This window comes from Thermus sp. NMX2.A1 (genome assembly GCF_000511705.1).
In the GTDB taxonomy this organism is placed as follows: domain Bacteria; phylum Deinococcota; class Deinococci; order Deinococcales; family Thermaceae; genus Thermus; species Thermus scotoductus.
Map to the genome: position 1 here is coordinate 54,712 of NZ_ATNI01000054.1, position 43,032 is coordinate 97,743.

General features: G+C 64.6%; 48 protein-coding genes, 3 tRNA genes and 1 pseudogene (1 of these 52 only partly in view). 34 read left to right on the top strand and 18 right to left on the bottom strand.

All coding sequences use genetic code 11. From position 1 onward, the window contains the following. Window positions 1-172: the 5' portion of a roadblock/LC7 domain-containing protein gene (locus tag TNMX_RS05250; RefSeq protein ID WP_038030157.1), read on the bottom strand. It extends 320 nt beyond the left edge of the window; the window shows 172 of its 492 coding nt (coding positions 1-172); it begins with the start codon at window positions 170-172; its stop codon lies beyond the left edge, outside the window. A gap of 17 nt (window positions 173-189) precedes the next feature. On the opposite strand from TNMX_RS05250, the gene TNMX_RS05255 reads away from it, so the two are divergent. The 12 genes and pseudogenes from TNMX_RS05255 to TNMX_RS05305 all read left to right on the top strand — a co-directional run bounded on the left by TNMX_RS05255 (window position 190) and on the right by TNMX_RS05305 (window position 9,042). Next, window positions 190-1,515, top strand: coding sequence for a M20/M25/M40 family metallo-hydrolase (locus TNMX_RS05255; RefSeq protein ID WP_038030159.1), 1,326 nt, complete (start codon window positions 190-192; stop codon window positions 1,513-1,515). Between the two features lie 25 nt (window positions 1,516-1,540). Beyond that, window positions 1,541-2,416: an agmatinase gene (speB, locus tag TNMX_RS05260; RefSeq protein WP_038030161.1), complete on the top strand. Its 876-nt coding sequence runs from the start codon at window positions 1,541-1,543 to the stop codon at window positions 2,414-2,416. Between the two features lie 42 nt (window positions 2,417-2,458). Further along, window positions 2,459-3,343, top strand: coding sequence for a S9 family peptidase (locus TNMX_RS05265; protein ID WP_038030163.1), 885 nt, complete (start codon window positions 2,459-2,461; stop codon window positions 3,341-3,343). A gap of 9 nt (window positions 3,344-3,352) precedes the next feature. Next, the gene (locus TNMX_RS12995) at window positions 3,353-3,517 is read left to right on the top strand and encodes a hypothetical protein (RefSeq protein WP_172640108.1); all 165 of its coding nucleotides are present in this window, start codon (window positions 3,353-3,355) and stop codon (window positions 3,515-3,517) included. Between the two features lie 6 nt (window positions 3,518-3,523). Continuing rightward, on the top strand, window positions 3,524-4,426 hold the full coding sequence (locus tag TNMX_RS05270; protein WP_038030166.1) for a hypothetical protein: 903 nt from the start codon (window positions 3,524-3,526) through the stop codon (window positions 4,424-4,426). Then, window positions 4,423-4,977, top strand: a complete 555-nt coding sequence (gene efp, locus TNMX_RS05275) for an elongation factor P (protein ID WP_015716879.1) — start codon at window positions 4,423-4,425, stop codon at window positions 4,975-4,977. The genes TNMX_RS05270 and efp overlap by 4 nt, the downstream gene beginning before the upstream one ends. Before the next feature lie 117 nt (window positions 4,978-5,094). Beyond that, entirely contained in the window at window positions 5,095-5,625 is a 531-nt protein-coding gene (accB, locus tag TNMX_RS05280) for an acetyl-CoA carboxylase biotin carboxyl carrier protein (RefSeq protein ID WP_038030168.1), read from the top strand. Then, window positions 5,622-6,959, top strand: a complete 1,338-nt coding sequence (gene accC, locus TNMX_RS05285) for an acetyl-CoA carboxylase biotin carboxylase subunit (RefSeq protein ID WP_038030170.1) — start codon at window positions 5,622-5,624, stop codon at window positions 6,957-6,959. Before accB ends, accC begins: the two co-directional genes overlap by 4 nt. A 12-nt stretch (window positions 6,960-6,971) precedes the next feature. Next, window positions 6,972-7,301, top strand: coding sequence for an Asp23/Gls24 family envelope stress response protein (locus TNMX_RS05290; RefSeq protein WP_038030179.1), 330 nt, complete (start codon window positions 6,972-6,974; stop codon window positions 7,299-7,301). Next, a pseudogene (gene nusB / locus TNMX_RS05295) lies at window positions 7,294-7,750 on the top strand (transcription antitermination factor NusB). The gene TNMX_RS05290 and the pseudogene nusB overlap by 8 nt, the downstream one beginning before the upstream one ends. 1 nt (window position 7,751) lies before the next feature. Beyond that, window positions 7,752-8,603 (top strand): bifunctional 5,10-methylenetetrahydrofolate dehydrogenase/5,10-methenyltetrahydrofolate cyclohydrolase, encoded by an 852-nt coding sequence (locus TNMX_RS05300; RefSeq protein WP_038030181.1) that lies wholly within the window; start codon window positions 7,752-7,754, stop codon window positions 8,601-8,603. After that, window positions 8,587-9,042 carry a divergent PAP2 family protein gene (locus TNMX_RS05305; protein ID WP_038030183.1) on the top strand — a complete coding sequence of 152 codons (456 nt, stop codon included), beginning with the start codon at window positions 8,587-8,589 and terminating at the stop codon, window positions 9,040-9,042. The genes TNMX_RS05300 and TNMX_RS05305 overlap by 17 nt, the downstream gene beginning before the upstream one ends. On the opposite strand, the gene TNMX_RS05310 is transcribed toward TNMX_RS05305, so the two are convergent. Then, window positions 9,021-9,221, bottom strand: a complete 201-nt coding sequence (locus TNMX_RS05310) for a hypothetical protein (RefSeq protein ID WP_019550515.1) — start codon at window positions 9,219-9,221, stop codon at window positions 9,021-9,023. The two genes, TNMX_RS05305 and TNMX_RS05310, sit on opposite strands and share 22 nt — an antisense overlap. Window positions 9,222-9,295: 74 nt before the next feature. On the opposite strand from TNMX_RS05310, the gene TNMX_RS05315 reads away from it, so the two are divergent. Further along, entirely contained in the window at window positions 9,296-11,281 is a 1,986-nt protein-coding gene (locus TNMX_RS05315) for a (Fe-S)-binding protein (protein WP_038030184.1), read from the top strand. On the opposite strand, the gene TNMX_RS05320 is transcribed toward TNMX_RS05315, so the two are convergent. Genes TNMX_RS05320 through TNMX_RS05335 form a run of 4 tightly spaced genes read right to left on the bottom strand, consistent with a single transcriptional unit; the run spans window position 11,271 to window position 14,282 of the window. Continuing rightward, window positions 11,271-11,813 carry a class I SAM-dependent methyltransferase gene (locus TNMX_RS05320; RefSeq protein ID WP_015716888.1) on the bottom strand — a complete coding sequence of 181 codons (543 nt, stop codon included), beginning with the start codon at window positions 11,811-11,813 and terminating at the stop codon, window positions 11,271-11,273. The genes TNMX_RS05315 and TNMX_RS05320 overlap by 11 nt on opposite strands. Next, window positions 11,806-12,480, bottom strand: a complete 675-nt coding sequence (locus tag TNMX_RS05325) for a TerC family protein (protein WP_015716889.1) — start codon at window positions 12,478-12,480, stop codon at window positions 11,806-11,808. Before TNMX_RS05325 ends, TNMX_RS05320 begins: the two co-directional genes overlap by 8 nt. Further along, window positions 12,477-13,415: an esterase family protein gene (locus tag TNMX_RS05330; RefSeq protein ID WP_015716890.1), complete on the bottom strand. Its 939-nt coding sequence runs from the start codon at window positions 13,413-13,415 to the stop codon at window positions 12,477-12,479. Before TNMX_RS05330 ends, TNMX_RS05325 begins: the two co-directional genes overlap by 4 nt. A gap of 30 nt (window positions 13,416-13,445) precedes the next feature. Further along, entirely contained in the window at window positions 13,446-14,282 is an 837-nt protein-coding gene (locus TNMX_RS05335) for a DUF1517 domain-containing protein (protein WP_038030221.1), read from the bottom strand. Between the two features lie 111 nt (window positions 14,283-14,393). On the opposite strand from TNMX_RS05335, the gene lon reads away from it, so the two are divergent. Continuing rightward, the gene (gene lon / locus TNMX_RS05340) at window positions 14,394-16,820 is read left to right on the top strand and encodes an endopeptidase La (RefSeq protein WP_038030224.1); all 2,427 of its coding nucleotides are present in this window, start codon (window positions 14,394-14,396) and stop codon (window positions 16,818-16,820) included. A gap of 74 nt (window positions 16,821-16,894) precedes the next feature. On the opposite strand, the gene bshA is transcribed toward lon, so the two are convergent. The 7 genes from bshA to TNMX_RS05375 all read right to left on the bottom strand — a co-directional run bounded on the left by bshA (window position 16,895) and on the right by TNMX_RS05375 (window position 22,253). Then, window positions 16,895-18,034, bottom strand: a complete 1,140-nt coding sequence (bshA, locus tag TNMX_RS05345) for an N-acetyl-alpha-D-glucosaminyl L-malate synthase BshA (protein WP_015716893.1) — start codon at window positions 18,032-18,034, stop codon at window positions 16,895-16,897. 103 nt (window positions 18,035-18,137) lie between these two features. Further along, the gene (locus TNMX_RS05350) at window positions 18,138-18,635 is read right to left on the bottom strand and encodes a hypothetical protein (RefSeq protein ID WP_015716894.1); all 498 of its coding nucleotides are present in this window, start codon (window positions 18,633-18,635) and stop codon (window positions 18,138-18,140) included. A gap of 74 nt (window positions 18,636-18,709) precedes the next feature. Further along, entirely contained in the window at window positions 18,710-18,976 is a 267-nt protein-coding gene (locus TNMX_RS05355) for a hypothetical protein (RefSeq protein ID WP_015716895.1), read from the bottom strand. Window positions 18,977-18,979: 3 nt separating this feature from the next. Next, the gene (locus TNMX_RS05360; RefSeq protein ID WP_015716896.1) at window positions 18,980-20,203 is read right to left on the bottom strand and encodes a VWA domain-containing protein; all 1,224 of its coding nucleotides are present in this window, start codon (window positions 20,201-20,203) and stop codon (window positions 18,980-18,982) included. Beyond that, on the bottom strand, window positions 20,184-20,582 hold the full coding sequence (locus tag TNMX_RS05365; RefSeq protein ID WP_015716897.1) for an HI0074 family nucleotidyltransferase substrate-binding subunit: 399 nt from the start codon (window positions 20,580-20,582) through the stop codon (window positions 20,184-20,186). Before TNMX_RS05365 ends, TNMX_RS05360 begins: the two co-directional genes overlap by 20 nt. Next, window positions 20,567-20,869 (bottom strand): nucleotidyltransferase family protein, encoded by a 303-nt coding sequence (locus TNMX_RS05370; protein WP_015716898.1) that lies wholly within the window; start codon window positions 20,867-20,869, stop codon window positions 20,567-20,569. Before TNMX_RS05370 ends, TNMX_RS05365 begins: the two co-directional genes overlap by 16 nt. Continuing rightward, window positions 20,859-22,253 carry a sigma 54-interacting transcriptional regulator gene (locus tag TNMX_RS05375; protein ID WP_015716899.1) on the bottom strand — a complete coding sequence of 465 codons (1,395 nt, stop codon included), beginning with the start codon at window positions 22,251-22,253 and terminating at the stop codon, window positions 20,859-20,861. Before TNMX_RS05375 ends, TNMX_RS05370 begins: the two co-directional genes overlap by 11 nt. 69 nt (window positions 22,254-22,322) lie before the next feature. On the opposite strand from TNMX_RS05375, the gene TNMX_RS05380 reads away from it, so the two are divergent. The 10 genes from TNMX_RS05380 (at window position 22,323) to TNMX_RS05425 (ending at window position 32,060) form a co-directional block, all read left to right on the top strand. After that, the gene (locus tag TNMX_RS05380) at window positions 22,323-22,706 is read left to right on the top strand and encodes a HEPN domain-containing protein (RefSeq protein WP_015716900.1); all 384 of its coding nucleotides are present in this window, start codon (window positions 22,323-22,325) and stop codon (window positions 22,704-22,706) included. After that, the gene (locus TNMX_RS05385; RefSeq protein ID WP_038030187.1) at window positions 22,703-23,083 is read left to right on the top strand and encodes a nucleotidyltransferase domain-containing protein; all 381 of its coding nucleotides are present in this window, start codon (window positions 22,703-22,705) and stop codon (window positions 23,081-23,083) included. The genes TNMX_RS05380 and TNMX_RS05385 overlap by 4 nt, the downstream gene beginning before the upstream one ends. A gap of 46 nt (window positions 23,084-23,129) precedes the next feature. Beyond that, the gene (gene hslV / locus TNMX_RS05390) at window positions 23,130-23,672 is read left to right on the top strand and encodes an ATP-dependent protease subunit HslV (protein ID WP_015716902.1); all 543 of its coding nucleotides are present in this window, start codon (window positions 23,130-23,132) and stop codon (window positions 23,670-23,672) included. Continuing rightward, window positions 23,669-24,919 carry an ATP-dependent protease ATPase subunit HslU gene (gene hslU / locus TNMX_RS05395; protein WP_015716903.1) on the top strand — a complete coding sequence of 417 codons (1,251 nt, stop codon included), beginning with the start codon at window positions 23,669-23,671 and terminating at the stop codon, window positions 24,917-24,919. The genes hslV and hslU overlap by 4 nt, the downstream gene beginning before the upstream one ends. 9 nt (window positions 24,920-24,928) lie before the next feature. Beyond that, entirely contained in the window at window positions 24,929-25,996 is a 1,068-nt protein-coding gene (locus tag TNMX_RS05400; RefSeq protein WP_015716904.1) for a tetratricopeptide repeat protein, read from the top strand. A 129-nt stretch (window positions 25,997-26,125) separates the two neighbouring features. Then, window positions 26,126-29,104: a formate dehydrogenase-N subunit alpha gene (fdnG, locus tag TNMX_RS05405; RefSeq protein ID WP_015716905.1), complete on the top strand. Its 2,979-nt coding sequence runs from the start codon at window positions 26,126-26,128 to the stop codon at window positions 29,102-29,104. 10 nt (window positions 29,105-29,114) lie between these two features. After that, window positions 29,115-29,891 (top strand): 4Fe-4S dicluster domain-containing protein, encoded by a 777-nt coding sequence (locus TNMX_RS05410; protein ID WP_015716906.1) that lies wholly within the window; start codon window positions 29,115-29,117, stop codon window positions 29,889-29,891. Beyond that, window positions 29,888-30,664, top strand: coding sequence for an NrfD/PsrC family molybdoenzyme membrane anchor subunit (nrfD, locus tag TNMX_RS05415; protein WP_038030189.1), 777 nt, complete (start codon window positions 29,888-29,890; stop codon window positions 30,662-30,664). The genes TNMX_RS05410 and nrfD overlap by 4 nt, the downstream gene beginning before the upstream one ends. A 60-nt stretch (window positions 30,665-30,724) precedes the next feature. Beyond that, window positions 30,725-31,336, top strand: a complete 612-nt coding sequence (gene fdhE / locus TNMX_RS05420; protein WP_015716908.1) for a formate dehydrogenase accessory protein FdhE — start codon at window positions 30,725-30,727, stop codon at window positions 31,334-31,336. Beyond that, the gene (locus tag TNMX_RS05425; RefSeq protein WP_015716909.1) at window positions 31,323-32,060 is read left to right on the top strand and encodes a formate dehydrogenase accessory sulfurtransferase FdhD; all 738 of its coding nucleotides are present in this window, start codon (window positions 31,323-31,325) and stop codon (window positions 32,058-32,060) included. The genes fdhE and TNMX_RS05425 overlap by 14 nt, the downstream gene beginning before the upstream one ends. Here TNMX_RS05425 and tatA read toward each other — a convergent pair. Next, entirely contained in the window at window positions 32,050-32,214 is a 165-nt protein-coding gene (gene tatA, locus TNMX_RS05430; protein WP_038030191.1) for a twin-arginine translocase TatA/TatE family subunit, read from the bottom strand. The genes TNMX_RS05425 and tatA overlap by 11 nt on opposite strands. A 72-nt stretch (window positions 32,215-32,286) precedes the next feature. Between tatA and TNMX_RS05435 the strand changes: the two genes are divergently transcribed. From TNMX_RS05435 to TNMX_RS05465, 7 genes are all read left to right on the top strand, one after another. Further along, window positions 32,287-32,363: transfer RNA gene (locus TNMX_RS05435), tRNA-Pro, on the top strand. 1 nt (window position 32,364) lies between these two features. Continuing rightward, window positions 32,365-32,440, top strand: a tRNA-Gly gene (locus TNMX_RS05440). A 37-nt stretch (window positions 32,441-32,477) separates the two neighbouring features. Next, a tRNA-Arg gene (locus tag TNMX_RS05445) sits at window positions 32,478-32,553 on the top strand. 154 nt (window positions 32,554-32,707) lie between these two features. After that, window positions 32,708-34,177 (top strand): ABC transporter ATP-binding protein, encoded by a 1,470-nt coding sequence (locus tag TNMX_RS05450; protein ID WP_038030193.1) that lies wholly within the window; start codon window positions 32,708-32,710, stop codon window positions 34,175-34,177. Further along, window positions 34,174-35,223, top strand: coding sequence for an ABC transporter permease (locus TNMX_RS05455; RefSeq protein WP_038030195.1), 1,050 nt, complete (start codon window positions 34,174-34,176; stop codon window positions 35,221-35,223). The genes TNMX_RS05450 and TNMX_RS05455 overlap by 4 nt, the downstream gene beginning before the upstream one ends. Continuing rightward, window positions 35,223-36,056, top strand: a complete 834-nt coding sequence (locus tag TNMX_RS05460; protein WP_015716920.1) for an ABC transporter permease — start codon at window positions 35,223-35,225, stop codon at window positions 36,054-36,056. Before TNMX_RS05455 ends, TNMX_RS05460 begins: the two co-directional genes overlap by 1 nt. 3 nt (window positions 36,057-36,059) lie before the next feature. After that, a complete protein-coding gene (locus TNMX_RS05465) occupies window positions 36,060-37,199 on the top strand; it encodes a BMP family ABC transporter substrate-binding protein (protein WP_038030197.1) in 1,140 nt (379 codons plus the stop codon). 158 nt (window positions 37,200-37,357) lie between these two features. Here the strand turns inward: TNMX_RS05465 and TNMX_RS05470 are convergent, their stop codons facing one another. The 3 genes from TNMX_RS05470 to TNMX_RS05480 form a co-directional block, all read right to left on the bottom strand. Then, window positions 37,358-38,656, bottom strand: coding sequence for an acetyl ornithine aminotransferase family protein (locus tag TNMX_RS05470; RefSeq protein ID WP_038030199.1), 1,299 nt, complete (start codon window positions 38,654-38,656; stop codon window positions 37,358-37,360). Between the two features lie 142 nt (window positions 38,657-38,798). After that, complete coding sequence (locus TNMX_RS05475; protein ID WP_038030201.1) at window positions 38,799-39,347, bottom strand: NUDIX hydrolase; 549 nt, start codon at window positions 39,345-39,347, stop codon at window positions 38,799-38,801. Then, window positions 39,344-39,730 (bottom strand): GatB/YqeY domain-containing protein, encoded by a 387-nt coding sequence (locus TNMX_RS05480; RefSeq protein WP_038030203.1) that lies wholly within the window; start codon window positions 39,728-39,730, stop codon window positions 39,344-39,346. The genes TNMX_RS05475 and TNMX_RS05480 overlap by 4 nt, the downstream gene beginning before the upstream one ends. A 31-nt stretch (window positions 39,731-39,761) precedes the next feature. Here TNMX_RS05480 and purH point away from each other — a divergent pair, with 31 nt between their 5' ends. From purH to TNMX_RS05495, 3 genes are read left to right on the top strand one after another with little or no spacing between them, the layout of a single operon-like run. Beyond that, window positions 39,762-41,252: a bifunctional phosphoribosylaminoimidazolecarboxamide formyltransferase/IMP cyclohydrolase gene (gene purH, locus TNMX_RS05485; RefSeq protein WP_038030205.1), complete on the top strand. Its 1,491-nt coding sequence runs from the start codon at window positions 39,762-39,764 to the stop codon at window positions 41,250-41,252. Window positions 41,253-41,268: 16 nt separating this feature from the next. Further along, entirely contained in the window at window positions 41,269-41,517 is a 249-nt protein-coding gene (locus tag TNMX_RS05490; RefSeq protein ID WP_253269369.1) for a hypothetical protein, read from the top strand. Then, a complete protein-coding gene (locus TNMX_RS05495) occupies window positions 41,508-41,849 on the top strand; it encodes a type II toxin-antitoxin system PemK/MazF family toxin (RefSeq protein ID WP_038030209.1) in 342 nt (113 codons plus the stop codon). The genes TNMX_RS05490 and TNMX_RS05495 overlap by 10 nt, the downstream gene beginning before the upstream one ends. Window positions 41,850-41,894: 45 nt before the next feature. Here the strand turns inward: TNMX_RS05495 and TNMX_RS05500 are convergent, their stop codons facing one another. Beyond that, entirely contained in the window at window positions 41,895-42,929 is a 1,035-nt protein-coding gene (locus tag TNMX_RS05500) for a fatty acid desaturase (RefSeq protein ID WP_038030211.1), read from the bottom strand. Window positions 42,930-43,032 lie beyond the last annotated feature (103 nt).

Genomic DNA, 43,032 nt, shown 5'->3' on the forward strand with positions numbered 1-43,032 from the left:
AGTCCAGGGGCGGGGGCTTGGGGGCCCAGAGGGCCTCCTTGTGGGCCAGGACGAATCCCTTGCGGTCAATGAAGAGGGCATAGCGGGCCCCGGTTTCCTGCAGGGTTTCCTGCAGCACGTCCATGGCCCGCTGGTACAGGGTCCCGTAGAGGACCAGGGAAGGTTCCACCATAGTATGCTCAGTCTACCATGAGGTCGTTTCTGGAAGAGGCCAGGGTGCTTTTGGAGGAGCTGGTGGCCTTGCCCACGGTGAGCGCGGAGGGAAGGGCCCTCGAGGAGGGTGCGGCCAAGGTGGCCGAGGTGCTTCAGGACCTGGGCCTTAAGGCAGAGCTCCATCGGGGTTATGGGCCCCCGGTGGTCTACGCCGAGGGGGGTGAGGGGGAAAGGGTCCTTTTGTTTTACAACCACTACGATGTTCAGCCCCCCGATCCCTTGGAGTTATGGGAAACCGAGCCCTTTCGCCTGGTGGAACGGGACGGCCTCTGGTATGGCCGGGGTACCCACGACGACAAGGGGGAGCTGGTGGCCAGGGTTATGGCCCTGCGCTTATTCCAGGAAAAGCACGGCTTTCTTCCCCGGGTGAAGTTCGTGGTGGAGGGGGAGGAGGAGGTGGGAAGCCCCCATCTTGCGGACTACGTCCGGGATAAAAAGGACCTCCTGAAGTCCGGGGCCATCGTCTGGGAGGCAGGGGGGGTGGACGCCAAGGGGCGCCCCTACCTGTATGCCGGCCTTAAGGGCATCGTGGCCCTCGAGCTTCGGGTGCGCACCGCTGCCTTTGACCTGCATTCCTCCTACGGGGCGGTGGTGGAAAACCCCATTTACCGCTTGAGCCGGGCCATCGCCAGCCTGCGGGATGAGGAGGGAAGGGTCCTCATCCCGGGTTTTTACGACCGGGTCCGCCCCCTTTCGCCCAAGGAGATGGAGGTGCTAGCGGAGATTCCCGATGAGTCGGAGGCGCTGAAGGAAGCCTTGGGCGTGCGGGACTTCCTGGGCGGGGCCAGGAACCTGGAATTCCACCAGCGCCTTTATGCGGAGCCCTGCGTCAACGTAAACGGCTTCCACTCGGGCTATGGGGGCCCAGGTTCCAAGACCGTGCTGCCGGCGGAGGCCTTTGCCAAGCTGGACTTCCGCCTGGTACCCGACCAGGATCCGGAGGAGATCCCAGAGCTTTTGAGGCGGCACCTCGAGGCCCAGGGCTTCCACGACGTGGAGGTGGTGGTCCTGGAGAAGGGAGAGCACCCGGCACGCTCGGATCTTTCGCATCCCTTTGTGGGCCTTGCCCAGAGGGCGTTAGAGGAAGCCTTTGGGGCGAAGGCGGTGCTTTACCCCAACATGGCGGGGTCCGGTCCCATGCATCCTTTTCTGCACCACCTGGGAGCCCCGGCGGTGGGATTGGGGGTGGGGTATCCGGGAAGCCGGGTGCATAGCCCCAACGAGCACATCCGCATCCGGGATTTTGAGCGGGGCACCCTGGCCCTTCTCCGGCTTCTTGAGCTTTACTTTCTCGGAAGCTAGCGCCATCTGCTAGGCTCTTAGGGGTATGCGTCTTTTCTTTGGCGAGCGCGATACCCCTTACCAGGAGGCCCGGGTGGTGGTCCTGCCCGTGCCCTACGACCTTTCCCTCTCCTTCTTGCCGGGGGCGAGGCGGGGCCCTGAGGCCATCTTGCTGGCCAGCCGGGAGCTGGAGCCTTTTCTCTTGGAGATCGAGGTGGCCCCGGAGGAGGTGGGCATCCATGCGGCGGAGCCGGTGCCCTGGGTGGCGGGAAACGCCGAGGAAAGCCACGCTCTGATCCGGGAAGCCGCCCTCACCCACCTTCGGGCGGGCAAGTTCCTGGTGGCCCTGGGGGGGGACCATTCCATCACCCACCCCCTGGTCCAGGCCCACCGGGAGGCCTTGGGGGCGTTTTCCCTTCTCCACATCGATGCCCATGCCGACCTTTACCCCGAGTGGCAAGGCTCGATGTACTCCCATGCCTCGCCCTTTTACCGCTTGCTGGGGGAGGGTTTCCCCTTGGTCCAGGTGGGGATCCGGGCCATGGATCAGGATTCCCTGGCCTTGGCCAGGACGAAGGGGGTGGCCCTATTCCCCGCTCACCGCCTGCACCGGGAGGGCCTTCCGTTAAGGGAGATCCTCGATGCCTTGGGGGAGAGGGTGTACATCAGCCTGGACTTTGACGCCCTGGATCCCAGCGTTATGCCCAGCGTGGGCACTCCCTTACCCGGGGGGCTTTCCTACCGCCAGGTGGTGGACCTCCTGGAGGCGGTCTTCCGAGAAAAGGAAGTGGTGGGCATGGACTTCGTGGAGCTTTCTCCCAACGGCCAGTTCCACGCGGAGATGACCGCGGCCCAGCTGGTCTATCACGCCATCGGCCTGAAGGGCCTCCAGGCAGGGTGGCTCGAGGCCAGGGGCCTGTAGGCCACATTTCCTTCCCCCGCTTGCCCGTAGCCTGGGAAGAGGATGCCCTGGCTCTTGGGCGTGCTCCTCCTGGGGGTGGGCCTGGCCCAGCCCCTCACCCTGCCCGACCTCTGGGAGAGGGCTTATGGGGAAGGGGGGTTCCGGGTGGAACGGGTCTTGGAGAGGAACCCCCGTTTCACCCGGGTGCTTTTCTCCCATCTTTCCGATGGGCTTCGGGTGTACGGGTTTGCCAACCTGCCTTTGGGCCAGGGTCCCTTTCCCGTAGTGGTGGTGCTCCACGGGTATGTGGAGCCGAGCCGCTACCAAACCCTGGCCTACACCGCTCCCTACGCCGACTTTCTGGCGGAGGCAGGGTACCTGGTCCTCCACCCCAACTACCGGGGCCATCCCCCCTCGGAGGGGAGGCCCGCCATGGGCCTGCGCCACGCCTACGCGGTGGATGTGCTGAATCTATTGGCCGAGGTGCGCAAGGGCGTCCTGCCCCAGGCGGATGGGAGGCGCATCGGCCTCTTCGGCCACTCCATGGGTGGGGGGATTGCCCAGGTGGTGGCCCTGGTGGATCCCCGCCTGAAGGGTGTGGTGCTTTACGGGAGCATGAGCGGGGACGAGAGGCGGAATCTGGAGCGGATCCGCTACTGGTCGGGGGGTACTCGAGGCCAGGAGCTTCTCACCCTTCCTGCCAAAACCCTGGCGGAGGCTTCCGCCTGGACCTACCTGGAGAGGGTTGCCGTGCCCTTCAGCGTCCACCATGGCATCCAGGACGCCCAGGTGCCCCCGGAGTGGTCATGGGAGCTTTGCCGAAGGCTTAAGTCCTTGGGGAAGCCAGTGGAGTGCTTCAGCTACCCGGCGGGCCACCTCTTCCGCGGTCCGGTGGACCAGGCGTTCCGCCAGAGGGTTCTGGCCTTTTTCGGACGGGTCTTGCGGTAACCTTGGGCCATGCAGGCCTTCTTTGAGAACCTCGAGGCCCTCTTCTTTGCCCTTGCCTTCGGGAGTGTGGTCTTTGGCCTTCTAGCCCGCCTGCTGGGGGTGCGGCGCACCTGGCCCTTCTTCCTGCTGGCTGCCCTTTGGCTGGTCCTTGGCCTCCTCCTTCGGTTAGAATAGCCCTTCGTGGCCAAGCGCGTGGTTTCCGTGTCCCTGGGGGCTAGCCGCCGGGACTCCGTGGTCCAGGTGGAGCTCCTCGGGGAGGAAGTGGTGTTGGAAAGGCGGGGCACGGATGGCGACTTCCAGAAAGCCTTGCGCCTCATTGCTGAGCTGGATGGGAAGGTGGACGCCATCGGCCTCGGGGGCATTGACCTTTACCTTTGGGCAGGGGGGCGGCGCTACACCATCCGGGATGCCAAAAGGCTAAAGGAGGCGGCCCGTAAAACCCCGGTGGTGGATGGCTCGGGCCTCAAGCACACCTTGGAGCGCCGGGCAGTGGCCCAGCTGGCGGGGCTGATAGACTGGAAAAGTACCAAGGTGCTTCTACCCTCCGCCGTGGACCGCTTCGGCTTGGCCGAGGCCCTGCACGAGGCCGGGGCCAAGGTTCTTTACGGGGACTTCATCTTTGCCCTGGGTTTACCCATACCCCTTTACTCCCTCTCCTTCCTGCAGAAACTGGCCTTCGTCCTCCTCCCGGTCCTTACCCAGCTTCCCTTCCAGCTTCTTTACCCCACAGGGGAAAAGCAGGAGAAGCGGGCGGTGGACTGGCGAAGCCGCTACTACACCTGGGCGGACCTGGTGGCGGGGGACTGGCACTACATCAAGCGGCACATGCCCGACGAGATGCGGGGGAAGATGGTGCTCACCAACACCACCACGGAGGAGGACGTGGCCTTCTTGCGGGAGAGGGGGGTGAAACGCCTCATCACCACCACCCCCCGCTTGAACGGGCGAAGCTTTGGCACCAACGTCATGGAGGCCCTTTTGGTGGCCCTGGCCGGGCGGGAGCTTGGGGAAGAGGAGTACCTCCGGTATATTGACCTCTTAGGGCTTAGGCCCCAGGTCCTGGACCTACAGGAGGAAGCATGATCAGCGTGACCGACCTTAGACCCGGAACCAAGGTGAAGATGGAGGGCGGCCTTTGGGAGTGCGTGGAGTACCAGCACCAGAAGATTGGCCGCGGGGGGGCCAAGGTGGTGGCCAAGTTCAAGAACCTGGAAACGGGGGCCACCATCGAGCGCACCTTCAACTCCGGGGAGAAGCTGGAAGACATCTACGTGGAAACCCGGGAGCTCCAGTACCTGTACCAGGAGGGGGACGACCTGGTCTTCATGGACCTGGAGACCTACGAGCAGTTCCACCTGCCCAAGGATCAGGTGGAGGCTGCCCGGTTTCTCAAGGAGGGCATGACCGTTCTGGGGGATATGTACGAGGGGCGACCCCTGAAGATTACCCCGCCCACCGTGGTGGAACTCAAGGTGGTGGACACGCCCCCGGGGGTGCGGGGGGATACGGTCTCCGGCGGGAGCAAACCCGCCACCTTGGAAACGGGAGCGGTGGTGCAGGTGCCCCTTTTTGTGGAGCCCGGCGAGGTCATCAAGGTGGATACCCGCACGGGCCAGTACGTGGGCCGGGCCTAGGCCAGGATAAGGGGCCTGGGGGAATCCCAGGTCCCTCTTGCCTCCGGCATATTTTGACCGGGTACAAAAGCCGTTTCGTGGGCACATGGGGTAAGCTTTATGCCGCGAGGTGTACCCATGACGCCCAAGGAGCTGAAACAGATCCTGCAGGCCCTGGTGGAGCACGGGGTGAGCGAGCTTACCCTGGAAACCCCTGATTACAAGCTGACCGTGCGCCGAGGAGGCGAGGTGCAGGTGGTGGCCTTGCCGCAAGCGGTAACTGCCCCTGCGGCCTCGCCTCCCTCCCTGCCCACCCCCACTGCTCCTGGTGCCCCAGCCCCTGCGGATTTGGCTCCGGCAGCCGGAGCCCCGGGCCTCGAGGCCCAGGAGGCCAAGGGAGCCAAGGAGGCCAAGGACGAGTGTGCGGGTTGCGTGGAGGTGAGGGCCCCCATCGTGGGTACCTTCTACCGGGCACCGGCCCCGGATGCTCCCCCTTACGTGGAGGAAGGGGACCGGGTGGAAAAGGGACAGGTGCTCTGCATCATCGAGGCGATGAAGCTCATGAACGAGATTGAGTCGGAGGTTTCCGGGATCGTCAAGAAGATCCTGGTGAAAAACGGGGAACCCGTGGAGTACGGGCAGCCCCTCTTCCTGATCCAGCCGCTATGAAGAAGGTCTTAATCGCCAACCGGGGCGAGATCGCCTTGAGGATTATCCGGGCCGCCAAGGAGTTAGGGATCAAGACCGTGGTGGCCCACTCCACCGCCGACGAGAAGAGCCTTCCCGTGCTCCTGGCGGACGAGGCCATCTGCATCGGACCTCCTCCTTCCGGGCAGAGCTACCTGAACATCCCCAACCTGCTTTCCGCGGCCATCGTGACCGGGGCCGACGCCATCCATCCCGGTTACGGCTTCCTGGCGGAGAACGCCACCTTTGCCGAGATGTGCCGGGACCACGGCATCACCTTCATCGGTCCCACCCCGGAGAACATGCGGGCCCTTGGGGACAAGGCCACCGCCAGGAAGGTGGCGCGGGAGGCCGGGGTGCCCACGGTTCCGGGGACGGATGAGCTTACCAGCGTGGAGGAGGCCAAACGGGCAGCCCAGGAGATCGGCTATCCCGTGATCCTTAAGGCCTCCGCCGGGGGTGGGGGCAGGGGCATGCGGCTGGTGCACACCGAGGAGGAGCTGGAAAGGGCGGTCCAGCAGGCCCAGGAGGAGGCCCGGGCTGCCTTTGGCAACCCGGCCGTCTACCTGGAGAAGTATATCGAAGAGCCGAAGCACATTGAGATCCAGGTCCTGGGGGATGGGGAGAACGTCATCCACCTTTGGGAGCGGGACTGCTCCATCCAGCGCCGGCACCAGAAGCTCTTGGAGGAAGCCCCTAGCACCTTGCCTTGGGAAACCCGGAAGGCCATTGCCGAGGCAGCCGCCCGGCTTGCCCGGCACGTGGGGTACGTATCCGCGGGTACCCTGGAGTTCCTGGTGGATAAGGAGGGGAACTTCTACTTCATAGAGATGAACACCCGCATCCAGGTGGAGCACCCCGTGACCGAGATGATCACCGGCATTGACCTGGTTCAGGCCCAGTTCCGGATCGCCATGGGGGAGAAGCTTTGGCTCAAGCAGGAGGAGGTGGAGGTGCGGGGGCACGCCATAGAGGTGCGCGTCAACGCCGAGGATCCGGAGAAGGGCTTCAGGCCCTCCATTGGCAAGGTGGAAACCTTGCTTTTCCCCGGGGGGCCAGGGATCCGGGTGGACAGCCACCTCTATGCGGGCTACCAGATCCCGCCCCACTACGACAGCTTGATCGCCAAGATCATCGCCTGGGCTCCCACCCGGGAGGAGGCCATCAAGCGCATGGAAAGGGCGCTTTCCGAAACGGTGATCGAGGGGCCCGGACTCAAGACCACCATCCCCTTTCACCAGAAGGTGCTGCAAAACGCCTTCTTCCGCCGGGGGGCGGTCTACACCAACTTCGTGGCCCGGCGGATGGAGATGTAGACTGGGCGTGTGATGGTGGAGTACGAGATCAGCGACCATGCCCTCGAGGGGCTGGTGGCCCATGCCCTTTCCGACCTTCAGGGGGTGCGGCTCTTGGAAACCGCTCCCCGCTCCCTGGGGGAGGTTTTCCGCCGCATGAAGCCCATCAAGGTGGAGCGCACCCCCGAGGGGTTCACGGTGGACCTGGTGCTCTCCGTGGACTACGGGGTTTCCATTCCCGAGGCAGCCCAGGCGGTGCAAAAAGCCGTGGCGGAAGCCCTTTACCTGGCCACGGGGGAGAAGGTGCAGGCGGTGAACCTCACCATAGCCCAGGTGGAGTACCGGAAGGAGGCTCATGCTTAGGCGAGCCAGGGAACTGGCCATGCGGGCCTTGTTCGCCCATACCCAGGGGGGGGTGGGATCTGGAGGAGGCCTTCCGCCACGCCTTGGAGGAGATGGGGGGCGAGGAGGACTCCTATGGGGATTCCCTGGACCAGGAGGGCGTGGCCTTTGCCCGGCGCTTGCTGGAGGGATACAAGGCTCATGCGGAAGAGGTGGACCAGGTGCTACGGGATACGGTGGAGGGCTGGGACTTCGCCCAGATGTCCAAAACCGACCTCACGGTGTTGCGCCTGGCAGCCTACGAGATGCTCTACGAGCCCACTCCCTTCGCCCCCCTGATCGAGGTGGCGGTGAAGATCGCCAACCGCTACGGGGGAGAGCACTCGGGAGCGTTTGTCAACGGGGTGCTGGGCCGCTTGTACCGGCGGATCCAGGGGGGTGAGCTGAAGGCGGTGCCCAAGGAGGACTGAGATGACCCTTGCCCGTACCCTTTCCGGCCATGAGGTGGCGGAGACCGTGTATCGGGAGCTGAGGGAAACCCTTAGCTCCCTGCCCTTTGTACCCTCCCTCAGGGTGATCCGCCTGGGAGAGGATCCCGCCTCGGTGTCCTACGTGCGCCTTAAGGACAAAAGGGCCAGGGAGCTTGGACTTTTGAGCCAGGTGGAGGTGTTCCCCGCGGATACCCCGGAGGAAGCCCTTCTCGGGCGCATAGAGGCCCTTAACCAGGATCCGGAGGTGGACGGCATCCTGGTCCAGCTTCCCTTGCCCGCTCACATCCGCACGGAGCGGGTTTTGGAGGCCATCTCTCCCCTTAAGGATGTGGATGGCTTCCATCCCCTCAACGTGGGGAAGCTTTGGAGCGGGGGAGAGGGGCTTTTCCCCTGCACGCCCCTGGGTGTCGTCCGCCTGCTCAAGCATTACGGGGTGGAGCTAAGGGGCAAGGAGGTGGTGGTCCTGGGCCGGTCCAACATCGTGGGGAAGCCCCTGGCAGGCCTCCTCCTGCGGGAGGACGCCACGGTGACCGTGGCCCATTCCCGTACCCGGAACCTTCCCGAGGTGACCCGGCGGGCGGAGGTGCTGGTGGTGGCGGTGGGGCGGCCCCATCTGGTGCGAAAGGAGTGGGTGCGGCCCGGGGCCATCGTGGTGGACGTGGGGGTGAACCGGGTGGAGGGCAAGCTTCTTGGCGATGTTCACCCCGAGGTGGCCGAGGTGGCCTCCGCCCTCACCCCCGTGCCCGGGGGCGTGGGGCCCATGACCGTGGCCATGTTGATGGCCAATACCGTGAAGGCGGCGTTGCTTAGGCGGCATGGAGCTCCTCGCTAACCAGGTCTTTTGGACAGCCATCCTGGCCAACTTCCTGGCCCAGACCCTGAAGCTTTTCCTCTACTACCTGCTGGAGGGCCGGTTCCAATGGGAGCGTTTCCTGGAAACCGGGGGGATGCCCAGCTCCCACTCCGCCACCGTCAGCGCCTTGGCCATGGGGGTGGGCTTCCAGGAGGGTTTTGGCAGCACCTTGTTCGCCGTGGCTGCCATCTTCGCCCTCATCGTCATGTACGACGCCACGGGAATCCGCCGGGCGGCTGGCCTGCACGCCCAGCTCCTAAACCAGTTGGTTCAGGAGCTGCAACAGGTGCTCCAGAAAGGTCCTGCCCCTGAGCCCCTTAAGGAACTCTTGGGCCACACCTACCTCGAGGTCCTGGTGGGAGCCTTGCTGGGCGGCCTGGTGGCCTTCCTCAGCTTTCACCTTTTCCCGGCCGCGTAAAAGGCCAGGGTCTGTCCCAAGAGGAAGACGAGGAGCCCAAGCACGGGGGAGAGAAAGAAGGTGAAGAAGCCTGCGAACAAGGCCAGCACCAGGGGCAGGAGGGGCTTCTTGAAGCGGTGGAAGACCCAGAGGTTCAAAAGGCCGAAGAAAAGGAGGACGCCGAAGGCAACCGTTTCCACGGGGTTTTATTGTACGCCCTTGCCAGCTTGGCGGGATGGGGTAAACTTTTACCGAGTATAAGGAGGTTGCACCCATGCTGACGCTACCGGAGAAAATCCTCTTTATCCTGCTCCTTTTGGCAAGCCTTTACTACGCCTACACGGGCTTTCGCCGCGTGTATCTGGCCATCCGAAGGGGACGGCCGGAGGAGCGCTTTGACCGCCTGCCTGAGCGCATTGGCCGGGCCCTTTGGCTTACCCTTACGCAGCAGACCGTTTTCAAGAGGCGGCCTCTGGTTTCCCTCCTCCACGCCTTCGTCTTCTACGGCTTTGTCTACTACCTCCTGGTCAACCTGGTGGACCTTCTGGAGGGGTACTTCCCCCTGCACACCCAAGGGGGGCTTTGGAACGCCTATAACCTCGTGGCCGATCTCCTCACCGCCGCCATCCTGGTGGGCATCCTGGGGCTCATGCTCCGCCGCTACCTTCTCGCACCCCAGGATTTCACCTGGAATCCCAAGGTGCCTCTCCACGAACGGGTACGCCAGGGAATCCCCCGGGATTCGGCCATCGTGGGGGCCTTCATCACCTTCCACGTGGGAAGCCGCCTGCTTTCCAAGGCAGCGGGCCTGGCCCAAGGGGAGCCCGACCCCTTCCAGCCGGTGGCCAGCTTTCTGGCCACCCTGCTTGCGGGCCTTTCGCCCTCCAGCCTGGTGGTGTTGGAACATTTCTTCTGGTGGGGTGCCTTGGGCTCCATCCTCCTCTTCCTTCCCTACTTCCCCCGCTCCAAGCACATCCACCTATTGATGGGCCCCATCAACCTGGCCTTCCGCCAGGAGAAGCCCGGGGCCCTCTTGCCCCTGGACTTCGAGAAGGAGGAGGAAAAGTTCGGGGCGGAGAAGCTGGAAGACCTTTCCTGGAAGCGGCTTCTGGACGCCTATGCCTGCATCATGTGCAACCGCTGTCAGGAGGCCTGCCCTGCTTACGCCACGGGAAAGGCCCTCTCCCCGGCGGCCATCGTCATCTCCGAGCGGTACGAACTGAATGGGATCCTCCCGGCCTTTGCCAGCGGGCAGGAAAGCCCGAGGCCCCTCATGGACTTCGCCCTGAACGAGGAGGCCCTTTGGGCCTGCACCACCTGCATGGCCTGCGTGGAGGTCTGCCCGGTGGGCAACGAGCCCATGCTTCACATCCTGGATGTGCGCCGGGCCAAGGTGCTCATGGAGGGGGAGTTCCCCCAGGAGCTCAACAACGCCTTCCGGGGCATGGAGCGCTCGGGCAACCCCTGGGGCATCGGCCAGGATAAGCGCCTGGACTGGGCCGAGGGGCTTAGCGTGCCCACCGTGGAGGAAAAGCCTCATCCCGAGGTCCTCTACTGGGTGGGGTGTGCGGCCAGCTACGACCCCAGGGCCCAGAAGATCGCAAGAAGCATGGTGGAGATCCTGAACGCCAGCGGGGTGGACTGGGCGGTCCTGGGCCGAAAGGAAAAGTGCACGGGGGATTCCGCCAGGCGGGCGGGCAACGAGTACCTGTTCTTCCAGCTGGCCACGGAAAACGTGGAAACCCTAAACCAGGTGGCTCCCAAGACCATCGTCACCACCTGCCCCCACTGCTTCCACACCCTGGGCAACGAGTACAAGGCCTTTGGCGGGGAGTACCGGGTGGTCCACCACTCGGAGTTCATCGCCGAGCTATTGCGCTCGGGCCGGCTTAAGGTTTCCGAGGAAACCCGGCGGGTGGTCTTCCATGACCCCTGCTATCTGGGCCGGCACAACGGGGTGTACGAAGCACCCCGGGAGGTGCTCAAAGGGGTGGGCTTCGTCCTCAGCGAACCCCCCAGGAACCGGGAGCGGAGCTTCTGTTGCGGGGCCGGTGGAGCCCAGTTCTGGAAGGAGGAGGAACCGGGGGCCATGCGGGTTTCGGAAAACCGCTACCGGGAGCTTAAGGGCACGGGGGCGGAGGTCATCGCCACCGGCTGCCCCTTCTGCATGGCCATGATGAACGTGGAGGTGGCCCAGGACGAGACACCCCCGGAGGTTTTGGACATCGCCGAGCTGGTGGCCCGGGGCCTTAAGGCCTAGGATTTTGATAGACGGCGAAGACCCGGTAGCCCTCCATCCACCCCTCCCCGAAGGCCCGCAGCACGAGGCCTGGGGGAGGGGTGAGGAGTTCGTAGGGCTCCCAGTAGAAAGGACTTTCCGGCCTGTTGCGCCGCACGGCTTCCCGGCGGCTGAAGCCTTCCACCAGGAGAAGTCCCCCTGGGGCCAAGAGGGGAGGAAGGGCCTTAAGGAGAGGGCGGTTGACGTAATAGCTCATGAGGATGGCGGCAAAGGGGCCTTTGGGAAGGTGCATAAGGGCCTTGGGGTCCTCGAGGTCCAGCTCCACCAGGGTCAGGCCGCGGATGCCTTTAAGCTTTCTTAGGGCCTCGCGGCTTTTTTCCACCAGGACCACGGGATGCCCCCTGTCGAGGAAGTAAAGGGCGTTCCTGCCCAGTCCCCCCGCCAGGTCCAGGACCGGGCCCTTGGGGGCGAAGGGGCCGTAGGCCCGCACCACCTGGGCGGGAGCCCGCTCCAGGGCGGCTTGGCGGTAAAAGGCATCCCAGTCCCTAGGCATGCTTGCGCAAAGCCAGAAGGCTTCCCCCCAAGAGGATGAGGAAGGTTACGCCCCAGAAGGCAGGTTTCGGCAGGTGCCAGGCCAGCTCCGGGCGATGCAGGAGTTCCGCCAGGGTGGCGCTGCCTTCCAGGAGGAGCTTGACGCCGGCCCAGCCCACCAGAGCGTAGGCTACCTTCTCCAGGCTGGGATAGCGTTCCATCACCGCCACCACATAGCCCGCGGCCAGGCGGATGAAGAGGATACCCAGGGCCACGCCCAGGAAGACCAGGAGGAGGTCCTTGGAAAAGGCCACCACCGCCAGGATGGAGTCCACCGCGAAGGCCAGGTCCACCAGGTTGATGAGGAGGACCACCCGCCAGAACTCCCGGGCGGTGGCCTCGGGCAGGGGCTTGGCCTCCGGATGGTTGCGGAAGTGTTGGAGCATGAGGAAGAGGAGGTACAGCCCTCCCAGCACCTGGACCCACCATAGCCGGATCACGTACACGGCGAAAAGTAGGGCCAGACCCCTTAGCAGGTAGGCCCCCAGGACCCCGTAGAAGAGGGCCTTGCGGCGCAGGTGGGTGGGCAGGGGTCTGACCATCACCGCCAGGACCAAGGCGTTGTCCCCGGAGAGGAGGGCCTCGAGGGCCGCCACGGAAAGGAGCACCAGAAAGGTTTCCGGATTCATGCCTCCCCCAGCAGGTAGCGAAGCCCTGGGGCCAGGGCTTGCTTCCACGTTACCCAGTTGTGCCCCGAGGCCCTTTCCCGGTAGGCGTGGGGAACCTTGCGGTCAGCGAGGAGGGCGGCAAAGCGGCGGACTGGGGCCAGGAGCCATTCCAAAAGACCCACCTCCAGATAGATGCGAGGCAGAACCTGGGCTTCGGCGTATCGTTCCAAAAGCCACTCCCGGTCCCGGTAGGCGTCGGTGCCCCCTGGGTGGGCCTTTAGGGCCGGGGAGAGGGCGAGGACCTTTGGGAAGCGGCCCGGGTGGCGCAGAGCCTGCCACAAGGAGAAAAGGCCTCCCAGGGAAGCCCCCACCAGAACGATCTCCCCCAAGGGGCCCTTGCTGCGCTCCACTTCCCCTAGCACCCGGTGGAACTCCTCCTCGTAGGCTTCCGAAAACCGGTACTCCTGGTTCCGGTCTATGGGCTCCACAAAAACCAGGCGTACCGGAGGGATTTCGCCTGCCTCCACCAGGGCCTGGGCCACCTTGTGGAGGCCCGCGGTGCGGTAGAAGGCCACCCCATCCTGGGCCACCAGGGTGGCCTTGGGACTTGTCCCGGTTTCGGCCACGTAAAAGCGCCTTTCCCCCAGGCGGTGCCGCTCCACTTTGGGTTCTTCCCTGGGCTCGGGAGGTGCTTCAAAGCGGTGCCCGGGAAGCCGGACAGCCCGGGGGTAGGTCCACCAGGGATTGTCCGCTCGCTCAGGGTTTTCGGGGTCGGGGAAGGGCCTACCCCGTTCGTCCAGGAAGGCGTATTCCACGTAAGCCCCTTCCGGGAACTCCAGGGTGACGGGGCCTTGGAGGGGGATGGGGTTCCTTTCCCAGTCGGTGAAATCCCCAATCAGGGCCCTGGCCTGGGCCGGGGGGAAGAAGGTGACGGTGCGCTTGGAAACCCGTACCACGGGAATACTCTACCCGGGCCTAGGCCGGACCTAAAGCTTCTCCAGCTCCGGGTAGAGGAGAAGGAGCTCTTCCTCCGTCAGGGCCTCGCCTTCCCTTTCGGGGGTCCAGGAAAGGTAGGCCGCCAGGAGGGTGAAGGCACTGGATCCCGCCAGATCCATGAGGGCTTGCCTGGCCCGGGACCGGGTCAAAGGCGATTGGGGAGGAAGGAGCCTGCGGTCGGCGAGGAGGAGGCTTACCACCAGATAGCGCCCGCCGGGCTCCACCCGGGCCTGGTATGCCTCCAGCGCGTGCTTCTTGCCCTCAAAGTGGCGGAAGGTTTCCTGGTACTTGCTCCGCTCCTCCAGCATCCAGGCGTCGAACCGGGCCAGGACCTCTTCCTCGGAACCCGCCGCCACCTGGTAATCCCCAAAGCGCCAGGCGGGCTCCTCCCTGAGGAGCAAGAGGGCCGCCTCGTCCAGCAGGTCGGCGAGGCCTTTGGCCGAGGTGGTGTCCGCTTCCTCGGCCAGCTGCCTTAGCGCCTTTTGCACCTGGGGGCGGGCCAGGAGGGCCAGGCGCAACCTGGCCACGCTGGCGGTGGGCCCTTCCCCCGCTTGGCGGAGCCCCCGCACCATGTAGGCGGTCACCAAGACCAGGCCTAAGACCACCAGGACGGGTACAATGCCTAGGCTTCCCCCTCCCCCGGGGTAGACCACCACCGGGCCAGGATACGAGGGATAGGAGGGGGCCGGGCTTGGGAAGACCGGGGCTGGCCCCGGGCTCATGGGTGGTGGGCTGGGGCTGTAGGGACGCCCACCTGCGCCGCCCCCGCTCTTCTGGGCCAGGGCCAAGGAGAGAGCCAGAAGAAGGAGCCAAACGAGGCGGCGCATGGCCTTCAGCATACCCCAGGGCCGGGAGGCTTTGTGCTAAAACCAACGATGCAGTAAACTTGATATAGGTAGGCTTAGGCTATGGACGAGAAGGGAGAAAGGAGGGAAACCATGCTGCCAGAGACCTTGCCCGTCTGCCCGGTGAGGGGGTCGGTCATCTACCCCACCATGGTCATGCCCATCGATGCGGGGAGGCCTGTTTCCATCCGGGCCATCGACGAGGCCTTGACCCGGGAGCGGGTGCTACTTATCGTGAGCCAGAAGGACAAGGAGGTGGAAAACCCCAAGCCCTCGGACCTCTACGAGGTGGGGACCGCCTGCAACATCCTCAAGATGCGCAAGAACCCGGATGGCTCCGTCCAGGTGCTGGTGCAGGCCTTTGCCCGGGTGCGGGTCAGGGAGTGGTTGGACCTGGGGGACCACCTCGAGGCCAGGGGGGAGGTTCTGTCCGATGAACCCGCTGACCCCACCTTGGTCAAGGCCCTGGTGCGGGAGGTGAAGGACAAGTTCCAGGCCCTCCTTAAGGAGGGTAAGTACCTGGCTCCCGAGGTGGCCCAGTTCGTCTTGAACCTGGAAGACCCGAGCCAGCTCGCCGATTACATCGCCTTCCACATGGACTTCCGCTTGGAGGACAAGCAGAGGGTTTTGGAAACCCAAAATGTGGCGGAGAGGCTAAAGCGGGTTTTGGTTCTCCTCGAGGCGGAGCTGGAGCTCATCGAAACGCAAAGGCGCATCCAGCAGCAGGTCAAGGAGGAGATCGACCGTAACCAGCGGGAGTACTTCCTGCGGGAGCAGATGAAGGCCATCCAGCGGGAGCTCCATGGGGAGGAGGGGGCCGAGGAGGTGGAGGAGTTCCGCAGGAAGGTGGAGGAACTCAACCTGCCCCCCGTGGTGCGGCAGGAGGTGGAGCGGGAACTGAACCGCTTCGCCCGCATGCACCCCGATTCCGCCGAGGCCAGCGTCATTCGCACCTACCTGGACTGGATCGTGAACCTCCCCTGGAACATCCGCACCGAGGACAACCTGGATCTAAACCGGGCCAAGGAGATCCTGGAAAGGGATCACTACGGTTTGGAGAAGGTAAAGGATCGGGTTCTTGAGTACCTGGCGGTGCGGAAGCTCAAGGCGGAGCGGGCCAAGCGGGGGGAAATCCCACCGGACGAGGTGAACAAAGGGCCCATCCTCCTCTTCGTGGGGCCCCCTGGGGTGGGGAAGACCTCCATCGCCAAGAGCATCGCCGAGGCCCTGGGCCGCAAGTACGTGCGGATCTCTTTGGGCGGCGTGCGGGATGAATCCGACATCCGGGGGCATCGGCGCACCTACATCGGGGCCATGCCCGGACGCATCATCCAGGGCCTGCGCCAGGCGGGCACCAAGAACCCCGTCTTCCTCCTGGACGAGGTGGATAAGCTGGGCATCTCCTACCAGGGGGACCCCGCGGCGGCCCTCTTGGAGGTGCTGGACCCCGCCCAGAACAAGGAGTTTGTGGACCACTACCTGGGGGTGCCCTTTGACCTCTCCGAGGTGATGTTCATCTGCACCGCCAACTTCCCCCAGAACATCCCCGCCCCCCTCTGGGACCGGATGGAGGCCATCGAGTTCACCAGCTACATCGAGCAGGAGAAGCTGGAGATCGCCAAGCGCTACCTCCTGCCCCGGCAGATGCGGGAAACCGGCCTCCTCGAGGGCCAGGTGGTGATCACGGAGGCAGCCCTCATGCGCCTCATCACCCATTACACCCGGGAGGCCGGGGTGCGCCAGCTAGAGCGGGAGATCGGGTCCCTTTTGCGCAAGGCGGCCCGGCAGATCCTGGAGGAAGGCAAGAAACGGGTGCGCATCACGGAGAGGGACCTGGAAAAGTACCTGGGCCCGCCCCGCTACTTGCCGGAAACCGAGGCCCGCGAGCCCCAGGTGGGGGTGGCCACGGGCATGTACTACACCCCGGTGGGCGGGGACATCATGTTCGTGGAGGTTTCCGTGATGCCCGGAAAGGGGAACCTGATCCTCACCGGGCAGCTTGGGGATGTGATGAAGGAATCCGCCCGGGCGGCGCTTTCCTACGCCAAGCGGAACGCCGAGCGCTTCGGCATCCCCTTGAAGCGCTTTGAGGAGTCCGACATCCACATCCACGTGCCGGCGGGGGCCATCCCCAAGGAAGGGCCTTCGGCCGGGGTGGCCATCGTGAGCGCCTTGGTCAGCGCCCTCACGGAGGTGCCCGTCCGCCACGACATCGCCATGACCGGGGAGATCACCCTCACGGGCAGGGTGCTTCCCATCGGGGGGGTCAAGGAGAAGGTGCTGGGGGCCAGGCGAGCGGGGATTAGGGAGGTGATCCTTCCCAAGCAGAACGAAGCCGACCTCAGCGACATCCCCAAGCCCCTGCGCCAGAACATGACCTTCCACTTCGTGGAGCATCTGGACCAGGTCCTGGACCTGGCCCTGGTGGGCGGGCTCAAGGCCTTGGAGCATAGGGCCCGGGAGGCCAAGGCCAAGGGGTCCAGGGCACGGTCCAAAAAGGAAGTGGTGGCCCATGCCTAGGGGTGGCCTCTAGCGGGTTAAGGGGTGCCCTTTCTCCCCGCCGGGCAAGCCACCCGGCGGGGCTTGGTTCCTCTTCAGGGGGAGTCCTCCAGGGCCTTTTGGTACACCTCCAGGTAGGCCTGGGTGATCCTTTCAGGGTGAAAGCGGGCGATGGCGTACTCCCGGGCGGCCTTGCGCATGCTGGGGAGCTTGGGATGGGCAAGGAGGTCCAGCACCGCCTGGGCGAAGCCTTCCAGGTCCCCAAGCTCCACCAGCCGACCCACCTCGGGCCGTACCAGCTCGGGAACCCCTCCCACGGCGGTGGCCACCACGGGAACCCCGCTGGCCAGGGCCTCGAGGGCCGCCTGCCCGAAGGATTCTTCCTCCGAGGCCAGCAGGAAAAGATCGGCGGCTCCCAGGATCTCCTCGGGATGGGGAGTGGGGGGATGGAAGGTGACCCAGCGTTCCACCCCGAGTTCTTCCGCAACCCGCTTCGCCTCCCCTTCCTCCGGTCCCTTCCCCAGAAGAAGGAGCCTGGCCTGCACCTTCCTCCGCACCTTGGCGAAGGCCCGCACGATATCCGGCACCCTTTTGATGGGGCGGAAGTTGGAGGCGTGCACCAAAAGCCACTCCCCTTCCTCCGCGTAGAGCTTCTTGCGGTCCGGCCTGGGGTAGAAGCGGTCCGGGTCCACGGCGTTATGGATGACCACGGGGCTGACCCCAAAGGCCTTCTGCGCCTCCTGGGCTAGGGCCCGGCTCACCGCGGTGGTGGCCTTGGCCCTTTGGAGGGCCTTCCGGGTGGGTCCGTGGAAGGCCGGGTCCATCCCCAGCACCGAGACATCGGTGCCGTGGAGGGTATGCACCAGGGGGAGTTCCTCGCCAAGCCCCAGGTAGGCGGCGGCGGCGTGGGGGATGGCGTAGTGGGTGTGAACCAGCTCCAGGCCGAGCCGCCTGGCCTCCCGCTCCAGCACCCCGGCCAGGGAGAGGGTGTAGAGGGGGCCGGGGAAGACAGGGTAAAAGGGCAGGTCTACGGGGATGTAGACCACAGGGCTATCCTTGGGCAGGCGGAAGGGCCTTTCCGTGGCGAAAAGGTAAACCCGGTGGCCCATCTGGGCCAGGCGGTGGGCCAACTCCGTGGCCACGATGCCGCTACCCCCGAGGCCGGGGTAGGCCACCAGGCCCAGCCTCAGCACCCTCACGCCCAAACCCGCAAAAGGGGAGAGGAGAGAACCCATCCCCCCGGACCCTTGCCCATGGGAGACGCACCTTTAGGATGTTCCCCGATTGGTTGGCCAAAGAAGGTCATGCCCCCAGTTTACCGTAGGGGACGGGGAGCGCTCAGGGCCGCCAGCCTGAGGGGCTTGCGGGATAAGGGGGATTGGCCCCGCGGGGAACCTCGAGGCGGAATAACCGCGATAGAAGGACCACGCCCCCGGTGGTTTGAGCCTGGGTAAGGGCCTGGTGCAGGAGTTGGGAAAGCTCCAGGAGGAAGCGGTCTTGCCGTTCCTTGGGCACAGGAAGGGCTCCAAAGGTGAAACAGGCGGGGTTCACCGCCGGGCAGTGGGGTTCAAGCCTTAGCTTCCCCCCCAGGAAGTAGACCCGCCAGGCCCCGAGGTCCACCCGGTATCCCGCGCGCAGGTGGTCCTGGTACTGACTGGAAAGCTTGCGCCAAAGCTCCTGGGCTTCCTTGCCCGAAGGGCCAAGGGTGTACCGCCACTCCCGGGCCCCCGCCTGGGTTAGGGTTTGGCTGCGGGTAAGCCGCCAGTCTTGGGCCAGGGCCCCAGGTAGGGCCAGGAGGGCCAGGATTGCTAGCCACCTGGATATCCGCGCGCCCATGCCTTCAGGGTGCCATGACAGGGGCAAAGGGCATGTGAGGAATGGGCCTGAGCCTTGGGATGCCCATAGCCTCCTCAGAGGTTTCTTAGAATTTCCTCCCCCTCCTCCATGTAGGCATCCCAGGGAATCAACACGTACTCCTGGCCTGAATGGGCGGCGTAGTAGGGGAGGTCCAGGCGGAGGGGTTGGCGCACCTGCTTAAGCTCCTGCACCAGGGCGGGAGGGGGTTTTAGGTAAACACGAGGACGGAGCCTTTCCAGAAGAAGGCTCAAGCGGAAAACCCAGAGGGTTTTCCCGTTCCCCTTCCGGTGAGAGGCTCCCTGGCGCTTGAGGGGCTTCATGGCTCAGTTCCTTTGGACCTTCTTGTTCAGGAAGTCCAGGAGCAGGTACCGGCCGATGTTGCCAGGGTGGGTGAGGTAGGCCTTGCCCCGGGTAATCTGGGAAAGCTTCTTCACGAAGGCCAGGAGTTCCGGTTCCCGGGCCAGCATGAAGGTGTGGATGGGGATGCCTTCCTTACGGGCCAGGGTGGCTTCTTTTAGGGTTTCCGCCAGGATCAGGGGATCGAGGCCCCAGGCGTTTTTGTAGATCTCCCCGCTGGGAAGAGTGATGGCCGAGGGCTTGCCGTCGGTGATGAGGATGATCTGCCGCATCTCCCCGCCCATCTTTTTCAAGAGGGTCCTGGCCAGCTCCAGCCCCGCCTTGGTGTTGGTGTGGTAAGGGCCCACCTGGGCCAGGGGGAGCCGGGAAAGGGGGATCTCCTCGGCGGTGTCGTGGAAGAGGACGAAGCGCACACGGTCCCCGGGGTACTGGGTGCGGATCAGATGGGCCAAGGCCAGGGCCACCTTCTTGGCAGGGGTGAAGCGGTCCTCCCCGTAGAGGATCATGGAGTGGGAGCAGTCTAAGAGGACCACGGTGCTCATGCTGGCTGTGTACTCGGAGAGGTCGATGACCAGGTCCCCGTGGGAGAGTTCCGTAAGTCCCTTGGCCATAGCCTTTTTGAGGGTTTCGGGCACGTTGAGCTCCAAGGGGTCTCCCCACTCCCACTCCTTGGTTTCCCCTGTCTTCTCCACCCCTGGGGCGTGGTGGGGGGTGGGGTGGAGCCCAGGAGCGTTTCGGCCCAGAGCCCCCAGGAGCTCCCGGAGGCTTTTAAGGCCCAGGAAATCCGAGGCCTTTTCCGTGAGCTCAAAGCGGGCCTCACCTGCCTCGCCCTTGTACCCGCTTCGGGCGGGGTTGGTGGGATCCTCTCCGGGAAGGCGGATATACCCGGCTTCACGGAGCTTTTCCATCAGGCGGGTAATGGCCTGATGGAGCCGGGTTTCCTCCTTGCGGTCGGCGAAGCGGGCTTCCCTAAGCCAGTCCTCCGGTACCAGCTCGTTTTTGAGGAGGGCCTCGAGGAGCGCATCGTAGAGATCCTCCAGGGTGGGCTGGCGCTCGGGGTCAGGGTCGTAGCGCTGGAAGGGATCGGAAAACCCGGAGTCCAGGAGGAAGTCCTCGAGGAGGCTCAGGATCTCCTCGGGGGAGAGGTCCTCGAGGCTTCCCTCGTAGCGGCTATAGCGAATGGCCTTCATCCATCCTCCTCAGCACCCGGCCCATAAGCTCCGCATAGCTTCTTAGCCTACGGAAGATGGCTTGGGCCAAGGCCTCGTTGTAGGTGTGCACCGTTAAGTTGCGGTCATCGGCCATGGCCAGGGCGAGACGGGCTTCTTCCTCCGCCATAAGGCCGGTTTCGTGGGCCAGGCGGAAGGCCCGCTTGGGGCTTGCCACCTCCAGACCCTCCCTTTCCCGCAAGAAGGCTTGGAGTGCCTTCCAGAAGGCCTCATAGGTGTACTCAAACCGCTGGATGGCGGCATCCCGCTCTAGGGGGCTCGGCTCCTCCAGGTAGGCCACCTCCTCCAGCGTCCTGAGAGCCCGTCTGGCTACCTCAAGGCGTTCTAAAACTCGGCCCATACCACCCCCTCCCGCAGGACCCTTTCCCGGAAGGCGGGGTCCACCTCCCCTAGGTCCACCAGGTCCACCCGCCTTAGCACGGGGGCCTCCTCGAGGGCCTCCCTGAGAAGGGGAAGAAGCTCCCCAAGAGGCTTGGGCCCGAGGAGGGCCAGGTCCAGGTCCGAACCCCGCCCCGCCTCTTGCCGGGCATGGGAGCCGTAGAGGATAAGCTTTACCCCTCGCCCCTGAAGGTAGGGTGCCAGGGCTTGGAGCACCGCCTCCTTGTCCCGCTCCAGGCTAGTTGCCATAGCTCCGCGTCCTCTCCGCTGCCTGGTAGCTCATTTCTCCCCGGGCGAGCTTCCTCCTCCCCACGAGCCCCTCCAGGACGAACTCCGCCGCCGAAAGGAGCACCTCAGACTCCTGGCTTTCCGCCAGGCTCCTTGCCGCCTCCAGGAGGCCCGGCACCTCCTCCATGGCGTTTAGGGCTTCCTCCACGCTTCCCTCGGGCAGGGTGAGGAGGTTTCCCTCTTCAAAGTAGGCCACGATGGTGTCGGTCCGCGGGCGGTAGCGGGGGAGGACCATGCCAAAGGCCCTTTGCACCAGGTCCCGGGCCACCTTTTCCGCCCCTTGGAGCTCCCCCTCGTACTCCAGCTCCAGCTTGCCGGTGATGGCGGGAAGCCCCGCATAGAGATCCAGGGGGCGGGCCACAGGCCTGGTGCCCTGAATAAGAGCCCGCCTTTCGGCGCTGGCGGCCACCACCTCCAGAAGGCTTATGGAAAGGCGCTGGGAAACGCCGGCCGTCTGGTCCACCCGGCGGTCCTCCCGGGCGGCGAAGGCCACCGCTTCCACGGAAAGGCGGATCCACTCGGGGAGTACCACCTCTTCCGGCACGTAGGCCTCCTGGGCACTGATCCTAAGGCCCTCCTCGAGGGTTTTGGGGTAATGGGTGCGGATCTCGCTGCCGATGCGGTCTTTGAGGGGGGTAACGATCCGTCCCCTGGCCGTGTAGTCCTGGGGATTGGCGGTGAACACCAGCCAGACATCCAGGGGAAGTCGGATGGGGTAGCCCCTTATCTGCACGTCTCCTTCCTCGAGGATGTTGAACAAGGCCACCTGCACCTTGGGGGCTAGGTCGGCCAGCTCGTTCACCGCAAAGATCCCCCGGTTGGCCCGGGGCAGAAGGCCAAAGTGGATGCTTTCCAGGTCCGCCATCCCCGTTCCCTTGCGGGCTGCCTTAATGGGGTCCATGTCCCCCAGGAGGTCGGCCACGGTGGTGTCGGGGGTGGCCAGTTTCTCCACATAGCGCTCCTCCCGGGTTATCCAGACGATGGGAGCCTCGTCTTTGGCCTCCTCCAGAAGCCGTTTCCCTTCCGGCGAGATGGGTCTTAGGGGGTTGTCCCTAAGCTCGGTGGCCAGGGCGGGGATCTCCTCGTCCAGAAGGTTAACCAAGCTGCGAAGGATGCGGCTTTTGGCCTGGCCCCGGGTGCCCAGGAGGATGAAGTTTTGCTTGGCCAGGATAGCCTGGACCAAGGCGGGGATGACGGTGTCCTCGTACCCGTGGATGCCCGGGAAAAGCCGCTCTCCTTTGCGGAGCTTTTCCTTAAGGTTTTCCCGGGCCTCGTCCTTGACGGTGCGCTTAAGCTTACCCAAGGGATAGGTGCGCCGGAGTTCGCCGAGGGTCTTGGCCTTCACCCCTCCAGTTTAGGGCCAGAGGGAGTTAGGGATTTGTGGCGGAGGGTGGCAAGGGATTAGCATGGGGGCGTGAACCGGGCGAGGGACTGGGTGGAGCAAGCCAGGTACAACCTGCGCCATGCCATAGGAAGCCTGGGCCTCGAGGACTACGCCTGGGCTTGCTTTGCTTCCCAGCAGGCTGCGGAAGCAGCGCTGAAAGGGCTCCATCTCGCCCGAGGCCAAGTGGCTTGGGGACACTCTATTCAGGATCTCCTGGCCGGGTTGCCGGGGGAGATAGAGGTGCCGGAAGAGCTCTTGGAGGCGGCCAAGGTTTTGGACAAGTATTACATCCCCACCCGGTATCCCGACGCCCACCCCGCAGGACCCGCCGCCAGGGCCTATACCCGTGGGGAGGCGGAGGAGGCCATCCGCTTGGCAGAGAAGGTTCTCAGGTTTGTGGAGGAGGTGTTGTGATGCGGATTTTCACCTTTGATCCGCAGGCCCGCCGTGCGGAGTTGGAACAGGCGACAGCCAGGTTGGCTGAGCGGCCGGAGGTCCTGGCGGTGGTCCTCTTCGGCTCCTTAGCCCGGGGGGAGGCCACGGCCATGAGCGACGCGGACCTCTTTGTCCTTTTGGAAAGCTCCCCCCTGCCTTTCCCCGAGCGCCTGGTCCTCTACCGGCCGGAGGGGATCCGGGGGGTGGAGGTCTTTCCCTACACCTGGGAGGAAGCGGTAAAGGGTCTTTCGGAGGGGCATGGCCTGGTTCATGCGGCTTTGAAGGAGGGTATTCCTCTTTTCGAACGGGAGGAGGCCTGGGCTCGCCTGAGGGGGCTGGCATCCTTCCCCTCATAACCCTCGCCTAACGCCCTTCTCATCCCCTAGGGGTAAGGTGCCTCTCGTGGAGATCCATGGCACTACCATCTTGGCCGTGCGCAAGGATGGGGTCACCGCCTTGGCCGGGGATGGCCAGGTTACCTTCGGCCAGACCGTTCTCAAACGGGGGGCGGTGAAGGTGAGGCGCCTCGAGGTGGGGGAGGGCATCCTGGTGGGTTTTGCCGGTGGGGTGGCGGATGCCTTAAGCCTCCTGGAGCGCTTTGAGGAGAAGCTCAAGGAGGCCAAGGGCAACCTGCTCAAGGGGGCGGTGGAAACCGCCAAGCTCTGGCGCACCGACCGGGTGTTGCGCCACCTCCAGGCCATGATCATCGCCGCCGACCGGGAGGGGATGGTGCTCCTCTCCGGGAGCGGTGAGGTCATCACCCCGGAAGAACCCCTTTTGGCGGTGGGGTCTGGGGGTCCCTACGCCTTGGCGGCGGCCAAGGCCCTCTACCGGCACTCCAGCCTTTCCGCTCGGGAGATCGCCGAGGAGGCCCTTAGGATTGCGGCTGAGGTGGATCTTTACACCTCGGGCCAGGTGACGGTCCTCACCCTGGGGGAAGCATGAACCTCACACCTGCGGAGATCGTCCGGGAGCTTTCCAAGCACATCGTGGGACAGGAGGCGGCCAAGCGGGCGGTGGCCGTGGCCTTAAGAAACCGGTACCGCCGGAAGAAACTTCCGCCCGAGGTGGCCCGGGAGGTGACCCCCAAGAACATCCTCATGATCGGGCCCACGGGGGTGGGCAAGACGGAGATCGCCCGCCGCCTGGCCCGCCTGGCGGGGGCTCCTTTTGTCAAGGTGGAGGCCACCAAGTTCACCGAGGTAGGCTATGTGGGCCGGGATGTGGACGCCATCGTGCGGGACCTGGCGGAGGCCAGCTACCAGCTGGTGATGGAGGAGATGAAGAAGAAGGTGGAGGAAAAAGCCCTGGCCTTGGCCGAGGAGGAGCTGGCCACCCTTCTGCGCGCCTCCGTGGCCGAGGTGCGTGCGGGGCGGCTGGATAGCCTCTCGGTGGAGGTCCAGGTGGAGGAGGAGATGAGCCTGCCCTTCATGGGCGTCCTTGGGGGTGAGGGCTTTGGCGGCATGGGGGAGATGCTCAAGGGCCTTCTTCCCAAGCGGCCGGTGCGCAAGCGCATGACGGTGAAGGAAGCCCGGGAGGTCCTCAAAAACCAGCACGCCGAGCGCCTCATCGACAAGGAGGAGTTGAAGGAGGAGGCCAGGAGGCGGGCCCAGGAGGACGGAATCGTCTTCATCGACGAGATCGACAAGGTGGCCCGCCGGGAGGGTACGGTGGGGCCGGATGTATCTGGCGAGGGGGTCCAGCGGGACCTCCTGCCCATCGTGGAGGGCACGGTGGTTTCCACCCGCATCGGTCCGGTCTCCACAGAGCATGTGCTCTTCATCGCTGCGGGAGCGTTCCATGTGGCCAAGCCCTCGGACCTGATCCCCGAGCTCCAGGGCCGGTTCCCCATCCGCGTGGAGCTTTCTCCCTTGGGCCCGGAGGAGTTTTACCGCATCCTGAAGGAGCCGGAAAACTCCCTGATCCGCCAGTACACGGAGCTTTTGAGGGCAGACGGCACGGAACTCGTCTTTCACGAGGACGCCCTAAGGGCCATTGCCGAGGCGGCCTACCGGGCCAATCAGGAGCTCGAGGACATCGGAGCCAGGAGGCTGGCCACGGTCTTGGAGCGGGTGCTGGAGGAGGTCAGCTTCCAGACGGACCTGGGCCGGGTGGAGATCACCCGGGCCTACGTGGAGCAAAGGCTGGAGGCGGTTTTCGCTTCCCCGGACCTGACGCGGTTTGTGCTCTAGGAGGGAAAGATGCGCTGGATCCTTTTGGCTTTGGGTTTACTGACTGTACCTAGTCTAGCCCAGACCCCCCCACCCCCGTCCAACCAGGTGGAGAAGCAGGATGCGTTCCGGCTTGGGGTGCAGCTTTACGCCCTGGGCCGGTACGAGGCGGCCTTGGAGCTCTTTGAGCGGGCCTTGAAGGAGAAGCCCCAGGACCCGGATGTCGTCTACTGGCTGGCCCGGGCCCAGCTCAAAGTGGGGCTGCTTAACCCCGCCTTGGAGAACGCCAAGGGGCTGGTGGCCAGGAACCCCCGGTACATCGGGGGGTACATGGTCCTCTCCGAGGCCTACGTGGCCCTCTTTCGCGCCTCGGAGGATCGGGAGAAAGGTAAGACCTACCTGGAGCAGGCCCTTACCGTGTTGCGCGATGCCGAGCGGGTGAACCCCCGTTACGCTCCCCTGTACGCCCAAAGGGGTTTGGTCTACGCCTTCCTGGGCCAGGCGGACAAGGCGGAGGAGGCCTTTAAGAAGGCCCTTAGCCTGCAGGATTCCGCAGAGGTGAGGGCGGCTTTGGCTGAGCTTTATCTGGCAGCAGGCCGCTTGGATGAGGCCCTGGAGCAGTACGGCAAAGCGGTCCAGCTTTCACCCCAGGATGGGAATCTAAGGGTTCGCTATGCCTCGGCCCTCCTGGTGAAGGGCCGGGCGGAGGAGGCGGCGAGGGTTTTGGAGGAAGGCCACCGCCTCAAGCCCTTGGACGCCGAGGGCTGGTACACCCTGGGCCAGGCCTATTTCGTCTTGGGCCGCCATAAGGAGGCAGGGGTGGCCCTGGAGAATGCGGTGGCCCTGGCTCCCTTGCGCTTCCCGGTGGCCTACTACTACCTGGGTCAGATCTACTTGGCCCTGGGGGATGCCCAGAAGGCCAAAAGCCGTCTTACGGTGGCGGTGCGCCTCGAGCCCAAGCGGGCCGAGTACCGATACCAGCTCTGCTTGGCCAACGAGAAGCTGGGGGACAAGGAAGGTGCCCGCTACCAGTGCCAGGAGGCTTTGAAGCTGAAACCCGGCTACAGGGAGGCGGAGGAGGTGCTTAAGCGCCTTTAGGGGGTATTGCCAACCTGGTAGTGAATGAAATCACTTAAAGGGCATCCCGGACGGGGTGCCCTTTAAGGACTTTTGCCCCTGGACAGCCTAACGGGGCGGGGGTATAAGGGGTGAGAAGGAGGTGAAGAAATGCTCACCCGCCGCAAGTTTATCGGCTTGGCGGGCGCGGTCACGGGAGGGGCCCTTTTCCTCGAACGGGGGATGGCCCAAGGTGCCCGGCCTGTGTTGCGCAAGCCCATCGGGGAAAAACCTCTTATCTGCCCCTACTGCGCCACGGGTTGCGGGATGATCGCAGCGGTGCAGGGGGGGAGGTTAGTAAACCTCGAGGGCGACCCCGACCACCCCATCAACCAAGGGGCCCTTTGCTCCAAAGGCCAGGCGGCCCGGGGGTTTGTGCAAAGCCCATACCGGGTCACCAAGGTCCTCTACCGTGCCCCGGGCTCGGACCGCTGGGAGGAGAAGGACTGGGAATGGGCCCTGGGCAGGATCGCCCGCTTGATCAAGGACACCCGGGACCGGGGCTGGGTGGAGGTGGACGACCAAGGCCAGGTGGTGCGGCGTACCGAGTCCATCGCCACTTTGGGCACCAGCGTGGGCTCCAACGAGGAGGCCTACGCCATGAGCAAGCTCTTCCGGGCCCTGGGCATCGTCTACATTGAGCACCAGGCCCGCATCTGCCATTCCTCCACGGTTCCCGCTTTGGGCACCAGCTTTGGCCGCGGGGCCATGACCAACCACCCCATTGACTTCAAGAATGCCGATGTGATCTTGGTGCAGGGTGGGAACCCAGCAGAACAGCACCCTCTCACCTTCCGCTGGATCCTCGAGGCCAAGGAGCGGGGGGCCAAGCTCATCGTGGTGGACCCCCGTTTCAACCGCACGGCCTCCAAGGCCGATATCTTCGCCCAGATCCGCCCGGGCACGGACATCGCCTTCATGGGCGGCATGATCCGCTATATCCTGGAAAACAAGCGCTACGACGAGTTCTATGTCAAGCACTACACCAACGCCTCCTTCCTGGTGAACCCCGAGTTCAAAACCGCCACCGAACTGGATGGGCTCTTCTCTGGGTACGATCCGGAGAAGCGCACCTACGACACCAGCACCTGGGCTTACCAGGTGGACGAGAACGGCCAGGTCAGGACCGACCCCACCCTGCAGGATCCCCACTGCGTCTTCCAGCTTTTGAGGAAGCAGTACGAGCGCTACACCCCCGAGGTGGTATCCAAGATCACCGGGATCCCCGTGGAGAAGCTCTTGGCCATTTACGACCTTTACTCCTCCACGGGCCGCCCGGACCGGGCCGGGACCATCACCTACGCCATGGGGGCCACCCAGCACACCTATGGTACCCAGCACATCCGCACCTACGCCATTGTGCAGCTTCTTCTGGGCAACATCGGCCTGCCCGGGGGTGGAGTGAATGCCCTCCGGGGCCACTCCAACGTGCAGGGCAGCACGGATTTCGCCCTTCTTTACCACGATCTCCCCGGATACCTGGGCCTGCCTACCGGGGACAAGCCCACCCTGGAGGAGTGGATTGCTTCCAGGGTACCCAAGGCCAACTACGCGCCTTCCGCCAACTGGTGGCAGAACTATCCCAAGTACTTCATCAGCCTGCTCAAGGCCTGGTGGCCCGAGGTGGATCCCAAGGAAGCCTACGGTTACCTGCCCAAGCTTTCGCCTCACAAGGGAGGGATTCCGGATAAGAGCGCCGATTATTCCCACTACGCCATTTTCCACGCCATGTTGGCCGGGCGGATCGAAGGGCTCATCGCCATTGGTCAGAACCCGGCCAACTCGGCGGCCAACGCCAACCTGGCCCGCAAGGCGCTGGACAGCTTGAAGTGGCTGGTGGTGGTGGACCCCATGGAAACCGAAACCGCTGCCCACTGGAAGCGGCCCGGGGTTAATCCCAAGGAGATCCAGACCGAGGTCTTCCTTCTGCCCTCGGCGGTGTGGGCGGAGAAGTCCGGGAGCATCACCAATACCGGCCGCTGGGCCCAGTGGTACGACAAGGCTCTGGATCCTCCGGGTGAAGCCAAGGAAGAACTCTGGATCCTCACCGAGCTGGTACAGCGCCTGAAGAAGCTCTATGCGGAGGAGGGTGGGCCCAACAAGGAAGCCATCCTGAACCTCTCCTGGTGGGAGCACTCCGAGCATATGGCGGAGGAGGTGGCCAAGGAGTACAACGGCTACGACCTCACCACCGGTAAGCTCATGGCCAAGTTCGCCGACCTCCGGGACGACGGCACCACCGCCTGCGGCAACTGGCTTTACTGTGGAGCCTTCACCGAGGAGGGGAATAAGATGGCCCGGCGCGATCCCAGGGATACCCATCCCCTGGGCCTGGGGCTCTTCCAGAACTGGGCCTACGCCTGGCCCGCCAACCGGCGAATCCTCTATAATCGGGCTTCCACCGACCTTAAGGGCCAGCCCAGAAACCCTGCCAAGTGGCTGGTGCGTTGGAATCCCAAGGAGGAGAAGTGGGAAGGGGATGTGCCCGACGGCGTAGCCCCGCCCGATAAAGCCCTTCCCTTCATCATGCTTCCCGAGGGGGTGGGGAGGCTCTTCGCTGCCCAGCTTAAGGACGGCCCCTTCCCCGAACACTATGAGCCTTGGGAAAGCGCCTTGGCTAACCTGATCTCCGGCCAGGACAAGAACCCGGTGTGCAAGGTCTGGGTGGGCGACCTGGACGTCTACGGCACCCCCGAGGAGTACCCCATCGTGGCCACCACCTACCGCCTCACCGAGCACTGGCACACGGGGATGATGAGCCGCAACGTCCCCTGGCTTTTGGAGATCCAGCCTGACCCCTTTGTGGAGATGGACGTGGAGCTGGCCAAGAGCCTGGGGGTCAAGAACGGGGAATGGGTGCGCATCAAAAGTGCCCGCGGCGAGATGAAGGCGGTGGCCCTGGTCACCCCCAGGGTCCAGCCGGTGAAGGTGGGGGACAAGACCCTGCACCAGGTGGGCATCGTGATCCACTGGGGTTACCAGGGCGGGAACCCCGGCGACTCCGCCAACCAGCTCACGCCCCAGGCCCTGGACCCCAACAGCTTTATCCAGGAGACCAAAGCCTTCCTGGTGAGGATCGAGAAGATCTAGGAGGTGGGGGATGCCTAATCCGAAGGACTATGCCATTTTGTTTGACGCCAGCCGCTGTATCGGCTGCAAGGCCTGCCAGGTGGCCTGCAAGCAGTGGAATGACCTCGAGGCGGAAAAAACGGAGAACCGGGGAAGCTACGCCAACCCCCCCAGGCTTACGGCCCATACCTGGATCTCCATGCGCTACTACGAGGGCTTGAGGCCGGATGGCGACCCCTATTTTGACTTCATCCGCGGGTCTTGCATGCACTGCACCCACGCCCCTTGCGTGGCGAGCTGCCCCACCGGGGCCATGGCCCACCGGGAAGGTGGGGTGGTCACGGTGGACGAGAAGACCTGCATCGGCTGTCGCTCCTGCGTTCAGGCCTGCCCCTATGAGGCGGTCCACTTTGACGAGGCTCGAGGGGTGGTCCACAAGTGCACCATGTGCTACGACCGCATCTCCAATGGCGACCAGCCGGCCTGCGTCAAGGCCTGCCCCACCGATGCTCTGACCTTTGGGACGTACCAGGAGATCCGGGCTATGGCGGAAGAAAGGGTGCGGGTGCTCAAGGAGCGGGGTTATGCCAGGGCCAATGTTTACGGGCTAGCGGAGCTTGGAGGCACCCACGTCCTCTATGTGCTCACCGAGCACCCGAGCCAGTACGACTTACCTAAGGCGGTCCGGGAGGCGGAGAAGCGGGCGGCTACGGGCTGGCTTTCTGCTGGCATCGCCGCTGCGGCCCTGGGGGCGGGGCTTAAGTTTATCGTGGAGCGGCGCGAAGCCCTCAAAGGAGGCGGTCAATGATCACCATAAACCTTCCTAACCCTATGGGCGAGGAGCACTGGGGTCTTTGGATTGCCCTTTACTTCTTCCTAGCGGGAACCACAGGGGGGGCTTACCTGCTCAGCGTCCTCTTCTACGGAAAGGACCAGGGCTTGGTGCGTCGTAGCGCCCTGTGGGCGTTCCTGGGGGTGGCGGTGGGCGCTGGCTTGCTGGTCATAGATCTAGGCCAACCTTTGCGGTTTCTCAACCTTCTTTTGAACGGCTTTCACCCGGCCTCGGTCATGTGGCTGGGCAGTTGGTTCTTGGTCTTGGCTGGGGCTGGGCTTTTGTGGGTCTACCTTAAGCCCACCTCTAGGGGAGTGCAGCAGGGAGTGGCGGTGCTGGTGGCCTTGGTGGTGGGGTACACTGCGGTGCTCCTGATGCAAACCGCCAAGCCCTTCTGGAACGCCTCCCCCCTGCTCCCCTGGCTCTTCTTAGCCTCGGCCGCCACGGCGGGAGGGGCGCTCTTGCAGCTTTGGTATCCCCATGAAAAGCTGAGCCGTTTGGTCATTGCCTCCGCCCTCGTGGAAGGGGCAGTCTTGGCCTTGCACCTCATCTGGACGTATCCGGCTGCGACTCCTGGCGTTTTGGCCCTCCTGGTAGGTCCTCTGGCTTGGGCCTTTTGGGGGTTTGTGGTAGTAGGGTGGGTTCTGCCCCTCTTCTTGGAGCGGAGGAACGTGGCCCTGGCGGCCCTTCTCACCCTGGTAGGGGCTTTCCTGCTCCGCTACTTCGTGGTGATGGCAGGCCAAGTGTAACCTTAAAGCCCCCGCCCCTTTAGGGGCGGGGGTATCCTTTACCCTGTAGGAGGTAAGCCCGTGGAAACCCTGGAGGCGGTGCACCGTAGGTTGAGCCAGCTTGCGAGGCGCCGCGAACCCTGGCCGGAAGCTTTAAAAGAAGCTCTGTTGGATGTGCAGCAGGCGGTGGAGCAGGTGGCCCCGGGTCTACTTTCCGGCGTGCGGCTTCCTACCCAAGACGAACTCTTGCAGGATGCGGAGCGCTTGCGAAGGGGTGAGGTTCCGGAGGATCCAGCTTATGCTTTTTGGCTTCACCAAGCCTTGCGGCTTATCTCCTGGCCGGAAGAGGGGGATGGTGGCCTCCCGGGAAAGGATTGGGCGGAGCGTTGCCCTGCGTGTGGAGGTTTTCCAGATGTGGGATACCTCGATGCGGAAGGGCGTCGCTTTCACGTCTGCGCCTTTTGCGATACGAGCTTCCGGGCCTTGCGCTTAGCCTGCCCTTACTGCGGAGAGGCTCGAGCGGACCACCTGGTGTACTATGAGGAGGGTCCTTACCGGGTTTATGTGTGCCGTTCCTGCGGGGAGCGCTTTGTGGTTCAGGACCTGAGGCTGAAAGCGGAGCTGGATCTACCTGTCCTTAGGGCCCGGGCTGCTTGGTACGCCCTGGCGGAGGAAGAGGATGTGGAGGTTTGAAGGGGGCCGCTTTCAGGAGGAGGCCTATTCCTTGCCGGAAGAGGAGCGATTCCTCCTCTTGGTGAACGGCAAGCCCTGGGCTTCCTTCAGCTATACCCCTGGGGATGAGGTCTACCTCGCCCTAGGCCATCTCTTCCTGAGCGGGGTGCTTTCGGGCCTCGAGGGGGTGCGGTGGCTGGTGGGCGAAGGGGTGGTGGCCGTGGACCTACCCGGGGATCCCGAGAAGGGGGTGGGGGTGCGGGATAGCGGTTGCGCTGCGGGGCTACGCTACGGTGAACCCAGGCTTTCCCCCTTGCCGAAGGTACCCCTGGATCCCGAACTGCCCCTGGAGCTCATGGCCCAGCTGCGCCAGCATGCGGTGCGCTACGCCCGGACCCGAGGCATACATGGAGCGGCCCTCTTTGACCTTTCCGGACGGCTTCTCTACCTCAACGAGGATATCGGCCGCCACAACGCCGTGGACCGCCTGGCAGGGTACATGCTCCTGGAGGGCGTGAGGCCTCCCGTGCTCTTGGCAGTAACCGGCAGGGTAAGCCAGGAGATGGCGGGTAAGGCCATTGGCATGGGAGCGGTGCTCCTGGCAAGCCGCACGGGGGCAACTGCCCCTGCGGTGAGCCTAGCCCAGCGCTACGGCCTAGCCCTGGCGGCCTACGTGCGTCCAACAGGCTACCGCCTCTACGCCCCAGGCGGTATGCCGGTGCCCGAGGGAGTCCTCAGGCCTTAGGCTCTTCCTTCTTCTCCTCGCCTTCCTGGAGGCCCTTTTTGAACTCCTTGGCCGACTGGCCAATGCCCCGGGCCAGCTCGGGAAGCTTCTTGGCGCCGAAGAGGAGGAGGATGACGAGAAGGATGAGGAGGATTTCCACCGGACCTAAGCGCATGGGGCCATTGTAGCACGCCTTGACCCTCTTGAGGTCAAGTGTTATCGTGGCCTCTGGGGTGGCCTTAGGCCCCGGGGCGTAGCGCAGGCCGGTAGCGCACCTGCTTTGGGAGCAGGGGGTCGCCCGTTCAAATCGGGCCGCCCCGACCACGCGGGAGTAGCTCAGTTGGTAGAGCATCGGCCTTCCAAGCCGAGGGTCGCGGGTTCGAGTCCCGTCTCCCGCTCCAGATGGCCGGGGTGAAGTTTCACCCCGGCTTCGCTTATGGGCCCGTAGCTCAGGGGACAGAGCAGCCGCCTTCTAAGCGGTAGGTCGGGGGTTCGAATCCCTCCGGGCCCGCCAGTTCCAGGACGCAATGCTTTACCCCCCGGTAGCATGGCCGGGGGGTCTTTGGTACGGTTGGGGTACTGCTTTTGCCGGCGGTTCCCCTTGCCGAGGGGGCCGGGAAGGGGTCTCAGGCGTGGTATCCTCAAGGCCGGCCCTTGTGGCCCGGTCCATGCTGAAACTGGAGAACATCACCAAGCGCTTTGGTTCCGTGGTGGCCAACCGCCGGATCACCCTCGAGGTGGCCCGGGGGGAGGTCCTGGCCCTTCTGGGGGAAAACGGGGCGGGGAAGACCACCTTGGTGAGCATCCTCTACGGCCTTTATGCCCCGGATGAGGGGAGGATTTTGCTGGAGGGCAAAGAGGTGCGGATCCCCTCCCCCAAGGCCGCCCAGCGGCTGGGCATCGCCTTGGTGCCCCAGCATCCTGAGCTCATTGAGGCCCACACCGTGGCCGAGAACCTGGCTTTGGGCCTGGACCTGCCCCTGGCTTTTTCCCGCCGGGCGCTGGTGCGGCGGCTTGAGGCGCTTTTGGAGGGGCATCCTTTGGGCGTGGACCTCGAGGCGCCCGTGGCCCGTCTTTCCGCAGGGGAGAAGCAAAGGGTGGAGCTCCTTCGCGCCCTCCTTAACCGCCCCCGGGTGCTCGTCCTGGACGAGCCCACCAGCGTCCTTACCCCCAAGGAGGTGGAGGGGCTCTTCCAGGAGATCCGGCGCCTCAAGGCCTTGGGCCTGGCGGTGATCTTCATCAGCCACAAGCTGGAGGAGGTCCTGGCCATCGCCGAACGGATTGCGGTGCTTAGGGCCGGGGAGAAGGTGGGGGAGGTTTGGCGCCAGGAGGCGGACAAGGACCTCCTGGTGCGCCTCATGGTGGGCCGGAGCCTGGCCCCGCCCCCCAAGGTGCCCCCGCCCCGGGAGGAAGTGGTCCTCGAGGTGGAGGACCTTCTGGTGCCCCGGCACGGTTTTCCCGTCCAGGGGGTTTCCTTCACCTTGCGGGCAGGGGAGGTGCTGGGGATTGCGGGGGTGGCGGGAAGCGGGCAGGCGGAACTTGTGCAGGCCCTGGCGGGTCTCAGGCCCCACCAGGGCCGGGTGCGGTTCCTGGGCAAGCCCTGGCCCCGGGACCCCATGGGCCTCTTCCGCCAGGGGGTGGCCCATATTCCCGAGGAGCGGAGCATGGGGGTGGTGGGGGGCATGAGCGTGGCCGAAAACCTGGCCCTTAGAACCTACCCTCGCTTTGTTCGCTGGGGCTTGCTGGATTACCGGGCCATGGAAAAGGAGGCGGAGGGCTTGATCCAGCGCTACGGCATCCGCACCCCCTCCCCCCGCACCCCGGTGCGGTTCCTCTCGGGAGGAAACGTGCAGAAGGTGATCCTGGCCCGGGAGCTTTGGGGGGGGCCTCGCCTTCTCTTGGCCATGCACCCCACCTACGGGCTGGATGTGGGGGCCACCGAGGAGGTTCACGGGCGTATCCTGGAGCTTGTGCAAGGCGGTGCGGCCGTGCTTTTGGTCAGCGAGGACCTGGACGAGATCCTGGCCCTCTCCCATAGGGTGGCGGCCCTGTACCACGGGCGCTTCGTGGGGCCCGTTCTCCGGGAGGAGGCGGACCGGGAGCGGCTGGGGCGGATGATGACGGAGGGGCGGGTATGAGGTGGGAGCTGGATCCTAGCCCAAGCCCCTGGAAGGTGTTCTTGGCCTATAGCCTGTTCGTGGCCCTGGCCTTGTTGCTTTTAGGCCTTCTCTTCCTCCTCTATGGGGTATCCCCGCTAAAGGCCTTCGGGCTTCTCCTCTCCCCCCTGGGGGATTCCTTGGGCCTGGCCGAGGTGGGGCGGCGCACCATCCCCCTCCTCCTCATCGGGGCAGGCTTGGCCCTGGCCTTTAGGGTAGGGTTTTTCAACATCGGGGCTGAGGGGCAGCTTCTCATGGGGGCGGTGGGAGGAGCCTACGTGGCCCTTTTCCTGCCTCCCGGACCCTGGACCCTGCCCCTCATGTTCCTTTTGGGGGGCGGTCTGGGGGCGGTTTGGAGTGGGCTTGCCGCCTGGCTTCGGGTGCGCTTTGGGGCCAACGAGATCCTAACCACCCTCATGCAGAACTACCTGGTCTACTACCTGGTGGTCTACCTGGTGGCGGGACCCTGGAAGGGGCAGATGGTCTTTGGCTTCCTCTACACGGACCGGTTTCCCCCGGAGGCCCAGCTTCCCCGCCTGGGGGATACCCTGGTGCACTGGCCCACCCTGCTTCTTGGGATTGCGGCGGCCTTGGGGCTTCAGCTCCTGCTCTTCCGCACCCCCTTGGGCTTTGAATGGCGCATCCTGGGGGAAAACCCGGAGGCTGCCCGGTACCTGGGCCTTAAGGGGGGCAGGCTGATCCTCCTGGCGGCGCTTCTTTCCGGTTTCCTTGCGGGCCTGGCGGGGGTGGGGGAGGTGGCGGGCATCCACCTGAGGCTTTTGGAGCCCGCCCAGATCTCCCTGGGGTACGGCTTCACCGCCATCCTGGTGGCCTGGCTGGCCCGGGGAAGGCCCCTTTGGGCGCTCCTTACCGCCCCCCTTCTCGGCCTCATCCTGGCCGGGGGGGATGCCTTGAAGCTGGCCCTTTCCATGCCCTTTCGGGTGGTGGACGTGGTGGCGGGGCTTTTGCTCCTCAGCCTCATCGGGGCCGAGGCCTTGAGCCAACGCCGCTTGGTCTGGAGGCGCTGATGGAAGAGGCTCTGGTGCGCGCGGTACTTTTCGGGACGCCCATACTCTTGGCCTCCCTGGGGGCCCTTCTTTCCGAGCGGGGAGGGGTGGTGAGCCTGGGGGTGGAGGGCATGATGGCGCTTTCCGCCCTGGCTGCCTTTGCCGCGGCCCTCGAGGCCGGGCCGGTTTGGGGGGTTCTTTTCGGGGTTGGGGTGGGCTCCTTGCTGGGCCTTTTCCTGGGCGTCTTCGCCGTGTTTCTCCGGGCCAACCAGTTCGTGGCGGGGCTCGCCCTGGCCGCCTTGGGCCTTGGGGCCTCGGGGCTGTTGGGGAAGCGGTACGAGGGAACCCCCTTGCCCGACCCCCTGCCGGAAGGGGTGTTGGCCGGGCTGGCTTTGATCCTGGCCCTGGGCCTCCACCTCCTCCTTTCCCGCACCCGCTATGGCCTTTACCTGAGGAGCGTGGGGGAGAACCCCAAGGCGGCGGACCTCTTCGGGGTGAGCGTGGATGGGGTGCGGTACCTGGCCTTGGCCCTGGGGGGCGGGATGATCGGCCTGGCTGGGGCCTACCTTTCCCTGGCCTACCGCCCCTCCTGGACGGACGGCATGACCTCGGGGCTGGGCTGGGTGGCCATCGCCCTGGTGATCCTGGCGGGCTGGCAGCCTTTAAGGGCCGTGCTGGGGGCTTACTTTTTTGGCCTCCTGTTCTTCCTGCAGTTCCGTTTGCAGGGCAGTGTACCTATACCGTCGGAGGCCTTTGCCGCCATGCCCTACCTTTTGGTTATCCTGGTCCTGGCCCTCTCGGGCCGCGCCCGGGCCCCCAAGGCCCTGGGCCAGCCCTTTGACCGGGGGAGGTGAAGGATGAGGAGGATTCTGGGTTTGCTGTTGTTGGCGTTGGGGTTGGCATGGGCCCAAGGGGATAAGCGCAAGGCCTGCTTTATCTACGTGGGGCCCATCGGGGATGCGGGCTGGACCTACGCCCACGATCAAGGGCGGAAGAAGGCGGAGGCCGCCCTTCCCTGGCTGGAAACCCGGTATGTGGAAAGCGTGCCCGAGGCCCAGGCCCTTCCGGTCATCGACCGGTTTGTGAAGGAGGGGTGCCAGGTGATCTTCGCCACCAGCTTCGGGTACATGGAGGCGGTCCTCGAGGGGGCGAAGAAGTATCCGAACGTCATCTTTGCCCACGCCACCGGGGTCAAGCGGGCTCCCAACGTGGCCACCTACATGGCGGACTTCTACCAGGTCTACTACCTGAACGGCCTGGCCGCCGGGGCCCTTTCCAAGACGGGCAAGGTGGGGTACGTGGCCGCCTTCCCCATCCCTGAGGTGAAGCGCCACATCAACGCCTTCACCCTGGGGGTTAGGGCGGTGAACCCCAAGGCCCAGGTGCTGGTGCGCTGGATCAACGCCTGGTACGACCCGGCCAAGGCCCGGGAGGCCACGGAGGCCCTTCTGGCCCAGGGGGCGGACGTCTTCGCCTTCACCGAGGACACCCCCACGGTGATCCAGACGGCGGCCAAGAAGGGGGCCTACTCCTTCGGCCACTACACCCCCATGCTGAAGTTCGCTCCCGACCACGTGGTCTCCGGCCAGATCGTCCACTGGGAGGTGATCTACATTGACTTCCTCAAGAAGGTGAAGGAGGGGGTCTACACCGCCAAGAACCTGCAGAATGTGGATTACTTCTGGCTCCTGCAGCACAAGGCGGTGGAGATGGGGGCGGACTACGGGGTGCCCATAAACCCCAAGCACGTGCCCCTGTTGCAGAAGGCGGAGATGACGGTGGGCGGGAAGAAGGTGAGCGTCTACGACCGCATCATGAGCCTGCTTAAGGACATGCAGAGCCCCAAGCCCACCTTTGACCCCTTCACGGGTCCCATCCAGGACCGGAAGGGAGTGGTGCGAATCCCGGCGGGGAAAAAGGCCACCCTTCAGGAGCTCCTCACCATGGAGTGGGCGGCGCCGGGGGTGGTGGGGGACTGGCCCGGAGAACCCAAATAGAACCCGAAGGGTTGGGGCCAGGGAGAACCTCCCTGGCCCAGTTTTCATCCCCCCTGGCTTTTAAGCGAACCGCTTCGCTGGGTATTGCGCCCTGTAGCCCTTCCAGCATGATCCCGGAGGAGGGTCTTCTAAGCTCCTTGCCCTGGGGCAGGAGGGCGCTAGAGCGCCTGGAAGACCTCCTCGAGGATCTCCAGACCCACGGCCGCCTCCGGTTCCGTGAGGATGAGGGGCGGGGCGATGCGGAGGGCGGAAGGCCCGGCGGGGAGGAGGAGAAGCCCCTTCTGGAAGGCCAGCTCCACCGCCTTGTCCCTGAGGTCGGGCCGCTCCTCCGTTCGGGTGCCGAAGTCCAGGCCGATCATGAGCCCCCTCCCCCGCACATCCCCCAGGAAGGGGAAGCGGCCCTGCATGGCCTTGAGCTCCCTGAGGAGGTAGGCCCCCACCTGCCTGGCGTTTTCCATTAGGCCTGCCTCCAGGAGGTCCAAGGTGGCGTGGGCGGCGGCGGCGGCCACCGCCTGGCCGCCAAAGGTGGTGCCGTGGGCCCCGGGGCGCCAGCTTGCGAGCTCCTCCCGGAAAAGAAGGGCGCTCAGGGGGTAGCCGGAGGCCAGGCCCTTGGCCAGGACGTAGACGTCCGCCTTGACCCCCTCGTGCTCGAGGGCGAAGAAGAGCCCGGTGCGGCCAGCGCCCGACTGCACCTCATCCGCCACCAGGAGGATGCCGTAGCGTTCCAAAAGAGCCTTGAGCTCGGGGATGAATCCCGGCGGAGGCACCAAATATCCCCCTTCGCCCTGGATGGGCTCCAGGAAGAAGGCGGCCACCTCCTCCGGGGGCACCACGGTGCGGAAGAGGTGCTCCAGGTGTTCCAGCACCGCTTTCCCCACCTCTTCCGGCCTTGCCCCCAGGGGGGGGCGGAAGGGATTGGGGAAGGGGACGTGCACCACCCCGGGAAGGAGAGGGGAGAAGCCCTTGCGGTAGGCGCTTTTGCTGGCAGTGAGGGAGAGGGCGCCCAGGCTCCTGCCGTGGAAGGCTCCGGTAAAGGCCAGGAGGTAAGGCCTTCCCGTGTGGTGGCGCACCAGCTTGATGGCGGCCTCGATCCCCTCGGTGCCGGAGTTGCCGAAGAAGACCCGATAGCCTCCGCCGAGCCTCCCCACCAGCCTTTCCGCCAGGGAAAGGGTGGGCTCGTGGGTGAAGTCGGAAAAGCACACGTGGGCGAAGCGCTCCGCCTGGGCCCGCACGGCTTCCAGCACCCTGGGGTGGGCGTAGCCGGTGGTGTTGACCGCTATCCCCGCCATGAAGTCCAGGAAGATGTTCCCGTCCACGTCCTCCAGGAACACGCCCTGCCCCCGGGCGGGGACAAAGGGGTAGGGGCGGATGTAGGAAGGGGAGAGGACCGCCTGACCCCTTTCCAGGAGGGCCTTGGCCTTGGGACCGGGAAGCGGAGTGTGGATGCTGGGTTTCATACGGGGCCAGTCTACCAAGCCCCTGGCCCCTTTCCCAGGCGCGTTTTATGCACCCAGATACGGCTTTTTATACCCCTTCCCGCTACATCGTGCCCCACAGGGCTCCAGGAGGATCGTCCGGGTGAGGGCAGGGTGGGGGGTATTACAGGAGACCTTCGGATTCCAGGTGGGGGCGGGCGTAGAAGAGGGTGAGGGCGGTGGAGGCGTCCTGGATCTCCCCGGCCTCCAGGAGGCGGTAGACCTCGGGAAGGGGGAGTTCCACGGTTTCCAGAAGCTCCCCGTCCTCGAGGGCCGGCTTGGCCACCACCTCCGCCTGAAGGGCCAGGAAGGGGTGGAAGACCACCGCGGTGAAGGAGGGCTGGGGGTGGAAGGGGGGAAGGGGGAAGAACCGCTTGGCCTCGGCCCCCACCTCCTCCAGAAGCTCCCTTTGGGCGGCCTCCAAGGGGGTTTCCCCGGGATCCACCTTGCCCGCAGGGATCTCCAGGAGGAACTTGCCCGTGGGGTGGCGGTACTGGCGGATGAGGAGGGCGGTGGCCTTGTCGGTCACGGGAAGGACGAAACTCGCCGCCACCGGCCCCGGGCGGTAGATGTAGGTGAGCTCCTTGCCGGTGTGGGTGCGCAACCTTTCCCGCACCAGCCTTACGGGCTCGGAGAGGATTTCTTCCAGCTCGAGGCGCTTCCAGGGGCTCATCTCGCCAAGCGCTCTATCACCCGGCGCACCTTCTCCCCGGGGGCCCTGGGGCCCAGGGCCTTGGTCACCACCCCGATGGCGGCCAGGGGGGTCTTGAACTGGGACAGGTCTAGGTTTTCCCGGATCCAGGCCTCGATCTCCTCCTCGCTCATCTCCTTGGGGAGGAAGCGGTCCAGGAACTCCACCTCAAAGGTGTTGCCCTGCTCCAGGGCGATCTCGCGCAGGGCCTTGAGCACCTTCACCGCCTCGGCATCGGGCAGGGGTTTGCCATCCCCTTTTCGGTCCAGCTCCGCCTTCACCACCCGGGCGAAGTCCAGGGTCTTCTGGTCCCGGGCCTTCATGGCCTCCTTGATGGTTTCCTTGATGGCCTCGTAGATGCTCATCCTCCTTAGTGTAGCCGGTAGAATGCGCCTTATGTGGGCGCTTCTTTCCGTTTCCGACAAGAGGGGGCTCGTGCCCTTCGCCCAGGGGCTTTTAAGCCTGGGTTATAGGCTCTTGGCCACCGGGGGCACCCACAGGGCCTTGGTGGAGGCGGGGCTTCCCGTCACCTACATCTCGGACTTCACGGGTTTTCCCGAGGTCCTCGAGGGCCGGGTCAAGACCCTCCACCCCAAGGTGCATGCGGGGCTTCTCGCCCGGCCCGACCAGGAGGAGGAGCTCAAGGCCCTGGGCTTTGAGCGGATCGGGGTCCTGGCGGTGAACCTCTATCCCTTCCAGGAAACGGTGGCCAGGGGGGCGGATTTCGCCGAGGCCCTGGAGCAGATCGACATCGGGGGCCCCGCCATGCTGCGGGCGGCGGCCAAGAACCACATGGCGGTCCTGCCCGTGTGCGACCCTGAGGACTACCCTCGGGTGCTTCAGGCCCTCGAGGAAGGCCCTTCCCTTGAGTTCCGCAGGGAGCTTGCCTGCAAGGCCTTCGCCCACACCGCCAGCTACGACGCCGCCATTGCCGAGTGGCTTGCCGGGGAGAAGTTCCCCCCCGAGAAGTTTTTGGTCCTCAGGCGGGAAAGCCCCTTGCGCTACGGGGAAAACCCGCACCAGGAAGCGGCCCTTTACCGGGTTTATGGGGAAAAGGGGCCTCTTTTGGAGGCCCGGGTCCTCCAGGGCAAGGCCATGAGCTTCAACAACTACCTGGACGCCGAGGCCGCCTGGAACCTGGTCTCGGAGTTTGAGGGCCCTGCCTGCGTGGCCATCAAGCACCAGAACCCCTGCGGGGTGGCCTTGGGGGAAGGTCCTTTGGAGGCGTACCGGAAGGCCTACGAGGCGGACCCGGTTTCCATCTTCGGGGGCATCGTGGCCTTTAACCGGGAGGTGGACGGACCCACGGCGGAGGCCATGAGGGAGGTCTTTTTGGAGGTGGTCCTGGCCCCGGGCTTCACCCCGGAGGCCCTGGCGGTCTTTTCCCGCAAGAAGAACCTCCGGCTCCTCGAGGTGCCCTTCCCCGCCCAGGGAGCCTACCTGGACTTGAGGCGCCTTAGGGGCGGGGTGCTTCTCCAGGATGCGGATACCCTGGATCCCATGGAGCCCAAGGTGGTCACGCAAAAGGCCCCCACCCAGGAGGAGTGGCAGGACCTCCTTTTCGCCTGGAAGGTGGTGAAGCACGTGCGGTCCAACGCCATCGTGGTGGCCAAGGGGGGCCAGACCCTGGGCATCGGGGTGGGGCAGACCAACCGCTACGCCTCTGCCAAGCATGCCCTGAAGACCGCCAAGGAGAAGGCCAGGGGGGCGGTATTGGCCTCGGATGCCTTCTTCCCCTTTGACGACGTGGTGCGCCTGGCGGGGGAGTTTGGCATCAGCGCCATCATCCAGCCTGGGGGAAGCGTGCGGGACGAGGATTCCATCCGGGCGGCGGACGAGCTGGGCATGGCCATGGTGTTCACCGGGGTGCGGCACTTTAAGCACTAGGCGCACATGGGGTATGATGTTGCGTGTGAAAGCCTATGTGCGCTACACCATAAGCCTGGATCCTATTCTGGCGCAGTACGTGGAGGAGATGCGCACCCGCCTGGGCCTTACCAGAAGCGAGGTGTTCGCCTTGGCCCTGAAGCGTTTGAGAGAGGTGGAGCTTGCCCAGGGGTACCGCGCCCTAGCCAAGGATGCTGATTTTCTCCAGGATCCCCTCCTGGACTCCGGCTTGGAGGAAACCCTGGCAGAGACCTCGTGGAGCTGAGAAGGGGCGACATCCTCCTAGTAGACTTTGACCCGGGAAGCCCCGGGGAGGCCGCCAAGGTGAGGCCCGCCATCCTGGTGACCAACGATGTGGCCAACGCTTACTCCCCGGTTGTGGTGGTGGTGCCCTTAACTTCCAACATTTCCCGGATTTATCCCTTTGAGCTATTCCTTCCTGCAGACCGCACCGGTTTGGACCGGGACAGCAAAGCCCAGGTCCAGCTCATCCGCCATGTTCACCGCAGAAGGGTTAGGGCGCACCTGGGGACGCTTCCTGGGGACCTTCTAGAGGCTTTGGACATTCGGATTCGGGAGCATTTGGGTCTTGAGTAACAAAAAAAGGAGCCCGGCAGGGCTCCTTTAAACCTAAGGGAGCGCTTAGTAGGCCTTCTTGCCTTGGATTTCCCGCAGGCGCTGGTGGGCCTCCTTAAAGCCCACCAGCTTCCGGCTTTCCTCATCGTAGAGGTGCATGTCAGCGAAGGCGATTTTGAAGGCATCCTTGAGGGTAACCGTGGGGGCCACCTTCACCAGGTCCACCTCCTCCTGCACCTTGGGCAAGAGGTAGTTGGGGATCTTGGGGGCCAGGTGGTGGATGTGGTGGAAGCCGATGTTCCCGGTGAGCCACTGGAGCACCCTGGGGAGCTTCAGGTAGGTGCTTCCCTCCATGGCCGCCTTCAGGAACTCCCAGCGGGGGTCGTGCTCCCAGTAGACATCCTCAAACTGGTGCTGCACGTAGAAGAGGAAGATGCCGATCATTCCCGCCAGGTACTGGATGGGCAGGTAGACGAAGAGGAGGGTCTTAACCCCGAAGAAGACCACGATTCCCGCCAGCAAGAGGGCCAGGAAGAGGTTGGTTAAGGCCACGGAGTTGCGTACGGAAGGCTTGTCCGAGCCGTAGCCCAGAGGAAGCCGGTAGGAGAGCATAAAGACGTAGATGGGCCCCAGGAAGAACATGATCCAGGGGTTCCGGTAAAGGCGGTACTTGAGCTTGTCCCAGGGGCTGGCCTTGAGGTACTCCTCCAGGGTCATGGTGTAAATGTCCCCCACCCCCCGTTTGTCCAGGTTGCCGCTGGTGGCGTGGTGCCGGGCGTGGGATAGCTGCCAGTGGAGGTAGGGAACCAGGGTGAGGACCCCGGTGAAGAAGCCCAAAAGGTCGTTGGCCCACTTCCTGGGGAAGAAGGAGCCGTGGCCGGCGTCGTGCTGCAGGATGAACAGGCGGACCAGGAACAAGGCGGCTGCGAAGTCCAGAAGGAGGGTCAGGGCCAGGGAAACGGAAAGGGCCTTGTGGGCCAGGTAAAAGAGAAGGAGAAGGGGAAGAAGGGTGTCCGCCACCTGGCGCAGGCTTCTTAGGGTGTTGGGCTTGGCGTAGGGCTTGATGAGGGGGATCCAGTCTTTGGGTTCTACTTTGCGCATGCTCACTCCTCCCTGTTTTTGGGAGTGATTCATGGTACCTCCTTGACGGATGAGGACCATGAGGAAGGGGAGGGGAATTTGATCTCAGTTAAGCACTTCTTAA

What these genes read in the sequence shown, in the direction of transcription:
- fdnG (WP_015716905.1), top strand. Translation starts at nt 26,126, where the DNA reads ATGCTCACCCGCCGCAAGTTTATCGGCTTGGCGGGCGCGGTCACGGGA.
- TNMX_RS05315 (WP_038030184.1), top strand. Translation starts at nt 9,296, where the DNA reads ATGCTGACGCTACCGGAGAAAATCCTCTTTATCCTGCTCCTTTTGGCA.
- bshA (WP_015716893.1), bottom strand. Translation starts at nt 18,034, where the DNA reads ATGGGTTCTCTCCTCTCCCCTTTTGCGGGTTTGGGCGTGAGGGTGCTG.
- hslU (WP_015716903.1), top strand. Translation starts at nt 23,669, where the DNA reads ATGAACCTCACACCTGCGGAGATCGTCCGGGAGCTTTCCAAGCACATC.
- purH (WP_038030205.1), top strand. Translation starts at nt 39,762, where the DNA reads ATGTGGGCGCTTCTTTCCGTTTCCGACAAGAGGGGGCTCGTGCCCTTC.
- TNMX_RS05350 (WP_015716894.1), bottom strand. Translation starts at nt 18,635, where the DNA reads ATGGGCGCGCGGATATCCAGGTGGCTAGCAATCCTGGCCCTCCTGGCC.
- TNMX_RS05320 (WP_015716888.1), bottom strand. Translation starts at nt 11,813, where the DNA reads ATGCCTAGGGACTGGGATGCCTTTTACCGCCAAGCCGCCCTGGAGCGG.
- TNMX_RS05300 (WP_038030181.1), top strand. Translation starts at nt 7,752, where the DNA reads ATGACCCTTGCCCGTACCCTTTCCGGCCATGAGGTGGCGGAGACCGTG.
- TNMX_RS05475 (WP_038030201.1), bottom strand. Translation starts at nt 39,347, where the DNA reads ATGAGCCCCTGGAAGCGCCTCGAGCTGGAAGAAATCCTCTCCGAGCCC.
- TNMX_RS05490 (WP_253269369.1), top strand. Translation starts at nt 41,269, where the DNA reads ATGTTGCGTGTGAAAGCCTATGTGCGCTACACCATAAGCCTGGATCCT.
- TNMX_RS05410 (WP_015716906.1), top strand. Translation starts at nt 29,115, where the DNA reads ATGCCTAATCCGAAGGACTATGCCATTTTGTTTGACGCCAGCCGCTGT.
- TNMX_RS05480 (WP_038030203.1), bottom strand. Translation starts at nt 39,730, where the DNA reads ATGAGCATCTACGAGGCCATCAAGGAAACCATCAAGGAGGCCATGAAG.
- TNMX_RS05265 (WP_038030163.1), top strand. Translation starts at nt 2,459, where the DNA reads ATGCCCTGGCTCTTGGGCGTGCTCCTCCTGGGGGTGGGCCTGGCCCAG.
- TNMX_RS05425 (WP_015716909.1), top strand. Translation starts at nt 31,323, where the DNA reads ATGTGGAGGTTTGAAGGGGGCCGCTTTCAGGAGGAGGCCTATTCCTTG.
- speB (WP_038030161.1), top strand. Translation starts at nt 1,541, where the DNA reads ATGCGTCTTTTCTTTGGCGAGCGCGATACCCCTTACCAGGAGGCCCGG.
- TNMX_RS05305 (WP_038030183.1), top strand. Translation starts at nt 8,587, where the DNA reads ATGGAGCTCCTCGCTAACCAGGTCTTTTGGACAGCCATCCTGGCCAAC.
- efp (WP_015716879.1), top strand. Translation starts at nt 4,423, where the DNA reads ATGATCAGCGTGACCGACCTTAGACCCGGAACCAAGGTGAAGATGGAG.
- TNMX_RS05465 (WP_038030197.1), top strand. Translation starts at nt 36,060, where the DNA reads ATGAGGAGGATTCTGGGTTTGCTGTTGTTGGCGTTGGGGTTGGCATGG.
- TNMX_RS05365 (WP_015716897.1), bottom strand. Translation starts at nt 20,582, where the DNA reads ATGGGCCGAGTTTTAGAACGCCTTGAGGTAGCCAGACGGGCTCTCAGG.
- TNMX_RS05370 (WP_015716898.1), bottom strand. Translation starts at nt 20,869, where the DNA reads ATGGCAACTAGCCTGGAGCGGGACAAGGAGGCGGTGCTCCAAGCCCTG.
- TNMX_RS05325 (WP_015716889.1), bottom strand. Translation starts at nt 12,480, where the DNA reads ATGAATCCGGAAACCTTTCTGGTGCTCCTTTCCGTGGCGGCCCTCGAG.
- accC (WP_038030170.1), top strand. Translation starts at nt 5,622, where the DNA reads ATGAAGAAGGTCTTAATCGCCAACCGGGGCGAGATCGCCTTGAGGATT.
- TNMX_RS05470 (WP_038030199.1), bottom strand. Translation starts at nt 38,656, where the DNA reads ATGAAACCCAGCATCCACACTCCGCTTCCCGGTCCCAAGGCCAAGGCC.
- TNMX_RS05255 (WP_038030159.1), top strand. Translation starts at nt 190, where the DNA reads ATGAGGTCGTTTCTGGAAGAGGCCAGGGTGCTTTTGGAGGAGCTGGTG.
- accB (WP_038030168.1), top strand. Translation starts at nt 5,095, where the DNA reads ATGACGCCCAAGGAGCTGAAACAGATCCTGCAGGCCCTGGTGGAGCAC.
- TNMX_RS05455 (WP_038030195.1), top strand. Translation starts at nt 34,174, where the DNA reads ATGAGGTGGGAGCTGGATCCTAGCCCAAGCCCCTGGAAGGTGTTCTTG.
- tatA (WP_038030191.1), bottom strand. Translation starts at nt 32,214, where the DNA reads ATGCGCTTAGGTCCGGTGGAAATCCTCCTCATCCTTCTCGTCATCCTC.
- TNMX_RS05335 (WP_038030221.1), bottom strand. Translation starts at nt 14,282, where the DNA reads ATGCGCCGCCTCGTTTGGCTCCTTCTTCTGGCTCTCTCCTTGGCCCTG.
- TNMX_RS05450 (WP_038030193.1), top strand. Translation starts at nt 32,708, where the DNA reads ATGCTGAAACTGGAGAACATCACCAAGCGCTTTGGTTCCGTGGTGGCC.
- TNMX_RS05355 (WP_015716895.1), bottom strand. Translation starts at nt 18,976, where the DNA reads ATGAAGCCCCTCAAGCGCCAGGGAGCCTCTCACCGGAAGGGGAACGGG.
- TNMX_RS05460 (WP_015716920.1), top strand. Translation starts at nt 35,223, where the DNA reads ATGGAAGAGGCTCTGGTGCGCGCGGTACTTTTCGGGACGCCCATACTC.
- TNMX_RS05360 (WP_015716896.1), bottom strand. Translation starts at nt 20,203, where the DNA reads ATGAAGGCCATTCGCTATAGCCGCTACGAGGGAAGCCTCGAGGACCTC.
- nrfD (WP_038030189.1), top strand. Translation starts at nt 29,888, where the DNA reads ATGATCACCATAAACCTTCCTAACCCTATGGGCGAGGAGCACTGGGGT.
- lon (WP_038030224.1), top strand. Translation starts at nt 14,394, where the DNA reads ATGCTGCCAGAGACCTTGCCCGTCTGCCCGGTGAGGGGGTCGGTCATC.
- TNMX_RS05500 (WP_038030211.1), bottom strand. Translation starts at nt 42,929, where the DNA reads ATGCGCAAAGTAGAACCCAAAGACTGGATCCCCCTCATCAAGCCCTAC.
- TNMX_RS05290 (WP_038030179.1), top strand. Translation starts at nt 6,972, where the DNA reads ATGGTGGAGTACGAGATCAGCGACCATGCCCTCGAGGGGCTGGTGGCC.
- TNMX_RS05400 (WP_015716904.1), top strand. Translation starts at nt 24,929, where the DNA reads ATGCGCTGGATCCTTTTGGCTTTGGGTTTACTGACTGTACCTAGTCTA.
- TNMX_RS12995 (WP_172640108.1), top strand. Translation starts at nt 3,353, where the DNA reads ATGCAGGCCTTCTTTGAGAACCTCGAGGCCCTCTTCTTTGCCCTTGCC.